Below are 57,671 nucleotides of genomic sequence, written 5' to 3'. Positions count from 1 at the left end.
GCCAGTACCCGGCGTCACTGGGCGGCCAGGCGGCGGCCGCGCTCAGCGAGCCGCCGGCGCTGACGGCCGGCCAGGAGGACTACTGGGACGTGGCGACCTCGGCCGCGACGAACACCGTGCCGCACATCCAGTGGGGGCCGAACGTGACCACCGCGAGCGACGCCTACGGTGACGCGTTCTCCGCGGCGCTGCGCGACGGGACCCCGCTGGCCGAGGCGCTGCGGCGCACCCAGCGGGAGGTCGTCGCGGAGATGGAGCGCGTCGGCTTCCACGTCACCACCGACTGAGGTCGGGGCGCACGCCCGGCGCCGCCCCCTCCCCCACTTCTCGTTCCCGTCACCAGCTCGGAAGGCAGCCATGCCACGCAAGACCCCGCGCCCGCGCGGCGCGACCGCCAGAGGCGGTCTCGGCGGATTCCTCGCCCCCTACGTCTTCCTGACCCCGGCGCTCGGCCTGTTCCTGGCCTTTCTCGCGATCCCCGTCGGGTACGCGCTGTACCTGAGCGTGCAGGGCCTGCGGATCGTCGACGAGGGGGTCTTCGGCACCCGGCGCGAGGTGTTCGTCGGGCTCTCCAACTACGCGGACATCCTGACCGACGGTTCGTTCTGGGCCGGGTTCGGGCGGATGGCGCTGTACGGGGTGCTCGCCGTGCCGCTCACCCTGGGCGGGGCGCTGCTCTTCGCGCTGCTGCTCGACCACGGCGGCGCGCGGGCCCGCCGCTTCTCCCGGGCCGCGATCTTCATCCCCTACGCGGTGCCCGGGGTCGTCGCCTCGCTGCTGTGGGGCTTCATGTACCTGCCGTCGACCAGCCCCTTCAGCCATGTCACCGAGGCGTTGGGGCTTGGCACCATCCCGTTCCTGGAGGCGGGCGGGATCTTCCCGTCGCTGGCCAACGTCGCGATCTGGGGCGGCATCGGCTTCAACATGATCATCATCTACACGGCGCTGCGCGGCATACCGCCCGAGCTGGCGGACGCGGCGCGCGTCGACGGCTGTTCCGAGTGGCGGCTGGCCTGGCGGATCAAGGTGCCGCTGGTGGCGCCCGCGCTGGTGCTGACCGGGCTCTTCGCGCTCATCGGCACGCTCCAGGTGTACGGCGAGCCGACCATGCTGAAGCCGATGACCATCGAGATCTCCGAGACCTGGGTGCCGCTGATGCACGTCTACCGCGACGGGTTCATCCGCGACGACCTGCCGATGGCGGCGGCCGGCTCGGTCGTCCTGGCCGTCGGGACGCTGGTGCTGTCGCTGGCGCTGCTGCGGGTCACTCAGCGCCGCACCTTCGAGGGGCTGCGGTGAGCGCCCCGGCCGCCGAGGCGCGGCGGCGTCCCGTGCTCCTCCCCCACCAGCGGGCCCGCGTGGTGCCGACGGCGGTGCTGCTGATCGGCGCGTTCTACTGCCTGGTCCCGATGGTGTGGATCGTGGTCGCGGCGTCCAAGTCCCCGGCCGAGCTGTTCTCCACCTTCACCTTCAGCCCGGGCACCGGGCTGTTGGACAACCTGCGCGAGCTGTTCGCCTACGAGAACGGGGCGTTCGGGCGGTGGGCGCTCAACAGCCTGCTGTACGCGGGCGTCGGCTCGCTGCTGTGCACCCTGATCTCGACCGTGGCCGGATACGCCTTCTCCCGCTACGAGTTCCCCGGCCGCACCGCGCTGTTCTACCTGATCCTGGCCGGGGTGCTGCTGCCCGGCATGCTGCTGGCGATCCCGCAGTACATCATCATGACCAAGGTCGACATGGTGGGCAGCTACTGGTCGGTGCTGCTGCCGGGGCTGATCTCGCCGTTCGCCATCTACCTGGCCCGGGTCTACGCGGACGCCACGGTGCCGCTGTCGACGATCGAGTCGGCGCGGATGGACGGGGCCAGCGAGTACCGCATCTTCGGGACCATCGCGCTGCCGATGATGCTGCCCGGCATGGTGACGATCTTCATGCTCCAGTTCGTGGGGAACTGGAACAACTTCCTGCTGCCGTACGTCATGCTGTCCGACGAGAGCCGGTTCCCGATCAACGTCGGCCTGTACACGCTGCTTTCCAAGGGGTCGGGCGAGCCGGCCCTCTACAGCGTCGCGATCGTCGGCACCGCCGTCTCCATCGTGCCGCTGATCGCGCTGCTGCTCTTCCTGCAGCGCTTCTGGCGACTCGACATGATCAGCGGAGGGTTGAAGGGGTGAGTTCGCAGCGGTCGGCCATCGAGGCCTGGCGCTCGGCGCCGAGGACCGCCCTGCCGGTGTTGCGTGAGCTGGTGATCCACGGGCCGCAGTCCCGCACCGACCTGGCCAGGCGTCTCGGCCTGTCGTCGGGGAGCCTCACCCGGCTGACCAAGCCGCTGGTGGCGGCGGGCCTCGTCGTGGAGCGCGACGTCCGGCACGATCCGGTCAACGGGCGCCCCACCCGGCCGCTGGAGGTCGTCGCCGACCGGCTGCTCTTCCTCGGCCTCAAGCTGACCAGCGACCGGGTGTACGCCGTGCTCACCACGCTGCGCGCCGAGATCGTGGCGCGGGAGAGCGCGCCGCTGACGGCGCCCAGCCCGGGCGAGGTGGTGGCGGAGGCCGGGCGGCTCGCCGACCGGCTCACGGCGGCCGGCGGCGCGCCGGTCGCGGCGGGCGTCACCTTCGGCGGGGACGCGACGGCCCCGGCGCTGGTCGAGGAGAGCGAGCTGGTCGACTCCGGCATCCTGGGCTGGCAGCGGGTGCCGATCCGCCGGCTGCTGGCGGACCGGCTGGGCGTGCCGTGTTTCGTGAAGAACGACGTGGCCGCGCTCGCCGACTCCTACCAGTGGTTCGGAGAGGCGCGCGGGGTGCGCGACTTCGCGCTGGTCACGGTCGGGGACGGCGTGGGGTACGCGCTGTTCACGCACGGCCGGGCGGTGCGGATGACGGAGGCCGACCTCGGGGAGTTCAGCCACCAGATCCTCGACCCGGGCGGGCCCATGTGCCCGGCCGGGCACCGGGGGTGCGCCGCCTCGTACGTGACGACCCGGTCGATCCTGATGACCGCGGCCCAGGGCATGCGCCGCTTCCCCACCTACCGCGAGGTGCTGCGGCTCGCGGCGGCCGGCGACCCGGTCTGCCGGGAGGCGGTGCGGCAGGCCGCGTGGGCGCTCGGCGTGATGATCGCCAACGTGGTCAACGCGACGACGGTGAAGACGGTGATCCTCGCCGGCGAGGCGGTCGACGTGGCCCGGGTCCGGCGCGCCGACCTGGACGCGGGGCTCGCCGCGCGCCGCCGGGACGTCGCCGGCATCGACGTGGCGGTGCGCGCCCACGACTTCCACGACTGGGCGCGCGGCGCCGCGGTGGTGGCCATCCGCGCGCACGTCGCCGACGCCGCCTGACGGGCCCGGTCAGGTCAGCTCCCCCCGCTGCGGGGCCTCGCCGGCCAGTTCCTCGTACACCCAGCTGGGCGCCGACTCGGGGGGGTGCAGGGGCGCGGAGCGCAGGAAGCCCCGCAGGCGCGCACGCGCCGTGGCGCGGCTGACGGCCCCGGCGTGGTGATCGCGCAGCACGCCCCGGGCCCGACGGAGTTCGGGGGCGACCGCCTCGGCCTGGGACTCCTCTGGCGGGTCGGGGAGGTCCGGCACGGGACGGCCGTCGGCGCAGCACAGCTCCGCCGCCACGTGCCGGACCAGGACCTCCTCCCGGATCAGGCTCCCCGCGCCGGTGGCGTGGGCCACGACCCGCACCGCGCGGTCGAGCGTCGCGGCCGCCAGCTCTTCGTCGCCGACCGTGGCGTGGTGTGCGCTCAGGCTGACCAGGGACTCGGCCAGTTGGTCGGGGGACCCGCCGGCACGCTCCCACATGTCCACCGCGCATGCGAAGCCGGATCGCCTCGGCCCAATCCCGGGTGTTCTCGGCGGCGTTGGCGGCGTTCCCGTACTCCACGCCGGCGTTGCTCCAGTGCTCCATGGACTCCCACAGCGCCGCCGCGGGTCGGAAGACGCCGAGGGCGGCGTCCGGGTGGTCCCGCAGCAGGGCCCGCCCGTGGACGTTGCGGGCGTGGGCCCGGTGCTCCTCTCCGCCCCAGCGGTCCGCCAGCTCGGTGGCCTTCCGCCCCCACTCCCGGGCCGCCACGAGATCCCCGGCCTGTCGCGCGACCTTCGCGTTGTTGATGGCGACAGTGGTGGCCGCCGCGCCCATGCCGGCCAGCGTGAAGGCGCTGACGGCCCGCTCTCCGGCGCGCAGTGCCGGGGACCATTCCTCCAGGTCCCACAGCGCCAGGCTGTGAGTGAACTCGGCGTCACCCAGGAGCGATGCCGGCAGGCGGTGCTCGCGCGTCAGGCGGACCGCCTCCCGGGCCGCCGCCCCGGCCTGCGCCGGCGCCTTCGCGCCCCGCAGCGTGGTGGCGTTGAGCAGGCAGGCCCTGACCGCCTCGGCGGGCTCCCCGCGGCGCAGGTGCAGCGCGATCCGGGTGCGGTTCACGTCCTCCAACGCGTCGAGTTCGCCGAGCGAGGTGTACAGCACGTGGAGGGCCGCGGCGAGTCCCGTCGCCAGGTCGAGCCAGCCCTGCTCCTCGGCCAGCCGGAGGGCGGCGTGGATGCGGGCGGGGTCCAGCTCGCCGAGCGGCGACGCGCTGCCCGCCTCCTCGACCTCGATGCGGGCCCGGATGTGTGTCACCGAGCGGCGTTGGAACGTCCGGACCGTCTCGGGCGAGTCCTCTTCGGCCAGGCGCTCGGCGGCGAACAGCCGCACCAGCTCGTGGTGGCTGAAGGTCGCCAGGACCCGGCCGTTGGACAGTCGCACGATCTCGCACCGCGCGAGGCTGCGGTCGACCAGCCGGTTCAGCAGCCGTTCCTGCCGGTAGGCGGGAGTGTCCATGCAGTGGCCGAGCTCGTCACCGGTCAACGCGGCGCCGGGCGCCGCGGCGAGCAGGCGGAACACCGACCGGGTGGCGGGGTCGAGGGCGTCGTAGCTGAGCGCGATGGCCATCCGCACGGCGCGGTCGCCCGCCTCCAGGTAGTCGAGTCGCCCGCTCTCCTCCTCCAGGAGCTGAACGAGATAGGCGAGATGGAGCCCGGACTCGTTCCGCTGCCGGGCGGCGACCATGCGCAGGGCGAGTGGCACGTCCGCGCACAGGTGCGCGAGTCTGCCGACCAGGGACGGGGCGGCCGGGTGTGCCACCCCGCAACGGGCCAGCACCTCCACCGAGGCCGCGCGCTCCAGCGGTGGCACCTCGAAGACAAGCCCGGGATCGGCGTAGCTCTGGGCTCGGTCGCGCGAGGTGACGATGACGGCGCCCGCTCTCAACCCGCCGACGAGCGGCTCGACATGGGCGGCGTCCTTCGCGTTGTCCAGCACCACCAGCACGTGGCGGTCGGCGAGCCGGGCCGCGAACGCCGCGAACAGCGCCGCGTCGTCCAGTGGCTCGGTGTCGGTCTCCAGCCCCAGCGCTCCGCTGGCCAAGCGCACGGCGGTGCGAGCGTCACGCCGGCTGCCGGGCACGAGGCCGTGGAGGTCGATGTAGCACACCCCGTCGGGGAACGCCGGAACCAGTCGGCGTGCGGTCTCGATGGCCACGGTCGAGGTGCCGACGCCTGGCTGCCCCGACAGGAACGCGGTCACACCGGTTCCGTGGCCCAGGCGGCGCGAGAGCGCGTCCGCGACCCGGGCGACGAGGTCTTCGCGGCCGGCCGTACCGGGGTCGGGGGCGGGCAGGCCACACATCTGGGCCGCGATCGAGGTCGACTCCTGCCGGCGGAGCCACGCGCCGGTTCCCGCGCCGGCGTCACCTGAGGGGGTGCCGACGAGGACGGCCTCCACCGAGGAGGGCCGGAGCGGAGGGAGGAAGCCCTCCAGGGCCTGGAGGAAGCGCGGCAGGGCTGCCTGGCGGTCGCTCTGCGTCAACCCGGCGACGAGGTACGCCCGGCACTCGCCGGAGAGTTCCGAGAACAGCGGCCCGGACAGCTCGCGAGCGAGGATGCGGCGTAGCGAGCCGAGGAACGCCGCTTGCGCGGTGTCCGCGTGCTCCGCCGACTCCGCCTCCTCCCTACCGGGTGGCGGGGTGGCCCAGCGGCGTCGCGCCTCCTCGTGTCGGTCCATGCCGGGCAGCAGCAGCCGCGCGTCGATGCCCCACAGTCGCACGCGGCGCAGAAAGGCTCGGGTATCGCGAACGTCGCGCGCCCCGGCCGTGGATCTGGCCAGCAGCGGCTCCACGACCTCGGCGAGCCCGGGACCGGGCGCCCCGCGCGCGGCGTCGTCCAGGGCCCTGAGGACCATGGCGGCCTCAAGCGCCGCCTCCAGCGGGCCCACCACCGTCGCGGACGGTTCCTCCGACCGGCCGACCACGGACGAGACGGCGCTCACCCCTTCGGCGAGCGACAGGCGGGTGCGCACCCCGGTCGTGCCGACCTCGGGCACGGCCTCGACGAGCCGGGTCAGGTCCTCGGTCCTGGCCACCCATACCGAGTCGCGCAGCCAGCCGTCCGCACTGTTGTAGCGGGCGGTGACGACACCGATGACGTGCCGCCCGTCGCGCCGGAGGACCGGCGCTCCACTCATCCCGGGCATCAGTGACGACGAGGACAGCCGGCCGAGCGCCACGTCGTCGTTCCGAACCGTGCCACCGCTCCAGGTGCCTGTCGAGTCGAGGTACCGGTAGTCGCGTCCCGGGTCGTCCACGGCCGCCACGCCCGTGACGATCACCTGGGTGAACGGCTCCACGGCGTCCGTCGGCAGCCACCCGCTGATCGTCCCCGGCAGCGGGGCCGACCGTCGCAGCACGGCGAGGTCACACAGCGGATCGGCCGCCACGACGTCCGCGTAGGCCGCGTCGACGCCCGCGTTCAGCGCGTCGGTGAGCACCCGTGAGCCCGTCCCGACGCAGCCGAGGTCGGCGAGCACGTGCCAGGCCGTCACCAACAGACCCGGCGCCACCTGGAAACAGGTGCCCACCGGCGTCCGACCGGGCCCGAGGATCCGCCCCAGGTAACCGGGAACCCGCCCTTCCGACAACACCCGGTCCACACCAGCCCCCCGCTCCGACGGCTACGCGCCGGCCGCCGTTCCCGACGTGTCCGTGCGCGAGGCGTCGTAGGTCACCCTGAGCAGCAGGGTCGCCTCGCCTGAAGCGCCGGCCACGATGACATTCCCCTGGGCGGAGAACTTCAGCCCGAACTCCACCTGCAGCTGCTCGGGGCGGGCCCCGCGCTGGCCGAGCCGCGTGATGGCACCCGCCGCCGACGAGGCGATCTCCACCACGGCGTCGAACGCGCGCCCGAAGGCGTCGATCACCTGGTCGCCCGCGTCACCCAGCCGCGAGGTCGGTTCTGATCCGGCCAACGGAACGGCCTCCACGAGCAGTTCCGTCTCCCCCACCCGCACGGGTATCACCCTGTTCACCATGGCCTCAAATGTGCCACAGGCCGGGGGCCGGCACCCCCCGCTCGGGTGGCATCGGACTCCCGGTGATGTACGCGGGCCGGGCCGCCGGCAGACTCGGGGCGGACGGAAGGAGTCCGATGGCGGTGCTCGAACCGGAGCGGGCGGCGGCCGGGGCGCGGTCGGTCGCGGAGCTCGACGAGGTGATCGCCGGCTGCCGGGCCTGCCCGCGCCTGGTGGCGTGGCGCGAGGAGGCGGCCCGGGTGCGGCGGCCGGCGTACCGGGAGTGGGAGTACTGGGGCCGGCCGGTGCCGGGGTTCGGCCCCGGCGACGCGGCGGTGCTGGTCGTCGGCCTGGCCCCGGCGGCGCACGGCGGCAACCGGACGGGGCGGATGTTCACCGGGGACCGGGCCGGCGACGTGCTGTTCCGGGCGTTGTACGACGTCGGTCTGGCGGACCGTCCGACGTCGACCCGGCGGGGCGACGGGATGACGCTGCGCGGGGTGCGGATGACGGCGCCGGTGCACTGCGCGCCGCCGGCGAACCGGCCGACGGTCGAGGAGCGGGACACCTGCCGCGCCTGGCTGGTGCGCGAGCTGCGGCTGCTGCGCCCCACCCTGCGGTCCGTGGTGGTGCTGGGCGGCTTCGGCTGGCAGGCGCTCTGGCCCACGCTCGCCGCGGCCGGCCGCCCGGCGCCCCGCCCGCGGCCGAGGTTCGGTCACGGGGCGCGGGTGGCGCTGCCGGCCGTCGCCGGGGCGGGCGGGCCGCTCACCGTGTTCGGCTGCTACCACGTCAGCCAGCAGAACACCTTCACCGGCCGGCTCACCCCGGCGATGGTCAGGGAGGTGCTGACCGAGGCGGCGCGGGCCGCCGACCTGCGGTGAGCGCTCCGCGGCGGGCCGTGTTGTCCGCGGCGCCGTCGTGGCTGGTCGCACCCACGGAGCCGCCCGACGGCGCTTCCGCGCGCCCTTCGGGGCGTCGCCGAAGCGGGCCGTGCCCGACCCGCTCGGTTCGTCAGTGGCTCAGGAGAGCGGCGCCGTGGACTCCCGGATCACCAGGCGGCAGGGGATGGTCTCGACGCCTGAGCGTGGCTGGCCCTCGAAGGCGGCGAAGAGCGCCTGGGCGGCGGTCCTGCCGACCTGTTCGAGGTTGAGGTCGACGCTGGTCAGCGGCGGGCGCCCGCCGGAGGTGAGGATCTCCCAGTTGTCGAAGCCCAGCACGGCCACGTCCTCCGGCACCCGCCGGCCGCGCTCGCGCGCCGTCTCCAGCACGCCCCTGGCGATCTGGTCGCTGCCGCACAGGATGGCGTCCAGCGCGGGGTGGCGGTCCAGGAGCATGCCGGCGGCGGCCCGCCCCCACCCCTCCGACCAGCTGCCGAAGAGGACCTCGCCGACGAGTGGCAGGCCGGCCTCGCTCAGGGCCGCCACGGCGCCCTCGGCCCGCTCGCGCGCCGCCGCGTAACCAGGGTCCCCCGAGACGTGGGCGATCCTGGACCGGCCGCAGGCCAGCAGGTGCTCGACCGCGAGCCGCCCGGCGCCGACGCTGTCCGGCACGATCGACAGGTCCGCCGGGTCCGTCGAGGGCGCGTAGGCGTAGACGACGGGCACCGGGAGGTCCCTGCCGAGCGAGGACCTCGGGTCGGTGCGGCTGCCCACCACGATCAGGCCGTCGACGCGCCGGCCGAGCAGCGCCCGCACATGGTGCTGCTCGCGGAGCGCGTCCCCCCTGGCGTCGCACAGGAAGACGGCGACCCGGCCCACCCCGAAGGCGTCCTCGGCGCCCATGAGGATGGGGATGCTGAAGCGGCCCTCCAGGTCGCCGGTGAGCAGGCCGACCGTGCCGGTGCGGCCGGCGGGCAGGCCGCGCGCCATCGGGTTGGGCTGGAAGGCGAGCCGCTCGGCGGCCTCGATGACCCGTCGCCTGGTCTCGGCGCGCACCTGGCTGCGCCCGTTGAGCGCCTTGGACGCGGTGGCCAGGGACACCCCGGCCAGTCGCGCGACGTCGCTGAGCTTGGCCGCGGGCGGCCGGGACGGGCGGTCCGGTGGCTGCGTCATGCCCTGCCTCCTCCCCCCCTCGGCACGGCTGCCGCGCGCCGTGTGCCGTGTGCCCGCGCCGAGTGTAACCGAGCCCCGGGACCCCGGCCGAAAGTCGTTTCGGCGGCGGGATATCAGTCGCCGCAGGGTGCATTGACGGTTTGTTACTCCGCCTCTACCTTCCGCCCGAAAGCGTTTTCGGCTGGGCTGCGCGCGAAGGAGTCAGACCATGGGACGAAAGGCTGTGTCCGCGGTCGTCGCGGCGCTTGTCGCCGCCGGCCTGCTGACGGCCTGCGGGGGCGGCGGGAGCGGATCCGCCGGCACGGGTGCCCCCGAGGGCGTGGACGACGGCACGACGCTGACGATGTGGACCAGGGCGGCCACGGGCCCGCAGAGCGAGGCGCTGGTCGAGGCGTACAACGCCGGCCATGAGAACACCATCGAGCTGACCGTGGTGCCCACGGACGACTACCAGGCGAAGATCGGGGCCGCCGCCGGTTCCGGCGAACTCCCCGACCTCTTCGCCTCCGACGTGGTGTTCGCGCCGAACTACACCTCCAGCGGGCTCTACGCCGACCTGACCGACCGCATCGCCGCGCTGCCCTTCGCCGACGACCTGGCCGCCTCGCACCTGGACGCCGGCACCTGGGAGGGCGCCCGCCACGTGGTGCCGCACACCCTGGACCTGTCCGTGCTCTTCTACAACCGCGACCTCTACCGGCGGGCCGGCCTCGACCCCGACCGGCCGCCGACCAGCCTGGAGGAGTGGGACGAGCAGGCCAGGGCCGTCGACGCGCTGGGCGACGGCGTGGACGGCACCTTCTTCGGCGGCAACTGCGGCGGTTGCGGCGTCTTCACCTGGTGGCCGTCGATCTGGGCCGCCGGCGCCGAGGTACTCGACGCGGACGGCACCTCGGCCGACCTGGCCTCCGACCCGGCCCGCCAGGTGTACGACACCTACCGCGGCTGGGCCGCCGACGGCATCGCCGCCCCCGGCACCCGGGACGAGACCGGCACCACCTGGACCGGGGTCTTCCCCGAGGGAGACATCGGCGTGATGCCGATGCCCTCCACCACCTTCGGCCAGATGCCGGACGAGCTGGACTTCGGCGTGGCCCCCATCCCGGGTCCCGGCGGCGGTGGCAGCACCTTCGTCGGCGGCGACGCCATCGGGATCGCCGCCACCAGCGAACACCCCGACCAGGCCTGGAACTTCCTGCGCTGGTCGCTGGACGACGAGGCGCAGCTGGACGTGGTGGCGGCCGGCGGCGACGTCGTCGCCCGCACCGATCTGGCGGCCAACGAGCACGCGGCGGCCGATCCCCGGCTGGTCACCATCAACGAGCTGGTCGCCGAGGGCCGCACCCCCTACGCGCTCAACTTCGGCCAGACCTTCAACGACCCCAACGGGCCCTGGCTGGCGCTGATGCGGAACGCGGTGTTCGGGGACGGCGACTCGGTCGAGGCCGACAACCAGGCCGTCACCGACTCGTTGCGCGACTGAGGGACGGCGGATGAGCAGCCTTCCGCACCACCGCGCCGCCGCGCCCGCGGCCCGTCGGCGTCCCTGGTGGCGGTCCCGCGCCGCCCGGGGCGCCGCCTACGCCACGCCGACCGCCGTCTTCGTCGCCGTGCTCTTCGTGCTGCCCCTGCTGCTGGTCGGCCGGATGTCGGCCAGCGAGTGGCCGCTGCTCGCCGGCGACCGCGGCCTCAACCTGCCGGAGAACTACCCGGACGTGGTGGGTAACCAGCTGTTCTGGCCGGCCGTCAGGTTCACCCTGCTCTACACCGGCATCGTCACGGTCGCGCTGCTCGGCCTCGCCCTGCTGCTGGCGCTGCTGGTGCAGGAGGCACGCCCCGGCACCGGCTTCCTGCGCACCGCCTACTTCCTGCCGAGCGTGCTGGGCCTGGCCTCCGCCTCGCTGCTGTTCTGGGGGCTGTACAGCCCCGCCATCGGGCCGATCGGGCCGCTGCTGAGGCGCCTCGGCCTCGTCGAGGGGGACGTCTCCTTCCTCGGCTCGCCGGGCGCCGCGCTGGCCTCCACGGTGTTCCTGGTGGTGTGGAAGTTCGCCGGCTTCTACATGCTGATCCTGCTGGTCGGCCTCCAGCGGATCCCGGTCGAGGTGTACGAGGCGGCGCGGATCGACGGCGCGCGGCGCGGGCAGATCTTCCGCTCCGTCACGCTGCCGCTGCTGCGTCCCTCGCTGGCGTTGACGCTGATCCTCTGCGTCACCGGATCGCTGCTCGCCTTCGACCAGTTCTTCATCCTCACCAAGGGCGGCCCCGACAACAGCACCGTGACGGTGGTCCAGCTGATCTACCGGGAGGCGTTCCAGCGGCTCGACCTGGGCACCGCGGCGGCCCTCTCGATGCTGCTGCTGGTGGTGCTGCTGGTCCTGAACGCCCTGCAGTTCCGCGGCCTGCGCCGCGCCGACGAGAGGTGAGGCGAGGGATGACACCCGGTCGTGCCTGGGGCAGGACCCCCTACTACGTGCTCGCCGGCGGGCTGGCGATCATCTTCCTCTTCCCGATGGTGTGGACGGCGTGGGCCTCGGTGGCCGGCCAGCCGGGCACCGCGCAGGAGTCGGGGCTGGGCCTCGGCAACTACCGCAGGCTGCTGGAGTACGACGCCGGCCTGTGGCGCTACCTGGCGAACAGCGCGATCGTCTCGGTGCTGACCGTGGCGCTCACCCTCGGGGTCTCGCTGCTGGGCGGGTACGCCTTCGCCCGCTTCGACTTCCCCGGCAGGAACGCGCTGTTCCTGCTCACCCTGGCCATCCTGATGGTCCCCTACGCCACCCTGCTGATCCCGCTCTACGTGCTGCTCGGCGACCTCGGCCTGCAGAACTCCTACCTGGGGCTGAGCCTGGTGCTGGCGATGTACCAACTGCCGTTCGCCACCTTCATGATGCGGATCAGCTTCGAGGCGGTGCCGCGCGAGCTCGAGGAGTCGGCGCTGATGGACGGCTGCGGCACGTTCGGCGCGCTGCGGCGGGTCCTGCTGCCGGCGGTGGTGCCGGGGCTGATCACCGTGGGCCTGTTCGCGTTCCTGGCCGCGTGGAACGACTTCATCGCGCCGCTGATCCTGATCAGCGACGGCGAGAAGGCCCCGTTGCCGCTGGCCGTGGCCAACCTGCGCCAGCAGAGCATGGGCGCGATCGACTACGGCGTCACGGAGGCCGGGGTCGTGGTGCTCGCGGTGCCCTGTCTGCTGCTCTTCCTGCTGCTGCAACGCCACTACATGCGGGGCTTCATGTCCGGCGCGCTGAAGGGATGACCGACATGACGACCACGATGTCGCCTGTGGTGCCCGGCGCGGGCCGGCTGCGCCCGCTGTCGCTCGCCGACGTCCGGATCACCGGCGGCTTCTGGGGCCGCCGGCAGGACGTCAACTCCCGGGCCACGCTCGACCACTGCCTGCGCTGGACGCGCCGGGAGGGCTGGATCGACAACTTCCGGGCCGCGGCCGAGGGCGGGATCGCCGGCCGGCGGCGGGGGCGCGAGTTCGCCGACTCGGAGACCTACAAGCTGCTGGAGGCCGTCGCCTGGGAGCGGGCCCGCCCGGGCGGCGCCCCGCCGGCGGCGGCCGCCGAGGTGGTGGCGCTGGTCGCCGCGGCCCAGGAGCCGGACGGCTACCTCGGCACGGCCTTCGGCCACCCGGGGCAGCCGCCCCGCTACAGCGACCTGGAGTGGGGCCACGAGCTGTACTGCTTCGGCCACCTGATCCAGGCGGGGGTGGCCGAGGCCAGGTCGGGCGGCGGGCCGCTGGTCGAGGTGGCCCGCCGGGCCGCCGACCACGTCTGCGACACCTTCGGCAGGGACGGCGCCGTCCAGGGCCTGTGCGGGCACCCGGAGATCGAGCCCGCCCTGGTCGAGCTGGCCCGCGTCACCGGCGAGCAGCGCTACCTCGACCAGGCGGCGCTGTTCCTCGACCGGCGGGGCCACGGGACGCTGCGCCGGGCCGAGTTCGGTTCGGCGTACTTCCAGGACGACGTGCCGGTCCGGGCGGCCACCGTCTTCCGCGGGCACGCGGTGCGCGCCCTCTACCTGGCGGCCGGCGCCGTCGACGTAGCGGTGGAGACCGGCGACCACGAGCTGCTCGCGGCGGTCGTCCGCCAGTGGGAGACGACGGTGGCGCGCCGCACCTATCTCACCGGTGGCATGGGCTCGCACCACCTGGACGAGTCGTTCGGCGAGGACTTCCAGCTGCCGCCCGACCGGAGCTACTGCGAGACCTGCGCCGGCGTCGCCTCGGTGATGCTGGCCTGGCGGCTGCTGCTGGCCACCGGGCAGCCCCGGTTCGCCGACCTGGCCGAGCGCACCCTGTTCAACGTCGTCGCGGCCTCGCCCGCCGAGGACGGTCGGTCGTTCTTCTACACCAACACCCTGCACCGGCGGACCCGTTCCACGGTCCCCGACCCCGAGGCGGCCAACCCGCGCGCCGCCTCCGGGCTGCGCGCGCCGTGGTTCGCGGTGTCCTGCTGCCCGACCAACGTGGCCCGGCTGCTGGCCAGCCTCGGCGGCTACCTGGCCACCACCGACGGTTCCGGGGTGCAGCTGCACCAGTACGCGGACGCCGAGCTGGCCGCGGCGCTGCCCGACGGGCGCCGGATCGGGCTGCGGGTCGCCACCGACTACCCGGCGGCGGGCGAGGTGTCGGTGCGGGTCACGGACGCCCCCGGCGGGGCGTGGACGCTCACGCTGCGGGTGCCCGGCTGGGCCGGGCACGCCGCGCGGCTCACCGAGCCGGCCGGGGTCGGCCGGCCGGTCGGCCCCGGACTCGCCGCCGTCACCCGGGAGTTCGCGGTCGGCGACGTGGTGCGGCTCGCCCTGCCGATGGCCCCGCGCTGGGTGGCGCCCGACCCGCGGATCGACGCCGTGCGGGGCACGGTGGCGGTGGAGCGCGGCCCGCTGGTGCTGTGCGCCGAGTCCGTCGACCTGCCGCCGGGGCACGAGGTGGACGCGCTGCGCGTCGATCCCCGGGTGCCGCCGGAGGACGCGGAAGGCCGGGTCGTGGTCCGGGCCGAACTGGTCGGCCCCGACGACCACGCCTGGCCCTACCCACCGTTCGAGGGGCCGCGCGCCGCGGCGGCCCCACCGGGGGACGGCTTCCGGGCCGTCCTGGTCCCCTACCACTCCTGGGCCAACCGAGGCCCCTCCACCATGCGGGTCTGGCTGCCGACGGCGGGCCCCGACCGAGGAGGTACGCGATGCGTTTCCGGCACCGAGGCAGGCGACGCGGACCGACCCTGATCGCCGCGTTCGTCCTGGCGTTGACGCTGGGCCCCACGGGCGCCCCGCCGGCCGCGGCGGACAACGACGCGATCGGCTACCCGGTCTTCGCCGGGTCCGACGAACCCGTGCCGGAGCTGGCCGCCGGGTTCTCCGTCACCGGCACCCTGCGGGCACAGTACGAGGCCGACCTGGCGGCCGGCGACGGCACCAGCTTCTGGATGGACCGGATGCTGGCCAGGCGCGGCCCCGACCCGGCCGGCGACTGGCTCTTCACCAGGGGCCGCGCCGTCTTCATGAAGGAGCACGACCCGTCCCGGCTCGGCTTCGCCGGGGACGTCGCCTACTGGGAGAACATCGACGACCGCGCCGCCTACACGATCACGCTCGCCGTGGACGGCCAGGAGGTCGGGCTCACGGAGGACGTCGACGAGCGGGTGCAGACCCCGAGCCACTGGCGGAGCGAGTTCACCGGCGGCGGACTGCGGGTCACCCAGCGGAAGTTCGTCACCGACGCCAACGTGTTGGTGACCTCCCTGGAGGTCACCGACACGGCCTCGGCCGGCCGCCGGGTCACGGTGCGCGCCGTCTCGCCCTACGCCACCACGGCCGAGGGCGCGGAGCTGACCGGCACCGTGCCGGCCCGCAACGACCTCACCACGCTCTACCCGCGGCTCTCCGGGGACGGCCTGGCCCCCGACGGCACGGCCCTCACCGGCACGCTCGACCTGCCGGCCGGCGGCTCGGCCACCACCAAGGTCCAACTGGGCTTCGTCACCGACGAGCTCACCGAGTCGCGACCGGCCTACGACGCGGTGCGGGCGGCCGCCCCGGCCGCCGCCTTCGCCGACCATGTGCGGGCCTACAACCGCTGGTGGGTGGAGAACCTGCCGTACCTGGACATCCCCGACGACGACATCGAGAAGACGCTGTACTACCGCTGGTGGCTGCTGCGTTACAACTACCTGGACGCCGACATCCCGGGCTCCGACTACCAGTTCCCCACCTCCATGGAGGGGGTGCTGGGCTACAACAACGCCATCGCGCTGACCATCGGGATGTTCGTCGACGACCTCAAGTACCTGCGGAACCCGGCCTACTCGTACGGCCCCTGGGTGTCGGCCGGCGAGGTCTCCCGCAACGACCGGTACACCGACAACCCGGGCGACCCGGAGAACTGGTCCAACAGCTACACCCAGTACCTCTCGGAGTCCGCCTGGGACTCCTACCAGGTGCACGGCGGCCCCGAGGGCGTGGTGCGCAACCTCGCCCAGTACGCGGCGGCGGACGTGCGCGGCCAGCTGGCGGAGTACGACACCGACGGCAACGGCCTGATCGAGTACGACCGGGGCGCGATGACCGGCAACGACGCCGACGCCGTCTCGTTCGACTGGCGTCCGGGCAACCTGGACCGCGCCGAGTCCGCCTACGTCTACAGCAACGCGCTGGCCGCCGCCGAGGCGTACGCGCTGCTCGGCGAGCGCGAGTCGGAGGCCGAGATGCGGGCGGTCGCCGAGCGGGTGCGGGACGCCGTGCTCGAGTACCTGTGGAACGACGAGGAGCGCCTGATCCAGCACCGGCACGTCGAGTCAGGCGACCTGGTGCCCTGGAAGGAGATCAACAACTACTACCCGTTCTCGGTGGGCCTGATGCCCACCCCGGACGAGGACCCCCGGTACCTGGACGCGCTGCGGCTGTGGGCGGACGCCGACGAGTACCCGATCTTCCCCTTCTACACGGCCAACCAGGCCGACAAGCGGGAGGCGGCCGAGCAGGGCCACCCGGGCAGCAACAACTTCTCCGTCATCAACTCCACGGTGACCTTCCGCTTCCTCGCCTCGGTGCTGCGGAACTACCCGAACGAGTACGTCGACAACGAGTGGTACGCCCGGCTGCTGTCCTGGAACGCCTGGTCCCACTACATCGACGGCGACAACAACTGGCCCGACCAGAACGAGTTCTGGGCCGACGGCAGCGCCGACCCGCAGGGCATCGGCTACCGCTCCTGGATCCACCACACCATCCTGGGCACCACCAACTGGACGGTGATCGAGGACGCCATGGGCTTCCAGCCACGCTCCGACGACCGCGTCGAGCTGTGGCCCATCGACATCGGCTGGCCCTCGTTCGCGGTCACCGACATCAACTACCGGGGCACCGACCTCGCGGTGGTCTGGGACCAGCCGGGCGACGGGGAACGGCCCTACGGCACCTCGGTGCCGGAGGGCTACTCGGTCTTCCTGGACGGCGAACGCGCCGTCACCGTGGACCGCCTCACCCACCTGGTGTACGACCCGGAGACCGGCGAGGTGTCGTTCCCCGAGGGCGGCGGCGAGGTGCTGAGCGCCACCACCGCGGAGCTCGCCGCCCCCGAGGAGGTCGTGTTCGGCCCCGGCGACCGGGTCACCGACGTGTTCGCCAAGGCCGGGCGGGACGTGACGGTGGCGTCCGAGCCGGTGAACCTGGCGGAGGGCGCGACGGTCAACGCCTCGCACCAGGCGTCGGGCCGCCCGGCGGCGGCCGCCGTGGACGGGTTCACCATCAACGAGCCGTTCTGGGGCAGCGCCGGCTCCGGCGATCCCGAGGACTGGCTGGCGCTGGACTTCGGCCAGCCCGTCGCCGTGGACCGGGTGCGTCTCCACTTCGCCAGCGACAAGCGCCCCGGCGGCTACGCGGAGCCGGCGATGTACACCGTCCAGTACCGGGACGGCGACCAGTGGCGGGACGTGCCCTCGGCGGTGCGCGCCCCGACGGCGCCGCGCGCCAACCTCAACGAGGTGCGCTTCGACGAGGTGACCACCTCGGGGCTGCGGGTGGTGCTGACGCACCGGCCGGGGCACGCGAGCGGCCTGAAGGAGTTCCAGGCCCTGGCCACCGGCGCCGGCGGCGCCGACGTGCCCAACGCCGCGCCCTGGCTGCGGGCGTGGCGGGACCCGGCCTTCGCCAGTCCGGGCGCGGCCCGGCTGGTCGGCGTGGTGAAGGACGACGCGCGGCCGGCCCGGCGGCTCGACGTCCGCTGGGACGTGGTCTCGGCGCCGGACGGCGGCGTGGCGCTGTTCGAGGACCCCACCGCGGCGACCACGGTGGCCCGCTTCACCGAGGCCGGCAGCTACACGCTGCGGCTCACCGCGGACGACGGTGAGCTGCGCTCGACCGGGGATGTGGTGGTGGACACCGAGGGCGCGGGCTCGGGACGGGTCAACGTGGCCCCGGCGGCGACCCCGAGCGCCTCGTACACCTCGGGCTGGGAGTCGCTCGCCGCGGTCAACGACGGCCGGGAGCCCAGCTCGTCGGGCGACAGCCCGCGCTGGGGCAGCTGGCCGCAGAAGGGCACCCAGTGGGTGGAGTACCGCTGGCCGGAGCCGGTGCGCGTCGACGGCTCCGACATGTACTTCTTCCGCGACGCCCAGCCGGGCGCGGCCGACGGCGTCGGCGTGCCGAGCTCGTGGGTGATCGAGTGGTGGGACGGCTCCGGCTGGCGGGCGGTGACGGACCCCAGCGGGTACGGGACGGCCGAGAACGCGTACAACCCGACCGACTTCGCGCCGGTGACCACCAGCCGGCTGCGGGCCAGGCTCACCGGCCACCCCGACCTGGCGGTCGGCATCCAGGAGTGGAAGGTGTACGCGCAGGCGCCGGAGGAGGTGCGCCCGGTGCACGTGCCGACCACCGTCGGCGTGGTGCCCGACCTGCCCGACGCGGTCACGCTGGTCTCACCCGAGGGCGTTCCCACGGAGGCGGCGGTCGACTGGCAGCCGATCACCGAGGAGCAGGTGGCGCGCGGCGGCACCAGCGTGCGGGTGACCGGCCTCACCCGGAGCCCGCCGCTGGCCGTGCCGGCCACCGTGTGGGTGCGGGTGACGGACGCCGTGGAGATCACCAGCGTCGCCGAGGAGCGGCTGCGCACCCGCGCCGGCGTCCCGCCCGCCATGCCGGGGACCGTGACCGCCACCTACAACGACGGCTCGCGGGACAGCGCGGTGGCCGTCGACTGGGCGGCGGTCCCGCCCGACGCCTACGCGCGGCCCGGCACGTTCCAGGTCACCGGCACGGTGGCCGGCACCGGCGTCCGGGCCACCGCGACCGTGACGGTGCTCGGCGACACCTGACGGTACGGCGGTGCGGCGATGGGGGTGTGGACCAGCCGTGCAGGCCCGTCGGAATTCTTGAAATTCTTCCGGGACCGCACATGAAACACCCCCATCCTTCATCGCTGCTGAATTTACGGCGAATTCACCGGGCCAGTTCGACAATGCGGTTCGACTCCGCCTAGGCTGCCAACTCCGCAGGTCAGAGGGGTGGCTAAACCTCTCCATCAGCAGCGCGCGGAAATCGCACCAGCACGTCACAAGCTTCTGGAGAAATTCGCCATGCCGAAAACCGAGGGACCCTGGAGCAACCGGCTCACGGCGCTGCCGGACTCGGCGTGGCACGAGGCGCTGCTGGCGCTCATCGCCGGGCAGGTGTCGACGGCGACCGGCCGGGCCGAGTCGGCCACCCTCGACCCGGCCGCGCCGTGGCGTCGGCTCGGCGTCTACCGGGAGGTGGCGGAGCGGCTGCGGGCGGGGCTCGCCGAGGCGACCGGCCTCGATCTGCCGGCCACGCTGTTCTTCGACCAGCCGAGCCCGCGCGCGGTCGCCGAGTACCTGCGGTCCCGGCTGCTCGGCACCGCCGCGCCCGCCGGGGACGAGCCGGCGGGCGCGGCCGCCGAGGCGCCGGCCACGGGCCCGGCACCGGCCGTCCAGGAGCCGATCGCGATCGTCGGCGCCGCCTGCCGGCTGCCCGGCGGCGCCGACTCCCCCGAGGCGTTGTGGCGGCTGGTCGACGAGGGCCGGGACGCCATCGGCGGGCTGCCGGACGACCGGGGCTGGGACCTCGACGCGCTGTACGACCCGGACCCCGGGCACCACGGCACCGCGTACACCAGGCACGGCGGCTTCCTGCCGGGCATCGACCAGTTCGACCCGGCGTTCTTCGGGATCAGTCCCCGCGAGGCCAAGGCACTCGACCCGCAGCAGCGGCTGCTGCTCGAGGTCTCCTGGGAGGCCATGGAGCGTGCCGGGATCGACCCGCACGGGCTGCGCGGCTCCCGCACCGGTGTGTTCGCCGGCGTCTCGCTCCAGGACTACGGCCCGGCCTGGCACGAGGCGCCCGAGGAGGCGCAGGGGCAGATGCTCACCGGTAACGCCCTGGGCGTGATGGCGGGGCGTGTCGCCTACACCTTCGGCTTCGAGGGGCCGGCCCTCACCGTCGACACCCAGTGCTCCTCCTCGCTGGTCGCCGTGCACCTGGCCGGACAGGCGCTGCGCTCGGGCGAGGCCGATCTGGCGCTGGCCGGCGGGGTGACCCTGATGTCGACGCCCGGCATGCTGCTGGAGTTCAGCCGGAAGCGCGGTCTCGCGCCCGATGGCCGCTGCAAGGCGTTCTCCGTGGACGCCGACGGCACGGGATGGGCCGAGGGCGCCGGGGTGCTGCTGCTGGAACGGCTCTCGGACGCCCGCCGCAACGGCCACCGGGTGCTGGCCGTGGTGCGCGGCACCGCCATCAACCAGGACGGCGCGAGCAACGGCCTCACCGCCCCCAACGGCCCGTCCCAGCAGCGGCTGATCCGCCTGGCGCTGGCCAACGCCGGACTGCGGCCGTCCGACGTGGACGCGGTCGAGGCGCACGGCACGGGCACCGCCCTCGGCGACCCGATCGAGGCCCAGGCGCTGATCGCCGTCTACGGCCGGCAGCGGCCGGCGGGCCGGCCGCTGCACCTCGGCTCGCTCAAGTCCAACATCGGCCACCCGCAGGCGGCGGCCGGCGTCGCCGGGATCATCAAGATGACGGAGGCCATGCGGCACGGCGTGCTGCCCAGGACGCTGCACGTGCGCGAGCCGTCGCCGCACGTCGACTGGTCGGCGGGCGACGTACGGCTGCTCACCGAGCCGGTGCCGTGGAGCCGGGCCGGCCGCCCTCGCAGGGCCGCCGTCTCCGCCTTCGGGGTCAGCGGCACCAACGCCCACGTGGTGCTGGAGGAGGCGCCGGACACGGAGCCGCCGGCCGCGGCGGCCCCGGTGCCGCTGGTGCTCTCGGGACGGACCGGGGAGGCGCTGCGCCAGCAGGCGGACCGGGTCGGCACGTACCTGGCGGAGCGTCCCGAGCTGGCGCCGCTGGACGTGGGCTTCACCCTGGCGGGCCGGGCCCGCTTCGAGCACCGCGCGGTCGCCGTCACCGGGGACCGTGAGCGACTGCTGGGTCAGCTGGCCGCGTTGGCCGCCGACCGCTCGGCGGCCGGCCTGGTCAGCGGCGCGGTGCGGCCGGCGCTGCGGCACGGCGGGCCGCGCGGCAAGCTGGCCGTGCTCTTCACCGGGCAGGGCAGTCAACGCCCCGGCATGGGTCGGGGACTCCACGCCGCCTACGCGGTGTTCGCGCGGGCGCTGGACGAGGTGTGCGCCCGGGTCGACCCCCATCTCGAACGGCCGCTGCGGGACGTGATGTTCGCGGCGGACGGCTCGCCCGAGGCCGCGCTGCTCCACCACACGGCCTACGCCCAGCCCGCGTTGTTCGCGCACGAGACCGCGCTGTTCCGGCTGGTCGAGTCCTGGGGGCTGCGGCCCGACCTGCTGGCCGGCCACTCGATCGGCGAGCTCACCGCCGCCCATGTCGCCGGTGTCCTCTCGCTCGACGACGCCTGCCGACTGGTCGCCGCCAGGGGCCGGTTGATGCAGTCCTGCCGGGCCGGCGGCGCCATGGTGGCGGTGCGGGCCGGTGTCGACGAGGTGCGCGAGTCGCTGGCCGGGACCGAGGGGCGGGTCACCGTCGCGGCAGTCAACGGCCCGCTGGCCACCGTGATCGCGGGCGACGCCGACGAGGTGACGAGGATCGCGGAGACCTGGGCGGCCGCCGGCCGGAAGACCCGCCGTCTCGAGGTCAGCCACGCCTTCCACTCCCCACACATGGACGGCATGCTCGACGCGTTCGCCGAGGTCGCCGGCGGCGTCACCTACCACCCGCCGGCGCTCGCCGTGGTGTCCACCCTGACCGGGGAGCCGGTCGGCGAGCGGGAGCTGTGCGCACCCGAGTACTGGGTGCGGCAGGTGCGTGAGCCGGTCAGGTTCCTCGACGCGGTGCGCCGGCTGCACGCGGAGGGCGCCGGCGGCTATCTCGAACTCGGCCCGGACGCCGTGCTGTCCGCCCTGACCCCCGGTTGCCTGCCGGCGGAGCCGGACGGCACTCCCCCGGTCGTGGCGGCCGCCGCCCGCGCCGGTCGCCCGGAGGCCGTCACGCTGCTCACCGCGCTGGCCGAGCTGCATGTGCACGGCGTCCCGCTCGACCTGCGCGCCCCCTACGAGGGCTCCGACGCCACTCACGTCGAGTTGCCCACCTACGCCTTCCAGCGCCGCCGCTACTGGCTCGACCGCCCCGCCGCCGCGCCCACGGCCCGACGGCGCCCCCGCCGGGCGGAACCCGTCGACCTGCGGTACCGCGTCGAGTGGCGCCCGCTCGGCCCGGAGCAGCCGCCGGCGTCCGACGCGCTCACCGGCGTCTGGCCGCTGCTCACGCCGCCCGTCGGGGTCGACGAGGAGTTGGTCGGCCGCCTGTCCTGGGTGGTCGAGCGCCTCGGCGGCGAGGTCGTCAGGGTGCCGCTGTCGGCCGAGGACGCCGACCGGAGCCGGGTGGCCGAGATGGTGGAGAAGCGGGTGCTCGCCGAGGGCGGCCGCGTCGGCGGCGTGCTCTCGCTCCTCGCCCTCGACACCGAGCCGCACCCGGAGCACCCGGTGCTGACCCGGGGGGCCGCGCTCACCTGCGCCCTGTCGCAGGCACTGGCCGACCTGGCGGTCGCCGCCCCCCTGTGGTGCGTGACCCGGGGCGGGGTGCGGGCCGGGGAGGGGGAGCCGGCGCCCGACCCGCGGCAGGCCCTGGTGTGGGGGCTTGGCCGCACCCTGGCGCTGGAACGCCCCGACGGCTGGGGCGGGCTCGTCGACGTGCCGGCCGAGGTGGACGACGAGTCGCTCGGCTGGCTGGGCGTCGCGCTCACCGCGCCCGCCGGCGAGGACCAGCTCGCGGCCAGGCCGACGGGACCGCTGGTGCCCCGCCTGGTGCCGGCGGGAGCGGCCCCGGCCGCCGCCGAGCCCTGGCGGCCGCGCGGCACGGTCCTGGTCACCGGCGGCACCGGCGCGCTGGGCGCCGAGGCGGCGCGCTGGCTGGCCGCCAATGGCGCGAGCCGGCTGGTGTTGACGAGCCGGCGCGGGATGGACGCGCCGGGCGCGCAGGAGCTGCTCGCGGAGCTCGGTGCCTCGGGCGCCCAGGTCACCGTCGTGGCCTGCGACGTGTCGGATCGCGCGCAGCTGGCCGGGCTGCTCGACTCGCTCCCCGCCGACCAGCCGCTCACCGGCGTGGTGCACGCGGCGGGCGTCGGCGGCCGGCTCGCCCCGCTCACCGAGGTGGCGCCGGACGAGTTCGCCGCCACCCTCGCGGGCAAGGTCGCCGGCGCCGTCCATCTGGACGAGCTGCTCGCCGAACGCGGGGTGACGCTTGAGGCGTTCGTGCTGTACTCGTCGATCTCCGGCGTTTGGGGCAGCGCCGGCCAGGCGGCGTACGGCGCCGGCAACGCCTTCCTGGACGCGCTCGCCAGCCGGCGCGTGGCCGGCGGCCTGGCGGCCACCGCGGTCTCCTTCGGGCCGTGGGCCGAGGCGGGCATGGGGGTCGAGCCGGGGCTGCGCGACTTCCTGCGGGAGCGTGGCCTGCCGCCGCTCGATCCGACGGTCGCGGGCGCTCTGCTGTGGGAGTCGGTGAGCCGGGGCGAGCACGGCGTGATCGTCGCCGACGTGGACTGGGACCGCTTCCTTCCGCTGTTCACGGCCGCGCGCCCGGGTCGGTTCTTCGCCGAGCTGAGCGCGGCGGCCCGGCCGGAGACCACGGACGCCATGCCCGCCGAGGAGGGCGGCTCGTCGTCGCGGCCGCGGCCGGCCGACCTCGCGGCCCTGCCGGAGGCGGAGCGCGCCCGGCGGCTGCTGGACCTGGTGCGCGGCGAGGCGGCCGCGATCCTGGGACACGCGGCGCCGGAGGACGTCGACCCCGAGCGCCGTTTCCTGGAGCTCGGCTTCGACTCGCTGGCCTCCGTGGAGCTGCGCGGGCGGCTGGTGGCCGCCACCGGCCTGACGCTCGCCACCCCCGTGGTGTTCGAGCACCCGACCGCTGGTCAACTGGCACGCCATCTCGGTGAACTGACGGTGCGCGCGGCGAGCGCCGCCCGGCGTGCGGAGCAGGCCGAGCGCCCCTCGTTCGGGGTGCGCGACCTGTACCGGCAGGCGTGCGGGATGGGCAAGTTCGCCGAGGGCGTCGACCTGCTACGGGCCGCCGCCAAGCTGCGGCCGACGTTCCGGACGGCCGAGGAGTTCGGCCCGGTCGAGCCGGTGCGGCTGGCGAGCGGCCCCGCGCAACCGGTGCTGATCTGCCTGCCCTCCATGGTCGCCCCTTCGGGTCCGCACAACTTCGCCCGCCTCGCGCTGCACCTGCACGGCCTGCGGGACGTCCACGCGCTGCCGCACCCCGGCTTCGGCGACGACGAACTGCTCCCCGCCACCAGCGACCTGGTCGTCGACCTGCACGCCGCCGCGATCCAGCGCGCCTTCCCCGACTCCCGGGTCGCGCTCGCCGGCTACTCCTCGGGCGGCTGGCTGGCACACGCGGTCGCGGCCCGGCTGGAGGCTAGCGGCGGTGCGCCCGACGCCGTGGTGCTGCTGGACACCTGGTTCCCCAAGGACCGGATACCCGAGGAACAGATCGAGGGCCAGCTGCGCGGCATCGCCGTCAACGACCAGGCGTACGCGCTGATGACGGAGGCCCAGGTCACCGCCCAGGGCGCCTATCTCGACCTCTTCGACGGCTGGCAGCCGACGGCGGTGAACGCGCCGGTGGTGCTGGTGCGGGCCGGCGAGCGGATGCCGCAGGCGCCGAGCGACGAGGCGGCGGGCGAGGGGCGTTGGACCACCGCGTGGGAGGTGGAGCACGACACGATCGAGGCCGTGGGCAACCACCAGACGATGATGAACGAGCACGCGGAGTCGACGGCGCGGGCGCTGCACCGGTGGTTGGACGGGAACCGGGCGTGAGGGGCCGGGCCCGGCTTCGTGTCCGAAACTCGCCGCGTCACACCGGTTCGCTACGGGCAGACATGATCACGTTACGCACGGCGACCGGAAGGGGCCGGAGCATGGTGTTCGGCGTGGAACGGGTCCAGCGATCGACTGACGACATCCAGAGCACCCTCGACACACTCGCGGCCTCGGTCCATCTCGGCCTCGACCGGATGGCCGCCAGTCTCAACCAGGTGCGGCAGCAGCTCGGCGAGCGGGTCGACGCCGTGGAGGCCGAGCTCCGCTCGCTACGGCTCACCGCGCAGACCTCGGCGGCCGGCGAGGAGATCAGGCGCGACATCGGCGCCCTCCACGCCCTGATCGAGGGGTGGCGGGCCGAGGCCGCCGCCGTCCGTGCCGAGGCGGAGACCACCCGCCGGGCGCTGGAGGCGGCGGCGCTCGGACCGGCGGGCGGCGGGCCGGGCGCCCCTGCCGAGGCGGCCGACGGCGAGCCCGACCGGCACGCCACGCTGTTGCTCGCCTCGGCCGGCATCGCCTCGGTGACGCTCACCTGCCACGGCGACCTCTGGGCCTTCCTGATCGAGAAGGCCGCGCACGAGCGGCACTTCAGGGTGCCGGGCGAGGTGCGCGACATCGAGCGGGGCAGGGTGCGGGTCACGCTGTCCGGGCGGTCGCTGATCGCCGCGTTCACCGCGCTCGGCGGGATCCGCGATTCCGACACGACGCCCGGCGACCGGGCGTTGGCCCACGAGCTGTACGAGGCGTTCGCCGACGTGGTCGCGGCGGCCGCCGCCGGCCCGCGCGCCGGTGGTGGGAGCGAGGTGACGGTCGTCATCGACCGGACGCCGCCGGACGGCACACCCGGCGCCGGTCCCACAACGGGCTGAACTCGGCCACCCTGGACCGGTTCACAGCAGCCCGCGCGCCGCCAGGTTGCGCATCAGGGCGCGCAGCCCGAAGGTCCAGGGGGTGGCGTCCTCGCTGGTGGCGACGGTGTTGACCAGGGCCCCGAGCCGGGGGCTCGATATCCGCACGATGTCGCCCCTGGCGTGGGTGAAGCCGGCGCCCGGCGCATGCCGGTCCTCGGTGGGGGCGAACAGCGTGCCGGTGAACAGCACGAAGCCGTCGGGGTGTTGGTGGTGTGCGCCGTGCGTGGCGGCGACCAGCTCCAGCACGTCGCGGCTGATCTCACGCATCGTGCTGCGGCCGCGCAGCTCGTACCCCTCGGGGCCCCGCACCAGCAGCTCGATGTCGAGGCCGCGCACCGCGTCGAGGTCGAACTCGCCGTCGAGCAGCCGGACGAAGGGGCCGACGGCGCACGAGGCGTTGTTGTCCTTGGCCCGGGGCAGCAGCAGCGCGCTGCGGCCCTCGACGTCGCGGAGGTTGACGTCGTTGCCGAGGGTGGCGCCGCGCACCCGGCCGCGCGAGTCGACGACGAGGACGGCCTCGGGCTCCGGGTTGTTCCAGCCGGAGGAGGCGAGCACCCCGACGTCCGCGCCGGTGCCGACGGCGGAGAGGACCGGGGCCTTGGTGAACACCTCGGGGTCGGGGCCGATGCCCACCTCCAGGTACTGGGACCACAGCCCCTCGGCGATCAGCAGTTCCTTGGCCTTCTCGGCCTCGGCGGAGCCGGGACGGATGCGGTCGACGGTGCCGCCCACCGCCCGCACCACGGCCTCGCGCACCCGGGTGGCCTGCGCCGGGTCGCCGCCGGTGCGCTCCTCGATGACCCGCTCCAGCAGGCTGCGGGCGAAGGTGACGCCCGCCGCCTTGATCACCTGGAGGTCGATCGGGGCGAGCAGGTGCGGCAGGTCACGGCGGCCGGCGGCGGTGGCGTCGAGCAGCTCGGCGAGGCGCCAGGTGCGCCCGCCGGGGGCCCGGCGCACGACGTCCTCGGCGTCCTCGCGTTCCATCAGCTCCGCGACGGTGGGCACGTGGTCGGTCAGGTCGACGACGAGTCCGTCGCGCACCGCGGCGACGCAGGGGCCGCCCCACTCGGGCTCGTGCACCCGCGCGACGAGGGCGGCCCGGTAGGCGTCCACCGGCAGGACGGTCTCGGGGGTCAGGTCCAGGGCCACGGTGGTGCCTCCTGAAACGGTCGTGGCTGAAGCGGTTCGTGGCTGAAGCGGTCGTGGACGGTCAGTGGGAGTCGCGGGGGACCTCGTGCCCCCGGCAGCCGCGGAGGAAGTCGAAGTCGGCTCCCTGGTCGGCCTGTTCGACGTGCTCGGTGTAGAGCCAGGCGTAGCCGCCGTGGTGGCGGGGCGCGGGCGGCCGCCAGGCGGCGCGGCGCCGCTGGAGCTCGGCCTCGTCGACGTCGAGCCGCAGGGTGCGGCCCGGCACGTCGAGGACGATCGGGTCGCCGTCCCGCACCAGCGCGAGCGGCCCGCCCACGGCGGCCTCCGGGGCGACGTGCAGCACCACGGTGCCGTAGCCGGTGCCGCTCATCCGGCCGTCGCAGACCCGCACCATGTCGGTGACGCCCGCCTTGAGCAGCTTCGTCGGCAGCGGGACGTTGGAGACCTCGGGCATGCCGGGGTAGCCCTTGGGTCCCGCGTTCCTGATGACGAGCACGGTGTTCTCGTCGACGTCGAGGTCGGGGTCGTCGGCGACCTCGTGGTAGGCCTCGGGCGAGTCGAAGACCCGCGCCGGGCCGCGGTGGGTGAGCAGGTGCGGGGAGGCGGCGGACTGCTTGATGACGGCGCCGTCCGGGCAGAGGTTGCCGCGCAGCACGGCGGTGCCGGTGCCGGCGGGTTGGAAGGGCGCGTCGAGTGGGGTGATGACGTCGGGGTTGTGGTTCTCGGCGTCGGCGACGTTCTCCCCGATGCCGCGGCCGGTGACGGTGAGCTGCTCGCCGTGGAGCAGTCCCCCGCGGTGGAGTTCGGCGAGGACGGCGGGCAGCCCGCCGGCGTAGCAGAAGTCCTCCATCAGGTACGTGCCGCTGGGCATCAGGTTGAGCAGGGTCGGCACGGTGCGGGCCAGCGTGTCGAAGTCCCCGGGGGTGAGGTCCACGCCGACCCGGCCGGCGAGGGCGGTGAGGTGGATGATGGCGTTGGTGGAGCCGCCGATCGCCGCGTTGACGCGGATCGCGTTCTCGAAGGCGCCCCGGGTGAGGATGTGGGAGGGGCGCAGTTCCTCCTCGACCATGGCGACGATCCGCCGCCCGGCCGCCTGGGCGGTCTCCATGCGGCGGGCGTCGACGGCGGGCCAGGTGGCGGAGCCGGGGAGCTGCATGCCGAGGGCCTCCGCCAGGCAGGCCATGGTGGAGGCGGTGCCCATGGTCATGCAGTGGCCGTTGGACCGGGCCATGCAGCCCTCGGCGAAGAAGCACTCCTCCTGGGTCATCCGCCCGGTTTTCAGGTCCTCCTCGAACTTCCACACGTGGGTGCCCGAGCCGACGTCCTCGCCGCGGTACTTGCCGTTGAGCATGGGGCCGCCGGTGACCATGAGGGCGGGCAGGTCGACGCTGGCGGCGCCCATGAGCATGGCGGGCGTGGTCTTGTCGCAGCCGGAGAGCAGCACCACGCCGTCCAGCGGGTTGGCGCGGATCAGCTCCTCGACCTCCATGGCCATGAGGTTGCGGAAGAGCATGGCGGTGGGGCGCATGAGCGTCTCGCCGGTCGCCATGGTGGGGAACTGGAGCGGGAAGCCGCCGGCCTGCCAGACGCCGCGCTTGACCGCCTCGGCGACCCGGGTGAGGTGGGCGTTGCAGGGGGCGAGCTCCGAGGCGCTGGTCGCGATGCCGATGACCGGCCGCCCGTCGAACACCTCGGGGCCGAAGCCCTGGTTGCGCATCCAGGACCGGTACACCATGCCGCCGCGGCCGCTCGCGCCGAACCAGGCCTGGCTGCGGCGGGCCGGCTGTTCGCCGTCCGTCATCTGGTCGTCTCCCGTGGTCTCGTGTGGTTCTGGTCGGGTGTGGGTCGGGGTCAGAAGTGCAGGTCGATCTGCTGCCGCACGGTCAGCACGGACAGCACGCCGAAGAGGCCGATCCCCCACACCAGGGCGACCGCCCGGACGCCGCGCACCTTCAGGGGGGCGGGGAGGGCCTTGCGGTTGAGGTAGAGCAGCAGGCCCGAGTAGACGAACATCATCATCCCGGCGACGCAGGCGGAGACGATCAGCAACACGAGCGGCTGGTCCAGGCCGAGCCCCAGGATGGTGATGCCGATGGCGACCAGGCCCCACACCAGCCAGAAGTAGAGCCGGCTCTCGCCGATCCCGGAGTCGCGCAGGTAGGTCGACTTGAGGACGTCGGCGGCGAGCCTGCTGGTGTAGTCGACGATGCCGGTGGCCGCGCTGAACAGCGAGAAGGCGCCGATGAGCCAGAACAGGACCCCGAACCAGCTGCCGACCTGGGCCTTGAGCACCTCGCCCTCGGCCTCCACGAAGCCGACGTCGTTGGCCAGCCCCTCGGTGCCGAAGAGCGTGGAGTGGGCGAGCAGCGAGGCGAGCACGATGGTGACGACGGTGGTGAGGCCGAAGGTGATGGCCTGCTCGACGTTGGCGAACCGCCACCAGCGCTGCCAGCGGGCCAGGTTCTCGCCCTCGGGGACGAAGACGTAGCCGGTGGTGTCGGTGGGGGCGGCGGCCTCCTCCTTGTTGCCGGTGACGGGGCTGACCAGGCGGGGCACGTAGTGGCCCATGCCGAAGCCCTTGTCCCGGATCCAGTTGCTCTGGCAGAGGTTCTGGCCGCCGCCGGCCCCGGCGTAGGCGAGCGCGCCCATCAGGACGGCGACGCCGAGTTCGCTGGGGAACTGGCCGATGTGGGTGACGGCGTCCGGGAGCTCGCGCCAGCTGGAGGCCTTGATGGCGAGGAAGACCGCCAGCAGGAAGAAGCCGCCGATGAGGGCGACCTTGACGAACAGCATCCGTTCGAGGGCGGTGTAGACGACGGGCGCGAGGGTGAGTATGGCGCCGATGAGCACGAGCAGGCAGACCGCTATCAGGGTCGGGTCGCCGCCGAAGACGTAGGAGAGCATGGTCGCCGAACTCGTCGTCCAGCCGGGCCAGAGGTTGGCCGCGTACGTCAGTCCGACGAGGACCGCGCCCCAGTGGCGCCAGTAGCGGTTGAAGCCGGTGATGGCGGTCTCGCCGGTGGCGAGCGTGTACCGCTCGATCTCCATGTTGAGGAACCACTGGGTGACCACGCCGACGACGGCTCCCCAGAGGAAGACGAGCCCGGCCTGGGAGGCGATGTACGGCCAGAGGATGAACTCGCCCGAGGACAGGCCCACCCCGGCCGCCACGATGCCGGGTCCGATGATCCGCCACATCCTGCGAGGTGGCTCCGGCAGGGGTCGCACCTCGGGCTGTGGCAGGTTGCGGGTGCTCATGGGGAACGGGGCGGTTGCGGGACGGTGGGGGGTGCTGACGTCGTCGTCGGCATGCGTCATGGGGAACGCCTCTCATCGGCCGGTGGGGCGGGAGGTCGCGTTAATGTGAGGGCAATCATTAAATGATTCGATGAATGACGTCCAGAGGGTGGGCAAAGATCGTGATGCGGTACCGGACCATGCACCAGCGGGTGGTCGACGAGCTCGGGCGGCGCATCGTGGGCGGCGGTTGGGGGCCGGGGCGGCCGCTGCCGGTCGAGGACGTGCTCGCCACGGAGATCGGCGTCAGCCGGGGCGCGCTGCGGGAGGCCGTGAAGGCGCTGGCCGCCAAGGGGATGCTGCAGGTCAGGCCGCGGACGGGCACCCGGGTGCTGCCGCCCGAGCAGTGGAACCACCTGGACCGTGACGTGCTGCGCTGGCAGCAGGAGGGCGACTCGGCCGCGATGCTGCGGGACACCGGCGAGCTGCGGCGGATCGTGGAGCCCGAGGCGGCCCGGCTCGCCGCGGCCCGGGCGCGGCCGGCCGAGGTGCGGGCCCTGACGGACGCCCTGGCGGCGATGGAGGAGGCGGCGGCGCGGCCCGGGCGCGCCGGCTATGTCGAGGCGGACATCGCCTTCCACCGCACCCTGCTCGACGCCAGCGGCAACCGGCTCCTCGGCTCGCTCGGCCGGGCGATCGACATCGCGCTCCAGCACAGCTTCGCCGTGAGCACCCGGACGCCGGGCGCGGTCGAGTCCTCACTGCCCGCGCACCGCGCCATCGTGGCGGCCGTGGCGGGCGGCGACGCGGAGGCCGCCTCGGCGGCGGTCCTCGGCATCATCGAGGCGGCCGAACGCGAGATCGCCGCCGCACCCCGCTCGCCTTCGGCCTGAGCGGCGCGCCTGCCGAAGCGCGTCAGGACCTGTGAGCGCGCCGCCCCGGGCGCGGTCGGCTCATATCGGGCCCAGCGCCTCGGGTACGTCCGCGGCCAACTCGAGGGTTTCGAGCACGCTGAGCAGTTGCCGCTCCTCGTAGCGGAAGTGGTTCTCCATGATCGCCGCCACACCGTCGAGGTGGTGGTCCAGCTCCTCGGGCGGTGCGGCCCGGTCGACCGCGGCGCGGAGGTCGCCGAGCAGGTGCGCGATCATGGAGTGGTCCTGCTGGAGTGAGCGCAGCACTGGCCGCAACTCCGGGTGCGCGGCCGCGATGGCGGGGAACAGGATGCGGTCCTCGCCCCGGTGGTGGCCGTCGAGGGCCGTGCAGAAGCCGTGGCAGTACAGCAGCAGCTCCCGGGTGGCCCGCTCGCCCGGGGTGCCCTCGGCGAGCGACTCGCGGGTCACGCGTAGCGCCTCACGCAACCGGTGGTGCACCTGGCGTAGTTCTCGGCTCCAGGCGACAAGCCTGGTCGTCTCGCGCTCAGTCACGCGAGAAGGAAGGGTGCGACGAGCGCATCGTCGACCTCCTTCGGTTCGGCGCCTCCATGCCTGACACGGTCTGCCACCGGCACGCGACGCTCATCGGAGCCTATCGCGCCCTGCTGTTGCCGCGAAACGGGCCCGGGCGTCCAGGACGGCAGTGATGTCGCCGCACCGGAATTCCCCAGGTGTGCGGCGCGCGCGCTGCCTGACTGACGGGCCCCGGTAGGGTCACCGGACATGCATCCGGTGACCCTCACTCACCAACGCCTGACCCTGCGGGAACTCCTCCTCGACGACGTCGACGACGTCCACGCCGTCTACGGCAGCCCGGAAGCGACCCGGCACCTCTCCTTCGAGCCACGATCCCGTGAACAGGTCGGTCTCATCGTGGCCCGCTCGATGGTCTCCGCCGTGGCCCCGTCACGCACCGAGTACGCGCTGGCCGTGTGTGAGGCCGACAGCGGCCAGTTGGTGGGGTTGGCGCGCCTGGCGCTTGAGGGACAGCAGGCGGCCACGATCGGCTTCGCGATCCGTCCGGACCGCTGGGGCATCGGACACGGTTCGGAAGTGGTCCAACTGCTGCTGGCCCTCGGCTTCGACGTCCTCGGCCTCCACCGAATCTGGGCCGCGAGATCCCCGGAGAACGCGGCGTCGCGCGCCGTGCTGGAGCGGGCCGGCCTGGTCGAAGAGGGCCGGATCCGCGACCACGTCCACGTGCGCGGCGCCTGGCGGGACTCGATCGTCCACTCCGTGCTGGAGAACGAGTGGACGCGGCCGACGCAGGCCAGCGCACGGCGGTAACCGCGGGGACCTCTGCCGTGGTCCTGACCTCGCCGAACTCCCCGCGCTGGTGCCCTTCCTCGTGGGATCGTGCCGGCATGACCGAGACGATCGGGCACAACGGGGCAGTCGGTGCTCTCGGGACGGCGCAGCGGCCCGGCACGGAGTCCCCGGCCGGCCCGTCAGCTTCCCGGGTCGCCCAGTTGGCGTCGGGTTCGGATCCGCCAGTCCCGCACGCGGGGCTCCCGGGCCCACGGGGCCAGGGCCGTGTGGATGTCCTCCACGTACGCGCGGGCGCGGGCGGAGGCGACGCCGGCGAGGATGTCCACCGCACGACGCCCGACGGCGAGGCCCTGTTCCAACTCCCCGGCCTGGAGGTGGGCGGTCGCGGTGACGGACAGCCGCAGCCCGACGGCCCGGGTGTGGCCGGCGGGCATGGCGCACTGAGCGTCCCACCCGGCCGCGATGCGCGGTTTCCCGAGGTCGCGGTAGATCTCCACGGCATCGGAGGCCATCCGGGCCGCGCCGAAGTAGTCGATGTAGGTGGGGGCTTCCCGCTCCCGGGCGTCGTCCAGCAGTTGTTCGCAGTCGGACAGGGCGCGGGAGGCGGACCGTTCGTCGCCGGTGCGGGCGTGGGCCCGGGCCTCGATCAGCCGCGCGAACGCCCGCACCTTCGGCGCGGCGTCCCGGCCGGCGCGCTCGACCGCGCCCTGTGCCATCTCGATGGCCTGGGACGGGTATCCGCGGCGCATCGTCTGCACTGCCATCGTGGCCAGCACATAGCATCCCAGCTCCGGGTCGCCGCCGGCCCGCGCCAGGCTCAGCGCCTGGTCGAAGTGCCGCCGGGCGACGTCGTGCCGGCCCGCGTCGAACGCCGCCCACCCGGCGAGCCTGTTCAGTTCGGCGGTGGCGGCGTAGAGGCCGGCGCCGAGCTCCTCGGAATAGTGGCCGGCGAGCAGGGGTGCGGCGCGAGTGGCCAGGACATCGACGACCTGGGCTGTACGCCCGTCGCCCCCGCCGTAGCGGGCGTCCCACTGACGGGCCTGCTCAGCGGCGCTCCACAGCTCGTCGAGGTCCCGCGCCCTGACGCGCCGGCCGCCCTCGGTGACGGACGCGGCGGCGGCCGGCCGCACAAGCGAACGGGTGGCGGGCGCGGCACAGGCCGCGACGGCGAACGCGCCCTTGGCGAAGGAACGGCGGTGCATCTTTCTCTCCAGAAGTCGGCCGGTGCCGCTGGGGTCGACGGGGGTGACCGGCGGCAGGTCGCGCGCCTGAGCCCGTCGGGCGCCTGCTCGCCGCGCACCGTAGTCCGACCGCGAGGGAGCGCGGTAGGGCGCGCCCCGAGTGCGCACGCGCCGGTCGTGTGGGCCGTGGAGTACGGCGACGGAGCGGCCCGCGGCCGGACCCTCGACGGGGTTCCACCCGATCCGGTCGATCCGCGATCCTGGCCCTGGTGGCTGCCGGCCCACGGACAGCCCGCCGCCGCAGGAGAGGCCATGCATGTGGATCGCCGCACCTTCGCCGCCTACAGCGGCGCCTCCCTGATCGCCCTCGCCCACGACCGGGCGACGCTCGAACCCGGGCGCCTCGCCGACGCCCTGCACGGAAGGCATGTCGACGGCGAGTTACTCGACGCCTTGGAGGCCATGACCACCAGGGCCGCCGACATGGGCACCGCCCAGCGCCAGCACGCCCTGACCACGCTCGACGCGCTGCACACCACCCTGACCGATCTCCTCGACCACGGGCGCTCCGACGCCACGGCCCTGCGCCGCATCCACGTCATGATCGCCCGCGTCGCCACCACCATCGCCTGGTGGCTCTTCGACCACGAGGGCCACGGGGACGCCTCCCGGTACTGGCACTCCGCCCTTCACTCCGCACAGGAAGTCGGAGAGCACGACCTCGGCGCCGGCATCCTCAGCGACCTCGCCTACCAGGCCGTCTGGCTCGGCCAGCCCGCCACCGCCGCCGACATCCTCGGTCACGCCACCACCCGAGCCGCCCACCCCACCTCCCGATCGCTCCTCCACCTCCGCCGAGCCCGCGCCCACGCCCTCCTCGGTGACGCGCGCGCCTGCCACCGCGACCTGAGCGCGGCCGAAGCCCACCTGGCGGCCACCACGCCCGACCCCACACCGGCCTGGTGCGTCTGGATGTCGCCGGCCGACCTGATGCTCGACACCGGCCGGTGCCTGCTCGATCTCGACCGCACCGGCGACGCACACCACCACATCACCGCCGGCCTCGCCCAACTCACCGCGCGCCGCGCGAAGACGACCGCGGTCTTCGACTCCTACCGGGCCGAGAGCCACCTCCGCGCGAACGACATCGACCTGGCCGCTGACGCCGCGGCCCGGGCGCTCACCACCGCCAGCGACATCGGCGCCTCCCGTGTCGTGGCGCGGATCCGGCGTCTGCTCCCCGCTTTCGAACCGCATCCGAGCGTCGAGGGCGTGGCCGAACTCATCGACCTGGCACGCGCCAGGGGGTGACGCGCCCCGACGGACGCCGTCCCCGCCCCCCGCGCCCCACCCACCAGCCGGACGGCCGACTCGGCCGTGGCGCGGGGCCCGGGCGTTCCACCGTCCGGGACAGTCCGGGACGGTCCGTGTGCCTTCCGCCCGGCGTCGTCGATCGGACACGCTCTCGGCAGCGCCCCCGCCCGGGGGCCGACATGAGAGAGGAAAACCATGCGCATCCGCCGTATCCTCGCCGGGGCCGCGGTCGTCGCCGCGCTCGCCGTCGGCCTCGCCGTCACGCCCGCGCAGGCGGTCTCGGGCACGCAGTCCGACACCTTCTGCTGCTGACCGCCGACTACGTCGGCCCCGCTGGCCGGATCACCTCGCGGCGGACAGGATCACGTCCACCAGCCTGTCCGCCGCGTCCGGGCGCCCGTGTTGCCGGGCCGCGCCGGCCATCGCCTCCCGCCGCGCCGGGTCGGTCAACAGCGGTCCGACCGCGTCCCGCAGCTGCTCGGCGGTGACTTCGCCCTCCAACGCGATCGCCGCGCCCGCCGCTTGGAGGTGTCGCGCGTTGTGCGCCTGCTCGTTGCCCGCCGACGACGCCAGCGGCACGAAGACGGCCGGCTTGCCGAGCGCGGTGAGCTCCGCGAGGGTGCCGGCGCCGCTGCGGGAGATGACGACGTCCGCGAGCGCCAGGACGTCGGGCAGCTCCGGGCCGACGAACCCCGTGAGGTGGTAGCGGCCGGCGAGGTGCGGCGGGAGCCCGGCCGCGCCCGCCCGCAGGCCCGCGACGTGGTCCGGCCCGCACTGGTGGACGAGGTTCGCGCGCTCCAACAGCCACGGCAGCGCGTCCCGGACGAGGCCGTTGATCTGCTGTGCCCCCTGGGCGCCGCCGGTGACATAGAGCGTCGGCAGGCTCCGGTCGAAGCCGACGAGGCCGAGCGCGGTGATCGCCTGGTCCGCGCTCCCGGTCAGGACCTCGGGCCGCACCGGGTTCCCCGTCACGACGGCCGCGGACCGCACCTCCCGCGGCAGGAGCGGCAGCGACGACTCGGAGGACAACGCGATCCGGGCCGCCGAGCCCGCCAACCTGCGGTTCGCCAGCCCGAGGCGCACGGTCTGCTCGTGCAAGACCAGCGGGCGCTTGCACATCCGCGCCGCAAGACCGGCCGGAACGGCGACGTACCCGCCCGTCGCGAGCACGACATCCGGTCGGAACTCGCTGATGATCCGCCGGGCCTGGGCGACGCCGAGCGGCACCCGCGCCATGTCCTTGACGTTCGCCGGTCCGAGCATCTTGAGCGGGTTCGAGGAGCGGCGGATCTTCCCCGTGGCCACCGTCCGGAACGGGATGCCCTCGGCCGGCGCCACCCTGGCCTCCAGGCCGGTGGGCGTTCCGATCCACAGCACGTCGAGCGTGCCGCCGCCGGCCGCCAACCGGGCCTGCAACGTGCGGATCGCGGTGAGGGCCGGATAGGTGTGACCGCCGGTTCCCCCGCCGGTGACGACGAGACGGAAGGTGGTCGGGACGTGGGCATCGTTCACCCGCCGCACCCTACTGGTCGTCAGCCGCTCAGCGCGCACCGCCGGCGCGGGCGGCGGCCCGCCCCGGCCGTTCCACCGTCCGGGACAGTCCCGGACAGCGGCGATCCCTGGCGCGGCGGGCACCCGCGGCGGCACGCTCGAGGTCGCGCCCCACACAGGGGAGCCATCACACGGGGAGGAAACCATGCGCATCCGACGTGCGCTCGCCACCGCCGCGGCGACCGCGGCACTCGTCAGCGGCCTCAGCGCCGCGCCCGCCGCCGCCGACACCGGCGCGGCCGCCATCACCTGCAGCGGGTGGGGTACCCACACCGACGTCGACGACTGGGACCAGGTGCGGGGCGACATACCGCGCGCCTACATCCGCTCCGGCCCCTACGCCGCGTGCGAGCCGCCCAGGTACACCCTCGCGCCCACCGCCACCGTCGACATCTCCTGCTATGTGCGCAACGACTACGGCAACACGTGGACGTATGTCGTGTACCACGTGGAGGGGTACATCTTCCACGGGTGGGTCTTTGACGACAACCTGCGCTACGGCGGCAGTTACCGCGCGTGCTGACCTCGGCGGGACGAGCGCCCCGCCTGAGCGGAGCGCCGCCGCTCAGGCGGTGACGGTGAACTCCCCGCTGGTGCCGGCGATGGGTCGGATGGTACCGGTGAGCGAGCGGGCGTCGCCCGCGTAGTGCACGCGGTACGTGCCGGGTGGGGCGCCCGGGGGGATGTCCCAGGTGATGGTGATCCGGGAGGCGGCCAGCCCGTCGCGGGCCCACCGCAGGGTGGTGGACCAGTCGGCGTCGTCCGCTACCTTGGCCCAGCCGCCGTCGGGGAGCCGCCGTTCGACGCGCAGGTAACTGCCGCCCCGGCGGAGGTCGTTGGACGGGTGGGCGCCGGCAAAGACGGTGGTGACCCGTTGCCCGGCCCGGTAGGAGGCGTCCGGCTGGGTCAGTACGTCGCCGAACTCGTGGCCGAGCGGCGGGGCGTCGAGGACGACGCCCGGTTGGAAGGACAGCGCGCTGCCGGAGTGGTCCGGGGTGCCAGGCCCTGGCGACACCGGGCGCCCGTCGCGCAGTGTCGCCGCGAGGCCGGCGAAGGTCTGTTGCAGCGCGGGGAGTTGCCAGCGGCCGAAGAGGGTGCTGCCGCCCTCGTACTGCTGGGCGTCGTACTCCTCGGGGGTCGTCACGTAGTGGAAGTAGCCGTTGGCGTAGCCGGCCACCAGCACGTCGCGCGGGTCGACGCCGAGCGTGCCGGCGACGGTGCGTCGCAGCCGCAGGCCGGCGCCGATGGTGACCTCGCCCGGCACGCCGAGGAGGTGGAGCTGGCCGACGCGGACCAGCTGGATCGGGAAGCGTTCCGGCACCCAGGGGAAGAGTTCGTTCATGGCGCCGATCGGCACGAACACGTCCTTGGGGGCGTGCGCGGCGCGCAGTTCGGGGGAGACGGTGTAGAGCAGCGTGTCGGAGAGGAAGTCCCAGAAGGGGTTCTCTCCTTCGACGAAGCCGGGGAAGGCGGGGCCGTCCTCGGTGCTGCCGGCGGCCATGGCGGCGCCGACGGCGGGCTTGGCGGTGCGGTGCGGGCTGCCGTCGCCGGTGAACTCGGCGTCGACCGCCACGTCGGAGAGGTCGACGTGGACCAGCCGGGAGTCGACCGGGCCCGCCACGGCGGTTCCGGGGGCGGCCGCCTGCTCGGCGGCCGCCCGGTACTGCGCGAGGCCGTTGGCCCTGGCGGCGGCGAAGTCGGCGGGGGTGGTGGGCGGCCGCAGGTCCAGGTTGGGCGACATGTCGCCGGCGTTGGTCTGCGCGAAGGCGGCGACGAAGTCGGGGGCGGTCGGCGCGAGGTGGTCGACGCCGGCCACCTCGCGCTCCCAGTGGTAGGCGGCGTAGCCCTTGTTGTCGGTGCTGATCAGCCGGTTGTCCCCGGAGAGGCTGGTGCCGTGGGTGGCGAACCAGTTGACGGCGCCGACCTGCCGGCCGCCGCGCTCGACGCGCAGCAGGGTGGTCTGCGGGTCGACGGCCTCGGGGAAGTGGTCGGTGATGTCGGCGGGGTTGCGGGCGAAGGCCGACCGGGAGCGGTTGACGCTGGCGCCCCGCAGCGTGCCGTGGCTCAGCACGAGTCGGGAGGGGGCGAGGTCGTCGTGGGCGCGGGTGACGGCCTCGACGACGCCGTCCACGACGGCCGTGAACGTCGCGCGGTGGAAGCCGAGGGTGGTCAGGTTGTAGAGCGCGTGGTGGGAGTGGCCGCCGGGGCCGGCGTGGCTGTGGGTGGCGGCCAGCAGCACGTTGCGGGCCGTGTAGAGGTCCCCGTGCCGCTGCCGCAGCCGCCGCAGCACCTCCTGGTGCACGCTGGCGAAGATCATCCCGATCTCGACGACGACCAGGGCGACGCGCTCGCCGCCGGCGCGGTCCACGATGACGAAGGCGCGGGCCCGGGTGCGCGCGTGCAGCCCGGCGGCCTGCTGGTCGGTGCGGCCGTAGCCCATCATGCCGACCTCGGCGATCTCGCCGGTCGCGTCGGCGACGCCCCGGCCGACGAGGTAGGGCTCCCGGTCGTCGGCGGCGCGGGCCGCCGGGGCGGCGAGGGTGCCGAGCAGGCCGGCCCCGGCCACGGCGGTCCCGGCGCGCAGGACGGTCCTTCTGCTGGTGTGGCGCGGCATGGTTCGCTCCCCTCGGGTCGCGTGCTGCCCCCGTCTCCCTCGGCTTCCAGAGTGGCGCCGACCCGCTGGGTTGTGAATATGTATCACGTTCATTTTTTGGCCTAGCATGCGTCTGAGCACGGTCCGGACGTCTTCTGTGCGGGGGAAGGCAGGGGAAGGAAGTCATGCTGCTGGAACGGGAACGTGAGGAACTGGCCGCCGCGGGCCGGAGGTTGGCCGCGAGCGGCCTGGTCATCGGGACGAGCGGGAACCTGTCGGCGCGGGTGGACGACCTGGTGGCCGTCACGCCCACCGGCGGGGTGATCAGCGAGCTGACCGCCGAGATGATGACGGTCATCGACCTCGAAGGGCAGGTCGTCGACGGCGAGTTGGCGCCCACCTCGGAGGTGCCCATGCATCTGGCCGTCTACCGGGCCACCGGCACCGGGGCCATCACGCACACGCACGCGCTCGGCTCCACGGCCGTCGCCTGCACCCTGGACGAGATCCCGGTGGTGCACTACGCGATGCTGTCGCTCGGCGGCTCGGTCCGGGTCGCCCCCTACGCCACCTACGGGACCGACGAGTTGGCCGCGCACGTGGTCGCCGCGCTGGACGGCCGGCAGGCCGCGCTGCTGCGCAACCACGGCTCGATCGCGCTCGGCGGCACCGTGGAGAAGGCCGTCGCCAACCTCGAACTCACCGAGTGGGCGGCGGAGTTGTACGCCCGCTGCCTGGCGCTCGGCACCCCGCACCTGCTGGACGAGAAGGCGCAGGAGGCCGTGATCCTCCAGGCGCTCGCCGGCGACTACGGGACGACCAGGAAGTTGTGAAGGAAGCTGCGAAGGGACGGCCCATGACCTCACCGGCGATATCCCACTGGCCCGACGTGGACGACGTCGAGGCCCGCCTCGACGCCCTCGTCGGCACCCCCGTCCGGCGGCTCGACGACGCCACGCTCGCCGACTACCGCGCCTGGTTCGAGAAGCACACGGCCGGCTCCCGGGCGACGGCGGCCGAGGCGGCCGCGTACATACCGGGCGGCGTCCAGCACAACCTGGCGCTCAACGAGCCCTGGCCGCTGGACGTCGTCCGGGCCGAGGGACCCTACCTGTGGGACGTGGACGGCAACCGGTACCTCGACTTCCTCCAGGCCGGCGGCCCGACCGTGCTGGGCAGCAACTACGGTCCGGTGCGCGAGAAGGTCGCGGAGCTGCTGGCCGGCTGCGGCCCGGTCACCGGGATGCTGCACTCGTCCGAGGTCCGACTCGCCAAGCTCATCCACGACTTCATGCCGGCCGTCAGCAAGTTCCGGATGCTCGGCAGCGGCACCGAGGGCGTGATGGCCGCCGTCCGGGTGGCCAGGGCGTACACCGGCCGGGCCCACGTGATCAAGGTCGGCGGCGCCTACCACGGCTGGTCCGACCAGGTGGTCTACGGGCTGCGCATCCCCGGCACCGGCAGCCTGGAGGCGACCGGCATCCCGGAGGGCGCGCTGCGGCTCACCCAGGAGGTGGCGCCCGGCGACCTGGACGGGCTGCGCGAGCGGCTGGTGGCCAACGAGGAGACCGGCGGCACCGCGGCGGTGTTCGTCGAGCCGGTCGGCCCGGAGAGCGGCACCCACCTGGTGCGGCCGGACGAGAACGCGCGGATCCGTGAACTGTGCGACGAGTTCGGCGCGTTGCTGGTCTTCGACGAGGTGGTCACGGCGTTCAGGCTCGGCATGGGCGGCGCGCAGGGCCACTTCGGCGTCCGGCCCGACCTCACGGTGTTCGGCAAGTGCGTCGCGGGCGGCTACCCGGCGGCCGGCGGGATCGGCGGCGGCGACGAGATCATGGGCGTGCTGGAGGGCGGCCTGACCGCCGTCGGCAAGCGGGCCTTCGTCGGCGGCACGCTGTCGGCCAACCCGCTGTCCTGCGTGGCGGGTTACCACGCGCTGGCCGAGATGGACCGCACCGGGGCGCCGGCGATCGCGGGCCGGGCCGGGGACCGGCTGTGCGCCGGCCTCGCCGCGCTGATCGCGCGGTACGAGCTGCCGTACGTCACCTACAACATCGGCTCGATCGTGCACCTGCACACCTCGGGCGTGCTGCATCTCTCGCTGGACGACCCGGACTTCTTCACCGAGCTCGGGCCGCGCACCGAGATGCTCGGCCAGATGTCGATGGCGTTCTCCGCCGAGGGCCTGATCACCATCGCCGGCAGCCGTCTCTACACCAGCATGGCCCACACCGACGAGGTCGTCGACGACGCCCTGGCCCGCTTCGACCGCGTCTTCGCCAGGGTCTGACCGCCGTGGCGCCCCGCTACGTGATCGGCGTCGACCTCGGCACCAGCGGCGCCAGGACGGTGCTGGCCACCACCGGCGGCCGGATCCTCGGACACGAGACCGCCCGCACCCGGCTGCACCTGCTGCCGGGCGGCGGCGCCGAGCAGGACCCGGACGACTGGTGGGCGGCCATCCGCGACACGCTGCGCCGGCTGCTGAACCGCCGGCTGGCCCCCGTCGGGGACATCGCGGCGATCTGCCTGTCGGCCCAGTGGGGCGGCACGGTGCCGGTCGACGCCGAGGGCCACCACCTGCACCGCGCCCTGCTGTGGATGGACGGGCGGGGCGCCGAGCACTCGCGCCGGCTCGCCGGCGGGGCGCCGCGGATCCCCGGCACCGGCTACCACGCGCTGCGGCTGGCCCGCTGGATCGCCAGGTCGGGCGGGGCGCCTACCCTCACCGGCAAGGACCCGGTGGGGCAGACCCAGTTCCTGAAGGTGGCCAGGCCCGAGGTCTACGAGCGGACGGCGTACCTGCTGGACGTGCCCGAGTACCTGACGATGCGGCTGACCGGGCGTCCGGTGGCCGGCCACGACACGGTGGCGCTGCGCTGGTGCACCGACAACCGGACGCCGGGCGCGGTCCGTTACGACGAGCGGCTGCTGCGGCTCAGCGGGCTGCCCCGGGACAAGTTGCCCGAGCTGGTGGAGCCGGCAACGGTGGTCGGCCCGATCCGGCCCGCGGTGGCGGCCGAGTTGGGGCTCGGCGAGCACGTCCAGGTGGCGGCGGGCACCGGCGACACGACGGCGGCCGCCATCGGCGCCGGCGCGGTGCTGCCGTACGAGGGCCATCTGTGCGTCGGCACCTCGGCCTGGCTCTCCTGCCACGTGCCGCGCAAGAAGACCGACGCGTGGCACAACGTGGCCGCCCTGCCCTCCGTGGTGCCGGGGTCCTACTGGGTGGCCACCGTCCAGGACGTGGCCGGTAAGGGCATCGACTGGCTCGTCGGCAACGTCCTCGGGCCGGACGCCGGCCCGTCCGGTGGCGAGCCCGACCCCGGGGCGCGCGAGGAGATCCTGCGCCGGCTCAACCGGCTGGCCGCGACCGCGCCGCCGGGCAGCAACGGCGTGGTGTTCACCCCCTGGCTCAACGGCGAGCGCACCCCGGTCGACGACCCGACGGTGCGCGGCGGCTGGTTCAACGTCTCGCTGACCACCACCCGCGCCGACCTGGCGCGCAGCACCTTCGAGGGCATCGCGCTCAACGCCCGCTGGCTCAACGAGTCGGTGGAGCGCTTCACGGGGCGCGCCTTCCCACACCTCAACTTCATCGGCGGCGGCGCGAGTTCGCCGTTCTGGTGCCAGGCCATGGCGGACGTGCTCGGCCGCACCATCCGGCAGGTCGAGGAGCCGGCCCTGGCCAACGCGCGCGGCGCCGCGCTGATCGCCGCGGTCGCGCTGGGCGAACTGGACTGGCCCGACATCGCGGAACGGGTCGCGATCGCCGCCGAGTTCACCCCGGACCCCGCCAACCGCCTGGTGTACGACCGGGCATACGCGACCTTCCGCTCCGTCTACCGCCGCACCAGGGGGATCTATGCCGCGGTCAACGCCGAGCCGCGCCCCGGGCGGGCTCGCTAGAATGGAGCACACCGAAACGGCGAACCCCATGACGAGCGAAGCGATGACCCCCCAGCGGACTGCCGGCCTGGGCCTGCGGAAGGCACCGCAGCAGGCGAGGAGCCGGGCCCGCGTCGAGGCGATCCTGGCCGCCGCCGACCGGCTGCTCGCCACGGAGGGCGTCGAGGCCCTGACCACGCGCCGGATCGCCGCCGACGCCGAGGTGCCGGTGGGCACCCTCTACCAGTTCTTCGACGACAAGGACGCCGTGCTGGCCGCCGTGGCGCGCCACCACATGGAGCGGCACTCGGCGGCGATGCGGGCCATCCTGCACGACGCGCGCAGCGCCCGCTGGTTCGACCTGGTCAACCTGGTCTTCGACCGCTATGTGGAGCTGTACCGGCAGAACCCCGGCTACCTGGCCATCCGCGCCGGCCGCTACCTCAGCCGCGAGCTGCTCCAACTGGACGAGGACAACAACACGATGGTCGCCGACCAGCTGCGGCGGATCCTGGTCTCCCAGGAGCACCTGGTCGACAGCCCGGCCCTGGCCGTCGCCTGCCGGGCCGGGGTGTGCGCCTCCGAGGCGCTGCTCCAGCTCGCCTTCCGCGACGCGCCGGACGGCGATCCGGTGATCCTGACCGAGGCGCGGCGCATCCAGCGCCTCTACCTGGCCGACATCGTGGCCGACCCCGGGCACCGCTCCCCCGACCGGCCGCTCGACAGCCAATAGGTTCCCGGCCTACAGGTCGGCCGGCTAGACTTCCCGGCATGAAGGCGGACTCGGTACGCGGACATCTGGACGGCATGCTGCTGGCCGTGCTGGAGGCGGGCCCCCTGCACGGCTACGCGATCATCGCCGCGGTGCAGCGCCGCAGCGGCGGCACGCTGGAGCTGCGCACGGGCACCATCTACCCGGCGCTCAACCGCCTGGAGCGGCTCGGCCTGCTGAGCAGCAGCTGGGACGCGGTGGGCGAGCGGCGCCGGCGCCGCTACCAGCTCACCGAGGACGGCCGGCGCGCCCTGGCCGGCGAGCGGCGCGCCTGGGCCGAGTTCACCGCCGCCATCGGCTCCGTGCTCAACCCCTCCCCCGCCACATGACGGGCACCGACGCCTCCGGCGCCACCGACGCGGTCGACCCGCTGGACGCGTACGTGGCGACGCTGGCGGCCGAGCTGCACGGTCCCGCGCCGGCCAAGGCCAGGCTGCTCACCGAGATCCGCGACGGCCTCGCCGACACCGTCGCCGCCCACGCCCAGGACGGGACGCCGGATCGGCAGGCCCTCGGCCTGGCGCTGCGCGAATTCGGCACGCCCGAGGAGCTGGTGGCCAGCTGTCAGCGCGAGCTCACGCTCGCCCAGGTCAGGCACACCGCGCGCACCGTGGCGCTGGCCGCCCCGCCGCTGCTCGCCGGCTGGTTGCTGAGCTGGCACGCCGGCGGCGCGGACGACGGCCTCGGCTGGGCCGCGCGGCTGCTGGCCGGCTGCCTGGTCGCCGTGGCCGTGGTGGCCGCCCTGCCGGCGGTCGCGGCGCTCGCCGTCACCGGGCCGCTGGCCCGCCGGCTGCCCGTGCCGGCCCGGCTGCCCGAGCTCGCGGCCTGGACCGGCACCGTCTCGGCCCTGGCCGCCGGCGCCGCCGCCCTGACCCTGGCCGTCAGCGCGCCGCTGACCGCGACCTGGCCCCTGCTGGTGCTCGCCGCCGCACTGGCCGTCGGCTCGCACGCCAGCATGGCCGCCGCCGCCCGTGCCTGCCGCCGCTGCGCCCGGCTCCCGGTGAGCGCCGGCGGCGCCTGAGCCGGTCACCGAATTCGCAGAAACTCCACACCATCACACCAGTACGCCTATAAGCTCCTCACTCTCGTCACCTACCAGAGGGGGGAACTTCCCATGCGCACGCGTCCGTTCGTCGCCGTCGCCGTGGCCACCGGCGCGCTGGTGGCCCTCGCCGCCACCCCGGCAGACGCCGCCGAGTACAGCTCCGACCTGAAGATCCGCGGCGTCCAGTACGACGCGCCCGGCCGCGACAACAACAACTGCACCAGCGGCAACACCGACGAGGAGTACGTGACGATCCGGAACTACTCCAGCTCCAGGACCGTCAACCTCCGCGGCTACGTGGTCAGGGACGCCGCGGGCAACCGCTTCACCTTCCCCGCCAACCACTACCTCCAGCCCGGCGACTACGTGCACCTGCGCGGCGGCCGCGGCACCGACTCGGACGGCGGCAACGTGGTCTACCGCCAGAACTGCAACTTCCTCTGGAACAACGGCGGCGACACCATCTACCTCTACAAGCCGTCCGGCAGCCGCGCCGACGTCCACGCCTACACCCCCTCCCAGCACGACCGGGACGGCAACGGCTACATCCGTTTCCACTGAGGCGCGACGTGGCGGCGCCCGACGGTCGGAACCGGTCGGGCGCCGCCACGCCGGCGGCCGGCCGTCAGCCCGTGGCCGTCAGTCCCTGGCCGACAGGAGCTTCTCCAGGGCGCGCTCGGCGGCGGACACGTCGTCCGGCGGCGTCTTACGGGTCAGCCGGAGCGGGAGCTCACGCACGGGCGCGTCGAGATGGCGCCCGATCCCCCTGGCCAGGTCCTCGGCGTCCCCGGCCAGGCCGTGCTTGATCAGCACCGCCGCCGCCTCGTCCCACAGCCGGGGGTCGTCGACCAGGTCGCGCACGGTCTCGACCGGTCGGGCCTCGGGGGCCGGCTCGGGGACCGTCCAGCTGTGGTGGCCGTGGCCGACCTCGATCGGCTCGGCCGCGCCGGGCAGGTGGACGGTCGCGGTGGTGCCGACCGGGACGACGGCCTCGACGGTGAGTTCGCCCGCCTCCCGCCGCCAGGCCACGCTCGCCTCGCCGTACGGGGTCAGGTGGCGGGCCGAGGCGTGGCCGAACGCCGGATACGGCAGCGGCCGGACGGTGATCCGCCGGTAGCCGGGCGCCGCCGGGGCGAGGCCGGCCAGCGTGCGGTGCATCCAGTCGGCGACCGCGCCGAGCGCGTAGTGGTTGAACGAGGTCATCTGCCCCGGGTTGATGGTGCCGTCCGGCAGCATCGAGTCCCAGCGCTCCCAGACCGTGGTGGCGCCCATGGTGACCGGGTAGAGCCAGGACGGGCAGCCGCGCTCCAGGAGCAGCCGGTAGGCCAGGTCGGGGCGGCCCGCCGAGGTCAGCGCGTCGGTGATGAGCGGGGTGCCGACGAAGCCGGTCGCCACCCGGAACCCGCCGGCGCGCACCAGGTCGGCGAGGCGCAGACCGGCGGCCGCGCGCTGCTCCGGCGTGGGCAGCAGCGCCCACTCGATGGCCAGCGCGTAGACGGTCGGGGCGTCCGAGAGCACCCGGCCGGCGCCCGTGACGTAGTGTCGGGCGAACGCCTCCCTGGTGCGCGCCGCGAGGTCGGCGTAGGGCGCGCCGTCGGCGCCGATGACGGCGGCGGCCTCGGCGACGATCTCGGCCGACCTGGCGAGGTGCGCGGTGGCGACGACGTCGTGGTCGGCGCGGGCCGCGAAGGGGTTGTCCGGCGGCGCGGCCGGGTCGAGCCAGTCGCCGAACTGGAAGCCGCCGGCCCACACGCCGTCCGTGGTGAGCGAGGCGATCCGGTCGACCCAGGCCCGCATGGAGGGGAACTGCCGGCGCAGCAGCTCGGCGTCGCCGTAGCGCCGGTAGAGCACCCAGGGCACCACGCAGGCGGCGTCGCCCCAGGCGGCGGCCCTGGGCTCCGCGTCGCGCAGCACGTCGGGGATGACGAACGGCACCGAGCCGTCCGGGTGTTGGTCGGCGGCGAGGTCGGCGAGCCAGGAGGTGAGGAAGCCCGCGGTGTCGAACAGGAAGCTGGCGGTGGGCGAGAACACCTGGATGTCGCCGGTCCAGCCGAGCCGTTCGTCGCGCTGTGGGCAGTCGGTCGGCACGTCGAGGAAGTTGCCGCGCATCCCCCAGACCACGTTCTCGTGCAGCTGGTTGAGGTCCGGCTCCGAGCACTCGAACCAGCCGGTGCGGCGCAGGTCGGTGCCGACCACCACGGCCTCCGCGTCGAAGGCGTCGGCGGCGAGCCCGGTGACCTCGGCGTAGCGGAAGCCGTGGAAGGTGAGTTCGGGTTCGAGCACCAGTTCCTCGGCCGCGGGCAGCAGGTAGCGGTCGGTGGCCTCGGCGGTGCGCAGCGGGCGGGTGCCGAGCTCGCCGTGCTCCAGGACCTCGGCGTGCCGGACGGTGACCTCGGCGCCGTCGTCGGTGCCGCGCGCGGTCAGCCGCACCCAGCCGACCACGTTCTGCCCGAAGTCGACCAGGGTCTTTCCCGCGGGCGAGGTCCACACCTTCACGGCCGGCAGGGTGTCGGTGATCCGCACCGGTGGCCCGTCCGGGGCCACCAGCCGGCCGAGGTCGGCGTCGACCACCTCGACCGCGTCCACGGGTCCCGGCTCGCGCGGCCGCAGGTCGGTGTGCTGGCCGTCGTAGAGGTCGTCGGCGAGCACCCCGCTGGGGCGTGCCGTCCAGGCGTCGTCGGTGCCGACGGTCTCGACCGAGCCGTCGGCGTGGACGAGCTCCAGCTGGGCGAGGAGCGCGAGCCGGTCGCCGTAGAGGCCGCGGCGCCCGCCCCAGCCGAGGCGGCCGCGGTACCAGCCGTTGCCGAGCAGCACCTCGATGGTGTTCTCGCCCTCCCGGAGCAGCGCGGTGACGTCGTGGGTCTGGAAGCGCAGCCGGTCGGCGTAGGCGGTCCATCCCGGGGCCAGGATCTCGTCGCCGACGCGGACGCCGTTGAGGTGCGCCGTGTAGACGCCGTGCGCGGTGACGTACAGGCGGGCGGAGACGACGTCGGGCCGCACGGTGAGGGTGCGGGCGAGGACGGGCGCGGGGTCGCCGATCCGGCCGATGGTGGCGGGGCTGACGAAGCGGGCCGTCCAGTCCTCGGGGGCCAGCGGGCCGACCTCGGCGGTGGCCGGCTCGCTCCACTCCGACCACCGCTCACCGGCGGCGACGCGCACCCGGACAGTGGCCCTGGCGCGGGCGGCCAGCGGCTCGAACGGCCAGGCCACCAGCACCTGTTCGGCCGTGTCGAGGCGGCGGACCTCCGTGCCGTCGAGTTCGATCTCGCAGGCCGTCTGGGCCCACCGGGGGTCGTCCGTGGTCACCTGCCACGAGAGGCGTGGCGTAGCGGTGCCGATGCCGAGCGCGGTGTCCCGGTGCTCGAATCGGACAGGGCTGACAGTGACGAGGGGCATGCGGTTCTCCCACTTCCGGTTCTGGTCGTACGGTCGTCGTCGTCCTCACGGCGGCGCGGGCTCAGCCCTTGAGCGCCCCCTTGGTCATGCCGGCCACCATCTGCCGGTTGAAGAAGAGGAACATCACCAGCGGCGGGATGGTGATGAGCAGGATGTCCATGAACAGCAGGTTGTACTGGGTCTCGAACTGGCTCTGGAAGTTGAACAGGGTCAGCTGCACGGTGGCGTTCTGTTCGCCGGGCAGGAAGTAGAGCGGGTTGACGAAGTCGTTGAAGACGCCCACCGACTGCACGACGATCACCGTGATGGTGACCGGGCGCAGCAGCGGGAACACCACCCGGAAGAAGAGCCGCAGCGGCCCGGCGCCGTCGATCACGGCCGACTCGTCGAGCTCGCGCGGCACGGTGGCCAGGAACGCGCGGAAGAGGAGCACGCAGAAGGACAGGTGGAAGGCGACCTCGACCAGGATCAGGCCGAGGAGGGTCTTGAAGAGACCGATGCCCTGCAGCACCCAGATGGTGGGGACCACGGCGGGCGGGATGATCAGGCCGGAGAGCACCAGCAGGTTGACGGGGCCGGTCAGCCGGCCGCGGCGGCGCTGGAGCACGAAGGCCACCATGGCGGCGAGGACCACCATCAGGGTCACGCTCGCCACGGTCAGCACCACGCTGTTGATGAACGCGATGACCAGCAGGTAGTCGCGGGCCTCGATCACCGCGCGCAGGTTCTCGACCAGTTGCCAGTCGGTGGGGAGCGAGAACTCCAGCAGGGCGGCCTCCTGCTGTCCCTTGACCGCCGTCAACACGATGAAGGCGAAGGGCAGCACGAACACCACCGTGAAGGCGAGGATCGCGAAACCGCTGAGCCAGAGGTTGGGGCGTCGGGTGTTCACAGTTCGGTCTCCCTGCGGTTCAGGAACCAGAACAGCGGCACGGCGAGCGCCGAGACCAGCAGGAAGAGCACCACGTTGCCGGCCGTCGACAGGCCGTAGAACCCGGCCTGGTACTGCTTGTAGATGACCGAGGCGATGACGTCCGAGGTGAACCCGGGCCCGCCGCCGGTCATCGCCCAGATCAGGTCGAACGAGCGCAGGCCGCCGATCAGCGAGAGGATGATCACCGTCACGGTCGCCGGCCTGGCCAGCGGCAGCGTGACATGCCGGAAGCGCTCCAGGGCGCTGGCCCCGTCGACCTCGGCCGCCTCGTAGTACTCGCGCGGGATGGAGACCACGCCCGCGATGTAGATCATGGTGGCGAGCCCGACGCCCTTCCACACGTCGACCAGGGCGACCGAGAGCAGGGCCCAGGACGGGTCGGTCAGCCAGGCGGGTCCTTCGACGCCGACCGCGGCGAGCGCCTGGTTGATGGCGCCCTCCGAGGGGTGCATCAGGGCCGTGAAGGTGATGCCGACGCCGATGGTCGACACCAGCACCGGGAAGAACACCACGGAGCGCAGCAGGCCGCGCCCGATGATCTGCGAGGTCAGCAGCACCGCGAGCAGCAGGCCGAGCACGACCTTGAGGCCCGAGGTGACCACGGCGTAGATCAGGGTGTTGGTGAGGCCCTTGACCAGCGCCGGCTCGCGGAAGAACTGGACGAAGTTGTCGAGGCCGATGAACTCGTAGTCGAACAGGGTCCAGCGGGTGAGGCTGAAGAAGAAGGCGGCGGCGGTCGGCAGCAGGAAGAGCGCCGTGTAGACGACCGCGGCCGGCAGGTAGAACCAGTGCGGGTAGCTGCTCTTCGCCCGGCGGCCGGCGCGCACGGGCGCGGGTTTCGGCGGCCGGGTGGCGGGCCGGGTCCCGAGGGTGGTCGTCACGCCGGTCACCAGCCTTCGAGCCCGAGTTGCTGGGCCTGCTTCTCCACGTCGTCGTCGTACAGTCGGGCGCCGGAGGCGGCCGTGCGGATGCCCGAGCCGACCTCGACCGTGATCTGTTCCAGGGCCGGGCCCTTGATCGGCGAGAGGAACTCGAGCGCCGGGCTCACCCGGCCCTCGTCGAAGTACGCCTGGACGTCGGTGACGGAGGTCGGCACGTCGGCCGGCAGCTCGCAGCCGGCCACCAGGTAGGGCCCGGAGGGCGTCTGGCCACGGGTCTGGGCGTCGCACCCCTCGGGGCTGGCGATGAAGGCCAGGAAGCGCAGGGCCGCCTCCCGCTGCTCGCCCTCGGTGGTGTTGGGGATGTACACCCCGCTCGGCGCCCACATGGTCAGCCCGTTGCCGGCCTCGTCGTCCCCGGGGAGCGCGAAGAAGCCGACGTCCTCCGCGGCCTCGGGGACCGCCTCCACCATCGGGGAGATGGCGTTGGTCAGCATCGGGTAGTGCGCGCCGGTCCCCTCGGCGACCATCCGCAGCCCGTCCTCGTAGGTGGCGGCGGCGAAGTCCTCGTTGAGGTAGCCGGCCTCGGCGACCTCCTGGAGGTGCTCGAAGCCCCGGATGGCGGCCGGCGAGGTGGCGAACTTGGCCTCGTTGGCGGTGTACGACTCGGCGAAGTCGGGCTCGGCCGCGGCCACGTTGTGGAAGTCGCCGAGCACGAACAGCTGGGAGGTCCAGGTGTCGCCGTAGGTCTGGATCACCGGCGCGGCCCCGGTCTCGGCGATCGCCGCGTTGTTGGCCATGAACTGCTCCCAGGTGCGCGGCACCTCCAGGCCGAGTTCGGCGTAGACCGTCCGGTTGTAGAGCACGCCACCGCCCATCGCGGAGCCGATCGGCGGCCCGTACACCTCGTCCCCCGCGGTGACCGTGGGCAGGAAGGAGTCGTCGAGGCCCTCGACCCACTCCTCCCCCGTCACCGGCACCAGGTTGCGGTCCGGGTGGATCGCCTGGAAGAGCGATCCGGTGTTGTAGAGGAAGACGTCCGTCATCTCGCCGGTCGCCAGGCGGGTCTTGATCAGGTTGTCGCCGTCGCCGCCGCCCGGCCTGGTCTCCACCTCGACGGTGATGTCCGGGTTGGCGGCGCTGAAGCCCTCCACCAGGGCCTCGGCGAGGGCGACGTCCTCGGGGCCGTTGGGGATGAGGTAGGTGAGGGTGATGCCCTCGCCGTCGCCGCTCGAGCCCAGGTCGCCGGGGCTGCACGCGGACAGGCCCAGCGAGACGACGGTCAGCGCGGCGAGCGCGGTGACGGCGCGGGAAGGTCGCGACGGGGGGCCGGGAAAGGGGACGTTCATGCTCATCGAACCTCTCTGGAACGTGGACTTCGTTGGCCGAGATCCGAGCCGGGCGATGGGGTGCGCGACCAGCCGCTGGCCGCGGTGATCGGTGACGGGTGCCGGGGACGACGTGGCGGGAGTCGTTGCGGGGCGTTCGGTGCCTTTGCGGGACTCGACGCGTCGGTGTGGGGAGGAGGTCGCCGTGGGCGCCGAGGCACCACGGGACCCGACGGGAGCGGGTGACCCGCCGCCGATTGAAACGACTCAATGCGGGTCGAACGCCTCACAGGCTCGCTTCCGGGCGCTCAACCGTCAAGCGACCAGGAGATAACGAAGCGATAAACCGGTCACCGAACGGTGGCGCGCGACGTGCGACGAAGCCGCCCCGAGGGGCGCGCCACGGGCTCCGGGGCCGTCAGGCGGAGGGCGGCGCGGCGGCCTCCTCGTCCCCGTGGGAGACGAAGTCGTCGACCATGCGACGGAAGAGGGTGGCGAGCCGGTGGAGGTCCTCGGGCGACCAGTCGGCGAGCGCCGCCTGCATCCCCTGGCAGCTGACCGCCCTGACCCGCCGCACCGCGGCCCGCCCGGCCTCGGTGAGCTGGACGCGCTGCGCCCGCCGGTCGTCGGGGTCCGGCACCCGCGTGACGAAGCCGGACCGCTCCAGGTGCTGCACCTGGCGGGTGACGTGCGACGCCTCGACGGAGAGCCGGGCCGCCAGCTCCCCCGGGCGCATCGACTCACGCTCGGCCAGCTGCCGCAGCAGCGCCGCGCCCGCGCGGTCGAGCGAGAGCCCGGCCAGCGCCATCAGCCGCTCGTGCTGCCTGGCCCGGTTGGACAGGTAGGCGATGCGGGTGAGCGTGCTCTCGATCTCCACCACGTCGGGCGACACGGCGGGGTCGGCGGGCGATGACGTCGACATATGGCCACTTTACCAGATGATTGCCTAAGTCAAGCAAACCAGATCCGGCGGGGTCACTCCGGGGTTCCCGCCGGCAGGGCGCCGAGCGCCCGGCGGGCCTCCGCGAGGCGCGCGGCGTTCTCCGCCTGGTCGGCGACCCCGGTGGTGTCGCCGCGCAGCAGCCGCTCGGCGTAGTAGACCGCGTTGACGGCGTGGCGGAAGGCCAGCAGCGCCGGCAGGGCCCGGTCGATCTCCTCGGCCGACAGGGGGCCGTGCGTGCGGTAGGCGGCCAGCAGCGGGGCGGCTTCCCGTGGTGTGCCGAGATCCATGACGACCGTGGCCAGGTCGTACAGCCGGGCGCCCCGGCCGGCGGCGCCCCAGTCGATCAGTCCGCAGCGTCCCGTGCGCGGGTGGATCCTGAAGTGTTCGAGGGCCGGGTCGCCGTGTAGCGGACCCCAGTTCAACGTCTCGGGGCGGACGCCGCGCAGCAGGGCGGCGACGTCCTCCAGCGCGGGGCGCAACCAGGGCCACGCGGCCAGCACCTCCGGGTCCGGCGGCTCGGCCAGCGGGTCGAGGGTGGCGCGGGCCTCGCCGGGGTCGACCGGTTCGTCGCCGAGGACCCGGTGCGCGCGGCCGAGGGTGGCCCCGACCAGCGTGAGGTCGCGCTCGTCGGCGGGGTCGGGGATCCGGCCGTCGACCCAGCGCAGCAGCGCGAGCCGGTGGCCGGCGACCGCGACGGTCGACGCCCCGTCGACCGTGGGGACGGCGGCGCCGGACGGCAGGCCGGCGCGCTCCGCGCGGGCGGCGAGACGGAGCCCGAGCAGGAAGCGGTCCTCGGCCGGGCCACGGGGCACGGCCTTGGCGACCAGGCGGGCGGCGGCTGGCACCGCGAGGTGCGGGCCCTCCCCCGCCCACCCGCCCCTGTCGGGCGAGGCGGCGGCCGGGCGCCGCGCGGCACGAGCCGGGCCGTCGCCCGGCGGAAACAGCGGAGTCACCTCCCAGGTGACGGAGTTCATTCCCCCCAGGAGGGGCATGACGGCGACGTTCGTCAGATGCCAGTGGGTGGCGAGAGCGGCGGCGATCTCCGCCGAGGTGGGCAGCGCTTCGGGCATACGGGTGACGCACTCCTGGTTCGGAATCAGCTCGGACCAGCGGTGGTGGCGCGCGACGCGCCACGGAGACGTCACCTCACTCCTCGGAGCCTACCCGCGCGGCGGCCCGCTGCACAGCCGGGCGAAGGTGTGCTCGATAGGCGAGATCGCTTCGCCTCGCACAAGGTGGGTGCCCGGGACCGCACGCTCCGTACCGCGGTGCCGGCTCAAGCTGCGATGTCGGCTTCGGGTTGGAGAGCGGGGCCGAGCAGCAGGCCCCCGTCCAGGACGAATTCCGAGCCCGTGGCGAAAGACGCGTCCTGGGAGGTGATGAAGAGCAACAGGCGGGTGATCTCGGAGGGTTCGGCGAGGCGGGGGATGGCGAAGGGATCGGGCGAGTAGACGTCGGCGATGGCCGGCTGGCCTGCGACGGTGGGTTCGTTGATCAGCGGTGTGGAGACGACGCCGGGGTGGATGGAGTTGACCCGGATGTTGTCCCGCCCCAGTTCCAGCGCGGCCGTCTTGGTCAGCCCCCGCACGGCCCACTTGCTGGCGGTGTAGGGGGCGTAGTAGGCCGTGCCGAGGTGGGCCATGGTCGAGGCGATGTTGACGATGCTTCCGCCACCGCCCCCGCGCATCGACGGAGCCACGGCCCTGATGCCGAGGAACTGGCCGGTGACGTTGACGCTGAAGGCTCGCTCCCAGGTGCGGAGTTCGGTGTGCTCGATGGGCGCCGCCGGGTTCTGGACGCCCGCGTTGTTCACCAGGATGGTGATCGGCCCGAAGCGGCCTTCGACTTCTCGCACCACCGCCGCCCAGTCGTCCTCGCTGGCGACATCCAGGTGAACGGACAGCGCCCGAGGACCGAGCCGAGCAGCGAGATCGCGCCCGGCGTCGTCGTCGCGGCCGGCGATGACGACGTTCGCCCCCTCGGCGTGGTAGCCCTGCACATGGCTGCTGCCCATGCCCCCGCTGCCGCCCGTGACGATGACGGTCTGACCCTCGAAGCGTCCCATGCTGCTTCCTTCCAGGATTACGCTAACGGTGAGTCGAGTGACTCACCTCCCCTCTCAAGGTAAGAGCGGGACCAGAGGTGAGTCAAGTGACTCACCTCGCAGTGAGAGGCATACTGGAGGGCATGACGGCACAGCCTTCGGAATACCACCGGCGCGTGGCGGCGCAGAAGCGGACGTCCATCATCGAGGCGGCCACCAGGCTGTTCCTCGACTCCGGCTACGACGGCACCTCGCTGGCCCGCATCGCCGAGGCGGCCGGGGTGTCGAGGGCGACTCTGTTCAAGCAGTTCCCCACCAAGGCGGCCCTGTTCGAGGCGATCGTCACCGAATACTGGAAGGTCGACGAGGAGGAGGCGCCCCTCCCCGAGCCGGGGAACCTCCGCGCAGGGCTTGAGACCATCGGACGCCGATACGTGGCGCTTCTCACCCAGCCCGGCATGGCCGCCCTCTTCCGCATCGTCATCGCCGAGGTACCGCGCTTCCCGGAGCTCGGCGAGACCCAGTTCAAGCTCGGCAAGATGCCCTACTTCGAATCGGTCCGCCGCTACCTGGCGGCGGAGAACGCCGCTGGTACAGCCCGGCTTGACGACGCGGAGATGGCAGCGACCCAGTTCCTCGGGATGATCTCCACCTACGTGTTCTGGCCGCGGATGCTGCTCGCACGCTGGGAGCCCGCCGACTCCGCCATCGCCAACGCGGTCGACCAGGCGGTGCTGACCATGCTCGCCCGATACGGCGCGCCGGGGTCCCACGGCGCCTGAGACACCGGGTGCCCCACCGAAGCCAAAGGCCGATTGCGGGACCGCCCCTGGGCGGGACCGTCGAGGAGTCGGACGGGATTGCCCACGCCCCGACACGGCAGGGCCGTCCCGGCTCCGGCAGGGAATCCGGCCTGAGCCCGGGCATGTCCCCGGGGCCGCCGCGCGCCCGAGATCTCATTCCCTGTCGGACGTGCGGGTCGGCCCAATGTCTGGCAAGTCGACAGGCTCGCCACCTGCCTGGTCACGGGGGCGGCTCCGCAGTTGGCGCCATGCGTCCTGGACGCGTCGGGCTGAGTGCAGTACGCCCGGGATCTGGTCTAGGACGCCCTTCAGGGTGAAGAAAATAATCGAGATCGCCCCGAGGATGCCCAGGGCCATCAGGGTGAACGCGTCCATCGAACTCGCCGCCTCCTCTATCAGGTGGCCGAGCTGACGTGGCGCAGGCATCATTCAGCTCGGCCACAAATGCTGTGGCTGGAGCTGAGACGCCAAGCGCCGACGCGACACGGGAGTCCCAGAGGCCGGAATAGAATCCGGCAACTAACCGAATTACTCCGGTTGCACACTGGTTGGGTAGCTATCTCTCCGTGAAATCTACTGGCAAGCGCCCGATATAGGCCGGCGCCGGTCGGATGGAGTATCCACTCTCCACCCACGGACTACACCGCGTTTGGGTCTCTGCACATAGGGATGCACAGGTACGCGGAAGGCGCTTTGATACCGGAAACCCGGGCAGTTCGCGCATCCCGGACTTCCAAGCTCTCTGTCGCCAATAGTAGTCGCTCGATCGCAACTACCCAAAATCTGCTGCTCACTTGGGGCGGGTCAGATACCGACGCCCGCGCGCTTGGCCAGCCGGGTCAGGCGGGGGTTGCTGCGCTTGTGAAGGGACGTCAGCACCCGCATCAGCTCCTGGCTCGTCGGGTGCACGGCCGCCATCTCGGGGGCCACGGCCCACGCCGATTCCAGCGACTCCAAGGCGCTGTCCCGGTCCCCCAGCGCGAGCTGCGATCGGCCCAGGTTCATGTACAGGGGACCGACTCGGGTGGACGGCAGCGCCAGGCCGCTCCGAAGCAGGTCCTCGGCGGTGTCCCTGGCCGCCCGGTGCTGCTCCATGTCCGTGGCGGTCGAGACGACGTGCACCGCCGTGTTCTCCGGACCGAAGTGGAGGCCGTGGTCGTCGATGTCCTCGGTGAACTCGTCGGCCACCCGCCACGCTGCCTCGGTGTGCCGCTCGACCGTGGCCTTGTCCTTCAGGCGCCCGGCCAACGTCAGCCCCCGCAGGTGGAGGATGCCGAGCCCGAAGGCACGGTCACGCCCGCGCAGAGTCGACTCCGCCTCCACGACCGCTCGGTCCACCACGGCCAAGCCTCCAGCGAAGTCCCCGGAGTTGAGGAAGGCGCCGGCCTCATCCCGGGCAGCGAGGGTGGTCGCGATCGGGTCGGCCCGTTCGGCTGCCATGCGCTGCTTCATGACCGCCAGCTCGGCAAGGTGCATCCACCGGTGCCGGGCCGCGAGCCAGTACACGATGCTGTACACGTCGGCGACCGATGTCCAGGCCGCCGGCGAACCGACGGCGTGGGCGTGGTTGGTGACCCTGGTCAACGTCCCCGGCAGCTTGGCGAGGACCTGGGACAGCTCGGAGTTGTGCCGGTGCTGGGTCAGGTCGGCCAGCTCGTGCGGCAACTCGCTCGGGGCGGCCGGCGGCGTGTCCGCGATGTCGAACCGCCGGATGGCGAAGTTGAGGCTGGTCAGGTTCTCCTCGGCCGAGCGACCGACCGGCGCCTTCCCCAACAGTTCATCGAGCGTCAGCCCCATGGCTCGGGCGAGCGACGCGGCCACGCCCTGGGTCAGCGCCCGGTCACCCACCTCGATCTTGCTGAGGAGGGACACGGAGATGCCGGCCCGCCGGGCAAGGGCAACCTGCTTCAGGCCACGCTCCTTGCGGAGGTTGGCCACGTTCGTGCCGGGTCCGGGAACCGTGGTGCCACTCATGGTGTGCGTCTTCCCCGTCGACTGTCCTTACCTCCATGGTTCCACCGGTTCGCACCGACCGCCCGGTAGTTGTGCAAGCCGTGTGCAAGTTCGCCGACCAGCACGGTCGTTCACTTTGTGTGTCTGCAAGCACACGACGTGAACAGGGGCCGACCGTGGTGCATCGCCTGATCGAGACCACTGACGAACTGCCGTTCCCCAAACGGACGCTGGTGGAGGACGTGACGACGGGACGCGTCGGGCTCCTGATGGCGGGACTGATCGAGCGCGACAAGCGGAACGACCGGATCACCCGTCGTGTGGCGTTCGTCCGCCCCCGGGGAGGCGGCTACGAGTGGACGACGGACTTCGACAACCTGAAGCCCGTCTCCGGGTCATGACCGGCCTGCCGACCCGGATGGCGGTCAGCATCGAGCCGGGCACGGTCGTCAGGTACGGCGGGCGGTGGCGCACGGTGAAGTCGAAGTCGTTGACGCCGGTCGGACTCGGAGGCTTGGCCGCGATCCTGGTCTGGGAGGACGGCGGGGCTACGAGGGTCCCCTGCTGGTATCACCTCCAGATCTGGCCTGACGAGCCATGACGTTGCCGCTGCGGGTCAGCCGGGACCCTGCCGTGGCGTCGCTCGTTCGGTGGCCTGTGCTCGGTACCGGCCCGGGGTGGTGCCGAACTCCCGTTGGAAGGCGTGGGAGAGCGCGTAGGGGCTGCCGTAGCCGACGCGGTCGGCGATGGTGGCCAGGGTGTCCGGCGTGTTCCGGAGCATGGTGGCGGCGAGGATCAGGCGCCACCAGGTGAGGTAGGCCATGGGAGGGCGGCCGACCAGGGTGGTGAACCGGCGGGCCAGGGTGGGG

Annotated in this window: 45 protein-coding genes and 1 pseudogene (2 of these 46 cut by a window edge); 26 read left to right on the top strand and 20 right to left on the bottom strand. The window is 73.6% G+C overall.

Annotated elements, in window-relative coordinates; genetic code table 11:
• The 4 genes from RNC47_RS05325 to RNC47_RS05310 all read left to right on the top strand — a co-directional run.
• Positions 1 to 287: the final stretch of an extracellular solute-binding protein gene (locus RNC47_RS05325; protein WP_311595930.1), read on the top strand. It extends 1,000 nt beyond the left edge of the window; only the last 287 of its 1,287 coding nucleotides appear in the window; its start codon lies off the left edge, out of view; its stop codon occupies positions 285 to 287.
• Positions 288 to 357: 70 nt separating this feature from the next.
• Positions 358 to 1,299 carry a carbohydrate ABC transporter permease gene (locus tag RNC47_RS05320; RefSeq protein WP_311595928.1) on the top strand — a complete coding sequence of 314 codons (942 nt, stop codon included), beginning with the start codon at positions 358 to 360 and terminating at the stop codon, positions 1,297 to 1,299.
• Positions 1,296 to 2,174, top strand: a complete 879-nt coding sequence (locus RNC47_RS05315) for a carbohydrate ABC transporter permease (protein ID WP_311595927.1) — start codon at positions 1,296 to 1,298, stop codon at positions 2,172 to 2,174. Before RNC47_RS05320 ends, RNC47_RS05315 begins: the two co-directional genes overlap by 4 nt.
• Positions 2,171 to 3,337, top strand: coding sequence for an ROK family transcriptional regulator (locus RNC47_RS05310; RefSeq protein WP_311595925.1), 1,167 nt, complete (start codon positions 2,171 to 2,173; stop codon positions 3,335 to 3,337). Before RNC47_RS05315 ends, RNC47_RS05310 begins: the two co-directional genes overlap by 4 nt.
• A 3,121-nt stretch (positions 3,338 to 6,458) precedes the next feature.
• Here the strand turns inward: RNC47_RS05310 and RNC47_RS05305 are convergent.
• Together RNC47_RS05305 and RNC47_RS05300 are read right to left on the bottom strand one after the other, a co-directional pair.
• A pseudogene (locus RNC47_RS05305) lies at positions 6,459 to 6,890 on the bottom strand (trypsin-like peptidase domain-containing protein); the annotation flags it as partial.
• A gap of 93 nt (positions 6,891 to 6,983) precedes the next feature.
• Complete coding sequence (locus RNC47_RS05300) at positions 6,984 to 7,340, bottom strand: CU044_2847 family protein (protein WP_311595923.1); 357 nt, start codon at positions 7,338 to 7,340, stop codon at positions 6,984 to 6,986.
• Between the two features lie 116 nt (positions 7,341 to 7,456).
• On the opposite strand from RNC47_RS05300, the gene RNC47_RS05295 reads away from it, so the two are divergent.
• Entirely contained in the window at positions 7,457 to 8,200 is a 744-nt protein-coding gene (locus tag RNC47_RS05295) for a uracil-DNA glycosylase (protein WP_311595921.1), read from the top strand.
• 138 nt (positions 8,201 to 8,338) lie between these two features.
• Here RNC47_RS05295 and RNC47_RS05290 read toward each other — a convergent pair whose 3' ends face one another.
• Positions 8,339 to 9,370 carry a LacI family DNA-binding transcriptional regulator gene (locus RNC47_RS05290; RefSeq protein ID WP_311595920.1) on the bottom strand — a complete coding sequence of 344 codons (1,032 nt, stop codon included), beginning with the start codon at positions 9,368 to 9,370 and terminating at the stop codon, positions 8,339 to 8,341.
• Between the two features lie 208 nt (positions 9,371 to 9,578).
• Here RNC47_RS05290 and RNC47_RS05285 point away from each other — a divergent pair, with 208 nt between their 5' ends.
• From RNC47_RS05285 to RNC47_RS05255, 7 genes are all read left to right on the top strand, one after another.
• On the top strand, positions 9,579 to 10,853 hold the full coding sequence (locus tag RNC47_RS05285; protein WP_311595919.1) for an ABC transporter substrate-binding protein: 1,275 nt from the start codon (positions 9,579 to 9,581) through the stop codon (positions 10,851 to 10,853).
• Between the two features lie 10 nt (positions 10,854 to 10,863).
• Positions 10,864 to 11,793: a carbohydrate ABC transporter permease gene (locus RNC47_RS05280; protein ID WP_311595918.1), complete on the top strand. Its 930-nt coding sequence runs from the start codon at positions 10,864 to 10,866 to the stop codon at positions 11,791 to 11,793.
• An 8-nt stretch (positions 11,794 to 11,801) separates the two neighbouring features.
• Positions 11,802 to 12,626 carry a carbohydrate ABC transporter permease gene (locus RNC47_RS05275; RefSeq protein WP_311595917.1) on the top strand — a complete coding sequence of 275 codons (825 nt, stop codon included), beginning with the start codon at positions 11,802 to 11,804 and terminating at the stop codon, positions 12,624 to 12,626.
• Positions 12,627 to 12,631: 5 nt separating this feature from the next.
• Positions 12,632 to 14,602, top strand: coding sequence for a glycoside hydrolase family 127 protein (locus RNC47_RS05270; RefSeq protein WP_311595916.1), 1,971 nt, complete (start codon positions 12,632 to 12,634; stop codon positions 14,600 to 14,602).
• Complete coding sequence (locus tag RNC47_RS05265; protein ID WP_311595914.1) at positions 14,560 to 18,690, top strand: discoidin domain-containing protein; 4,131 nt, start codon at positions 14,560 to 14,562, stop codon at positions 18,688 to 18,690. Before RNC47_RS05270 ends, RNC47_RS05265 begins: the two co-directional genes overlap by 43 nt.
• A gap of 261 nt (positions 18,691 to 18,951) precedes the next feature.
• Positions 18,952 to 24,681, top strand: coding sequence for a type I polyketide synthase (locus tag RNC47_RS05260; RefSeq protein ID WP_311595913.1), 5,730 nt, complete (start codon positions 18,952 to 18,954; stop codon positions 24,679 to 24,681).
• A gap of 101 nt (positions 24,682 to 24,782) precedes the next feature.
• Positions 24,783 to 25,553: a hypothetical protein gene (locus RNC47_RS05255; protein ID WP_311595912.1), complete on the top strand. Its 771-nt coding sequence runs from the start codon at positions 24,783 to 24,785 to the stop codon at positions 25,551 to 25,553.
• Positions 25,554 to 25,574: 21 nt separating this feature from the next.
• Here RNC47_RS05255 and RNC47_RS05250 read toward each other — a convergent pair whose 3' ends face one another.
• From RNC47_RS05250 to RNC47_RS05240, 3 genes are all read right to left on the bottom strand, one after another.
• Positions 25,575 to 26,744, bottom strand: coding sequence for a fumarylacetoacetate hydrolase family protein (locus RNC47_RS05250; protein WP_394814709.1), 1,170 nt, complete (start codon positions 26,742 to 26,744; stop codon positions 25,575 to 25,577).
• A 61-nt stretch (positions 26,745 to 26,805) separates the two neighbouring features.
• The gene (locus RNC47_RS05245; protein ID WP_311595911.1) at positions 26,806 to 28,542 is read right to left on the bottom strand and encodes an IlvD/Edd family dehydratase; all 1,737 of its coding nucleotides are present in this window, start codon (positions 28,540 to 28,542) and stop codon (positions 26,806 to 26,808) included.
• Between the two features lie 50 nt (positions 28,543 to 28,592).
• Positions 28,593 to 30,059 (bottom strand): Nramp family divalent metal transporter, encoded by a 1,467-nt coding sequence (locus RNC47_RS05240; RefSeq protein WP_311595910.1) that lies wholly within the window; start codon positions 30,057 to 30,059, stop codon positions 28,593 to 28,595.
• 74 nt (positions 30,060 to 30,133) lie between these two features.
• Here RNC47_RS05240 and RNC47_RS05235 point away from each other — a divergent pair, with 74 nt between their 5' ends.
• Complete coding sequence (locus RNC47_RS05235) at positions 30,134 to 30,871, top strand: FadR/GntR family transcriptional regulator (RefSeq protein ID WP_311595909.1); 738 nt, start codon at positions 30,134 to 30,136, stop codon at positions 30,869 to 30,871.
• A gap of 60 nt (positions 30,872 to 30,931) precedes the next feature.
• Here RNC47_RS05235 and RNC47_RS05230 read toward each other — a convergent pair whose 3' ends face one another.
• Entirely contained in the window at positions 30,932 to 31,402 is a 471-nt protein-coding gene (locus tag RNC47_RS05230; protein WP_311595908.1) for a hemerythrin domain-containing protein, read from the bottom strand.
• A gap of 231 nt (positions 31,403 to 31,633) precedes the next feature.
• Here RNC47_RS05230 and RNC47_RS05225 point away from each other — a divergent pair, with 231 nt between their 5' ends.
• On the top strand, positions 31,634 to 32,197 hold the full coding sequence (locus RNC47_RS05225; RefSeq protein ID WP_311595906.1) for a GNAT family N-acetyltransferase: 564 nt from the start codon (positions 31,634 to 31,636) through the stop codon (positions 32,195 to 32,197).
• Between the two features lie 161 nt (positions 32,198 to 32,358).
• Here RNC47_RS05225 and RNC47_RS05220 read toward each other — a convergent pair whose 3' ends face one another.
• A complete protein-coding gene (locus RNC47_RS05220) occupies positions 32,359 to 33,381 on the bottom strand; it encodes a sporulation protein (RefSeq protein WP_311595904.1) in 1,023 nt (340 codons plus the stop codon).
• 291 nt (positions 33,382 to 33,672) lie between these two features.
• On the opposite strand from RNC47_RS05220, the gene RNC47_RS05215 reads away from it, so the two are divergent.
• Positions 33,673 to 34,671: an XRE family transcriptional regulator gene (locus RNC47_RS05215; protein ID WP_311595903.1), complete on the top strand. Its 999-nt coding sequence runs from the start codon at positions 33,673 to 33,675 to the stop codon at positions 34,669 to 34,671.
• A 345-nt stretch (positions 34,672 to 35,016) separates the two neighbouring features.
• Here RNC47_RS05215 and RNC47_RS05210 read toward each other — a convergent pair whose 3' ends face one another.
• Complete coding sequence (locus RNC47_RS05210) at positions 35,017 to 36,186, bottom strand: UDP-N-acetylglucosamine--N-acetylmuramyl-(pentapeptide) pyrophosphoryl-undecaprenol N-acetylglucosamine transferase (protein WP_311595901.1); 1,170 nt, start codon at positions 36,184 to 36,186, stop codon at positions 35,017 to 35,019.
• A gap of 184 nt (positions 36,187 to 36,370) precedes the next feature.
• On the opposite strand from RNC47_RS05210, the gene RNC47_RS05205 reads away from it, so the two are divergent.
• Entirely contained in the window at positions 36,371 to 36,748 is a 378-nt protein-coding gene (locus tag RNC47_RS05205; RefSeq protein ID WP_311595899.1) for a hypothetical protein, read from the top strand.
• Between the two features lie 42 nt (positions 36,749 to 36,790).
• Here the strand turns inward: RNC47_RS05205 and RNC47_RS05200 are convergent, their stop codons facing one another.
• Complete coding sequence (locus tag RNC47_RS05200; protein WP_311595898.1) at positions 36,791 to 38,839, bottom strand: neutral/alkaline ceramidase; 2,049 nt, start codon at positions 38,837 to 38,839, stop codon at positions 36,791 to 36,793.
• Positions 38,840 to 39,003: 164 nt separating this feature from the next.
• Here RNC47_RS05200 and RNC47_RS05195 point away from each other — a divergent pair, with 164 nt between their 5' ends.
• The 7 genes from RNC47_RS05195 to RNC47_RS05165 all read left to right on the top strand — a co-directional run bounded on the left by RNC47_RS05195 (position 39,004) and on the right by RNC47_RS05165 (position 45,084).
• A complete protein-coding gene (locus tag RNC47_RS05195) occupies positions 39,004 to 39,651 on the top strand; it encodes a class II aldolase/adducin family protein (protein WP_311595897.1) in 648 nt (215 codons plus the stop codon).
• Positions 39,652 to 39,674: 23 nt separating this feature from the next.
• A complete protein-coding gene (locus RNC47_RS05190; protein ID WP_311595895.1) occupies positions 39,675 to 41,108 on the top strand; it encodes an aspartate aminotransferase family protein in 1,434 nt (477 codons plus the stop codon).
• A 5-nt stretch (positions 41,109 to 41,113) separates the two neighbouring features.
• Entirely contained in the window at positions 41,114 to 42,727 is a 1,614-nt protein-coding gene (locus RNC47_RS05185) for a xylulokinase (RefSeq protein WP_311595894.1), read from the top strand.
• 28 nt (positions 42,728 to 42,755) lie between these two features.
• On the top strand, positions 42,756 to 43,439 hold the full coding sequence (locus RNC47_RS05180; RefSeq protein ID WP_311595893.1) for a TetR/AcrR family transcriptional regulator: 684 nt from the start codon (positions 42,756 to 42,758) through the stop codon (positions 43,437 to 43,439).
• 38 nt (positions 43,440 to 43,477) lie between these two features.
• Positions 43,478 to 43,807: a PadR family transcriptional regulator gene (locus tag RNC47_RS05175; protein ID WP_311595891.1), complete on the top strand. Its 330-nt coding sequence runs from the start codon at positions 43,478 to 43,480 to the stop codon at positions 43,805 to 43,807.
• Positions 43,804 to 44,499, top strand: a complete 696-nt coding sequence (locus RNC47_RS05170) for a permease prefix domain 1-containing protein (RefSeq protein WP_311595890.1) — start codon at positions 43,804 to 43,806, stop codon at positions 44,497 to 44,499. Before RNC47_RS05175 ends, RNC47_RS05170 begins: the two co-directional genes overlap by 4 nt.
• 93 nt (positions 44,500 to 44,592) lie before the next feature.
• Positions 44,593 to 45,084, top strand: coding sequence for a lamin tail domain-containing protein (locus tag RNC47_RS05165; RefSeq protein WP_311595888.1), 492 nt, complete (start codon positions 44,593 to 44,595; stop codon positions 45,082 to 45,084).
• A 78-nt stretch (positions 45,085 to 45,162) separates the two neighbouring features.
• Here RNC47_RS05165 and RNC47_RS05160 read toward each other — a convergent pair whose 3' ends face one another.
• From RNC47_RS05160 to RNC47_RS05130, 7 genes are all read right to left on the bottom strand, one after another.
• Positions 45,163 to 47,919, bottom strand: coding sequence for a family 78 glycoside hydrolase catalytic domain (locus RNC47_RS05160; RefSeq protein ID WP_311595886.1), 2,757 nt, complete (start codon positions 47,917 to 47,919; stop codon positions 45,163 to 45,165).
• A gap of 61 nt (positions 47,920 to 47,980) precedes the next feature.
• Positions 47,981 to 48,811, bottom strand: coding sequence for a carbohydrate ABC transporter permease (locus RNC47_RS05155; RefSeq protein WP_311595885.1), 831 nt, complete (start codon positions 48,809 to 48,811; stop codon positions 47,981 to 47,983).
• Positions 48,808 to 49,734 (bottom strand): carbohydrate ABC transporter permease, encoded by a 927-nt coding sequence (locus tag RNC47_RS05150; protein ID WP_311595884.1) that lies wholly within the window; start codon positions 49,732 to 49,734, stop codon positions 48,808 to 48,810. Before RNC47_RS05150 ends, RNC47_RS05155 begins: the two co-directional genes overlap by 4 nt.
• A gap of 5 nt (positions 49,735 to 49,739) precedes the next feature.
• Positions 49,740 to 51,080: an ABC transporter substrate-binding protein gene (locus RNC47_RS05145; protein WP_311595882.1), complete on the bottom strand. Its 1,341-nt coding sequence runs from the start codon at positions 51,078 to 51,080 to the stop codon at positions 49,740 to 49,742.
• 397 nt (positions 51,081 to 51,477) lie between these two features.
• A complete protein-coding gene (locus tag RNC47_RS05140) occupies positions 51,478 to 51,981 on the bottom strand; it encodes a MarR family winged helix-turn-helix transcriptional regulator (protein ID WP_311595880.1) in 504 nt (167 codons plus the stop codon).
• Between the two features lie 53 nt (positions 51,982 to 52,034).
• Positions 52,035 to 53,147, bottom strand: coding sequence for a phosphotransferase enzyme family protein (locus RNC47_RS05135; protein ID WP_311595878.1), 1,113 nt, complete (start codon positions 53,145 to 53,147; stop codon positions 52,035 to 52,037).
• Positions 53,148 to 53,278: 131 nt separating this feature from the next.
• On the bottom strand, positions 53,279 to 54,067 hold the full coding sequence (locus tag RNC47_RS05130; RefSeq protein WP_311595876.1) for an SDR family oxidoreductase: 789 nt from the start codon (positions 54,065 to 54,067) through the stop codon (positions 53,279 to 53,281).
• A gap of 122 nt (positions 54,068 to 54,189) precedes the next feature.
• Here RNC47_RS05130 and RNC47_RS05125 point away from each other — a divergent pair, with 122 nt between their 5' ends.
• Positions 54,190 to 54,828, top strand: coding sequence for a TetR/AcrR family transcriptional regulator (locus RNC47_RS05125; RefSeq protein WP_311595875.1), 639 nt, complete (start codon positions 54,190 to 54,192; stop codon positions 54,826 to 54,828).
• A 174-nt stretch (positions 54,829 to 55,002) separates the two neighbouring features.
• On the opposite strand, the gene RNC47_RS05120 is transcribed toward RNC47_RS05125, so the two are convergent.
• Both RNC47_RS05120 and RNC47_RS05115 read right to left on the bottom strand, forming a co-directional pair.
• On the bottom strand, positions 55,003 to 55,224 hold the full coding sequence (locus RNC47_RS05120) for a hypothetical protein (RefSeq protein ID WP_311595873.1): 222 nt from the start codon (positions 55,222 to 55,224) through the stop codon (positions 55,003 to 55,005).
• A gap of 429 nt (positions 55,225 to 55,653) precedes the next feature.
• The gene (locus RNC47_RS05115) at positions 55,654 to 56,823 is read right to left on the bottom strand and encodes a helix-turn-helix domain-containing protein (protein WP_311595871.1); all 1,170 of its coding nucleotides are present in this window, start codon (positions 56,821 to 56,823) and stop codon (positions 55,654 to 55,656) included.
• 155 nt (positions 56,824 to 56,978) lie between these two features.
• Here RNC47_RS05115 and RNC47_RS05110 point away from each other — a divergent pair, with 155 nt between their 5' ends.
• A complete protein-coding gene (locus RNC47_RS05110; protein WP_311595869.1) occupies positions 56,979 to 57,203 on the top strand; it encodes a hypothetical protein in 225 nt (74 codons plus the stop codon).
• Positions 57,200 to 57,403 carry a hypothetical protein gene (locus RNC47_RS05105; protein WP_311595868.1) on the top strand — a complete coding sequence of 68 codons (204 nt, stop codon included), beginning with the start codon at positions 57,200 to 57,202 and terminating at the stop codon, positions 57,401 to 57,403. The genes RNC47_RS05110 and RNC47_RS05105 overlap by 4 nt, the downstream gene beginning before the upstream one ends.
• Positions 57,404 to 57,418: 15 nt before the next feature.
• Here RNC47_RS05105 and RNC47_RS05100 read toward each other — a convergent pair whose 3' ends face one another.
• Positions 57,419 to 57,671, bottom strand: the 3' end of a protein-coding gene (locus RNC47_RS05100; protein WP_311595866.1) for an AraC family transcriptional regulator. The gene runs 662 nt beyond the window's last position; the window shows 253 of its 915 coding nt (coding positions 663–915); its start codon lies beyond the right edge, outside the window; it ends in the stop codon at positions 57,419 to 57,421.

Origin of the sequence: Streptomyces millisiae (assembly GCF_031845425.1) — a bacterium.
GTDB classification, from domain to species: Bacteria; Actinomycetota; Actinomycetes; order Streptomycetales; family Streptomycetaceae; genus Streptomyces; species Streptomyces millisiae.
This window is presented reverse-complemented; position numbering and strand designations above follow the sequence as displayed.

Coding starts and splice junctions, on each gene's coding strand:
- RNC47_RS05290 (WP_311595920.1), bottom strand. CDS start 9,370: ATGACGCAGCCACCGGACCGCCCGTCCCGGCCGCCCGCGGCCAAGCTC.
- RNC47_RS05215 (WP_311595903.1), top strand. CDS start 33,673: ATGCATGTGGATCGCCGCACCTTCGCCGCCTACAGCGGCGCCTCCCTG.
- RNC47_RS05260 (WP_311595913.1), top strand. CDS start 18,952: ATGCCGAAAACCGAGGGACCCTGGAGCAACCGGCTCACGGCGCTGCCG.
- RNC47_RS05255 (WP_311595912.1), top strand. CDS start 24,783: ATGGTGTTCGGCGTGGAACGGGTCCAGCGATCGACTGACGACATCCAG.
- RNC47_RS05270 (WP_311595916.1), top strand. CDS start 12,632: ATGACGACCACGATGTCGCCTGTGGTGCCCGGCGCGGGCCGGCTGCGC.
- RNC47_RS05160 (WP_311595886.1), bottom strand. CDS start 47,919: ATGCCCCTCGTCACTGTCAGCCCTGTCCGATTCGAGCACCGGGACACC.
- RNC47_RS05195 (WP_311595897.1), top strand. CDS start 39,004: ATGCTGCTGGAACGGGAACGTGAGGAACTGGCCGCCGCGGGCCGGAGG.
- RNC47_RS05200 (WP_311595898.1), bottom strand. CDS start 38,839: ATGCCGCGCCACACCAGCAGAAGGACCGTCCTGCGCGCCGGGACCGCC.
- RNC47_RS05125 (WP_311595875.1), top strand. CDS start 54,190: ATGACGGCACAGCCTTCGGAATACCACCGGCGCGTGGCGGCGCAGAAG.
- RNC47_RS05105 (WP_311595868.1), top strand. CDS start 57,200: ATGACCGGCCTGCCGACCCGGATGGCGGTCAGCATCGAGCCGGGCACG.
- RNC47_RS05175 (WP_311595891.1), top strand. CDS start 43,478: ATGAAGGCGGACTCGGTACGCGGACATCTGGACGGCATGCTGCTGGCC.
- RNC47_RS05180 (WP_311595893.1), top strand. CDS start 42,756: ATGACGAGCGAAGCGATGACCCCCCAGCGGACTGCCGGCCTGGGCCTG.
- RNC47_RS05165 (WP_311595888.1), top strand. CDS start 44,593: ATGCGCACGCGTCCGTTCGTCGCCGTCGCCGTGGCCACCGGCGCGCTG.
- RNC47_RS05265 (WP_311595914.1), top strand. CDS start 14,560: ATGCGTTTCCGGCACCGAGGCAGGCGACGCGGACCGACCCTGATCGCC.
- RNC47_RS05295 (WP_311595921.1), top strand. CDS start 7,457: ATGGCGGTGCTCGAACCGGAGCGGGCGGCGGCCGGGGCGCGGTCGGTC.
- RNC47_RS05120 (WP_311595873.1), bottom strand. CDS start 55,224: ATGGACGCGTTCACCCTGATGGCCCTGGGCATCCTCGGGGCGATCTCG.
- RNC47_RS05145 (WP_311595882.1), bottom strand. CDS start 51,080: ATGAACGTCCCCTTTCCCGGCCCCCCGTCGCGACCTTCCCGCGCCGTC.
- RNC47_RS05190 (WP_311595895.1), top strand. CDS start 39,675: ATGACCTCACCGGCGATATCCCACTGGCCCGACGTGGACGACGTCGAG.
- RNC47_RS05130 (WP_311595876.1), bottom strand. CDS start 54,067: ATGGGACGCTTCGAGGGTCAGACCGTCATCGTCACGGGCGGCAGCGGG.
- RNC47_RS05275 (WP_311595917.1), top strand. CDS start 11,802: ATGACACCCGGTCGTGCCTGGGGCAGGACCCCCTACTACGTGCTCGCC.
- RNC47_RS05140 (WP_311595880.1), bottom strand. CDS start 51,981: ATGTCGACGTCATCGCCCGCCGACCCCGCCGTGTCGCCCGACGTGGTG.
- RNC47_RS05300 (WP_311595923.1), bottom strand. CDS start 7,340: ATGGTGAACAGGGTGATACCCGTGCGGGTGGGGGAGACGGAACTGCTC.
- RNC47_RS05170 (WP_311595890.1), top strand. CDS start 43,804: ATGACGGGCACCGACGCCTCCGGCGCCACCGACGCGGTCGACCCGCTG.
- RNC47_RS05225 (WP_311595906.1), top strand. CDS start 31,634: ATGCATCCGGTGACCCTCACTCACCAACGCCTGACCCTGCGGGAACTC.
- RNC47_RS05205 (WP_311595899.1), top strand. CDS start 36,371: ATGCGCATCCGACGTGCGCTCGCCACCGCCGCGGCGACCGCGGCACTC.
- RNC47_RS05240 (WP_311595910.1), bottom strand. CDS start 30,059: ATGACGCATGCCGACGACGACGTCAGCACCCCCCACCGTCCCGCAACC.
- RNC47_RS05115 (WP_311595871.1), bottom strand. CDS start 56,823: ATGAGTGGCACCACGGTTCCCGGACCCGGCACGAACGTGGCCAACCTC.
- RNC47_RS05320 (WP_311595928.1), top strand. CDS start 358: ATGCCACGCAAGACCCCGCGCCCGCGCGGCGCGACCGCCAGAGGCGGT.
- RNC47_RS05220 (WP_311595904.1), bottom strand. CDS start 33,381: ATGCACCGCCGTTCCTTCGCCAAGGGCGCGTTCGCCGTCGCGGCCTGT.
- RNC47_RS05235 (WP_311595909.1), top strand. CDS start 30,134: ATGACGTCCAGAGGGTGGGCAAAGATCGTGATGCGGTACCGGACCATG.
- RNC47_RS05285 (WP_311595919.1), top strand. CDS start 9,579: ATGGGACGAAAGGCTGTGTCCGCGGTCGTCGCGGCGCTTGTCGCCGCC.
- RNC47_RS05245 (WP_311595911.1), bottom strand. CDS start 28,542: ATGACGGACGGCGAACAGCCGGCCCGCCGCAGCCAGGCCTGGTTCGGC.
- RNC47_RS05280 (WP_311595918.1), top strand. CDS start 10,864: ATGAGCAGCCTTCCGCACCACCGCGCCGCCGCGCCCGCGGCCCGTCGG.